36 protein-coding genes, 2 tRNA genes, 1 pseudogene and 3 CRISPR repeat arrays are annotated in these 48,623 nt (G+C 72.0%); of the genes and pseudogenes, 29 read left to right on the top strand and 10 right to left on the bottom strand.

All coding sequences use genetic code 11. The features are described 5' to 3' along the window. Nucleotides 1–215: 215 nt before the first annotated feature. Nucleotides 216–914: a site-specific integrase gene (locus tag ACZ4EF_RS18270; protein WP_467505325.1), complete on the bottom strand. Its 699-nt coding sequence runs from the start codon at nt 912–914 to the stop codon at nt 216–218. Here ACZ4EF_RS18270 and ACZ4EF_RS18275 point away from each other — a divergent pair. The 8 genes from ACZ4EF_RS18275 to cas2e all read left to right on the top strand — a co-directional run bounded on the left by ACZ4EF_RS18275 (nt 876) and on the right by cas2e (nt 12,307). Next, nucleotides 876–1,142, top strand: a complete 267-nt coding sequence (locus ACZ4EF_RS18275) for a hypothetical protein (RefSeq protein ID WP_467505327.1) — start codon at nt 876–878, stop codon at nt 1,140–1,142. The two genes, ACZ4EF_RS18270 and ACZ4EF_RS18275, sit on opposite strands and share 39 nt — an antisense overlap. A gap of 250 nt (nt 1,143–1,392) precedes the next feature. After that, a CRISPR array of direct repeats spans nt 1,393–1,787; the repeat unit is 29 nt; unit sequence CTGCTCCCCGCCCGCGCGGGGCTGTTCCC. Between the two features lie 1,075 nt (nt 1,788–2,862). After that, on the top strand, nt 2,863–7,551 hold the full coding sequence (gene casA / locus ACZ4EF_RS18280; protein WP_467505394.1) for a type I-E CRISPR-associated protein Cse1/CasA: 4,689 nt from the start codon (nt 2,863–2,865) through the stop codon (nt 7,549–7,551). After that, entirely contained in the window at nt 7,551–8,252 is a 702-nt protein-coding gene (casB, locus tag ACZ4EF_RS18285) for a type I-E CRISPR-associated protein Cse2/CasB (RefSeq protein WP_467505329.1), read from the top strand. Before casA ends, casB begins: the two co-directional genes overlap by 1 nt. Before the next feature lie 93 nt (nt 8,253–8,345). Further along, nucleotides 8,346–9,578 carry a type I-E CRISPR-associated protein Cas7/Cse4/CasC gene (gene cas7e, locus ACZ4EF_RS18290; protein WP_467505331.1) on the top strand — a complete coding sequence of 411 codons (1,233 nt, stop codon included), beginning with the start codon at nt 8,346–8,348 and terminating at the stop codon, nt 9,576–9,578. Then, entirely contained in the window at nt 9,575–10,270 is a 696-nt protein-coding gene (cas5e, locus tag ACZ4EF_RS18295; RefSeq protein WP_467505333.1) for a type I-E CRISPR-associated protein Cas5/CasD, read from the top strand. The genes cas7e and cas5e overlap by 4 nt, the downstream gene beginning before the upstream one ends. Beyond that, nucleotides 10,270–10,971, top strand: coding sequence for a type I-E CRISPR-associated protein Cas6/Cse3/CasE (cas6e, locus tag ACZ4EF_RS18300; protein WP_401718132.1), 702 nt, complete (start codon nt 10,270–10,272; stop codon nt 10,969–10,971). The genes cas5e and cas6e overlap by 1 nt, the downstream gene beginning before the upstream one ends. Nucleotides 10,972–10,974: 3 nt before the next feature. After that, a complete protein-coding gene (cas1e, locus tag ACZ4EF_RS18305) occupies nt 10,975–11,928 on the top strand; it encodes a type I-E CRISPR-associated endonuclease Cas1e (protein WP_467505336.1) in 954 nt (317 codons plus the stop codon). Between the two features lie 10 nt (nt 11,929–11,938). Then, nucleotides 11,939–12,307: a type I-E CRISPR-associated endoribonuclease Cas2e gene (gene cas2e, locus ACZ4EF_RS18310; RefSeq protein ID WP_355336561.1), complete on the top strand. Its 369-nt coding sequence runs from the start codon at nt 11,939–11,941 to the stop codon at nt 12,305–12,307. Nucleotides 12,308–12,449: 142 nt separating this feature from the next. Then, nucleotides 12,450–13,698: direct repeats of the CRISPR family, unit length 29 nt; unit sequence GTGCTCCCCGCGCCCGCGGGGCTGTTCCC. 310 nt (nt 13,699–14,008) lie between these two features. On the opposite strand, the gene ACZ4EF_RS18315 is transcribed toward cas2e, so the two are convergent. The 3 genes from ACZ4EF_RS18315 to ACZ4EF_RS18325 are packed head-to-tail and all read right to left on the bottom strand — an operon-like array spanning nt 14,009 to nt 15,121. Next, nucleotides 14,009–14,257: a hypothetical protein gene (locus ACZ4EF_RS18315; RefSeq protein ID WP_391042178.1), complete on the bottom strand. Its 249-nt coding sequence runs from the start codon at nt 14,255–14,257 to the stop codon at nt 14,009–14,011. Beyond that, nucleotides 14,254–14,667: an ATP-binding protein gene (locus ACZ4EF_RS18320; RefSeq protein ID WP_467505339.1), complete on the bottom strand. Its 414-nt coding sequence runs from the start codon at nt 14,665–14,667 to the stop codon at nt 14,254–14,256. Before ACZ4EF_RS18320 ends, ACZ4EF_RS18315 begins: the two co-directional genes overlap by 4 nt. A 46-nt stretch (nt 14,668–14,713) precedes the next feature. Continuing rightward, nucleotides 14,714–15,121, bottom strand: coding sequence for an NUDIX hydrolase (locus ACZ4EF_RS18325; RefSeq protein ID WP_467505396.1), 408 nt, complete (start codon nt 15,119–15,121; stop codon nt 14,714–14,716). 106 nt (nt 15,122–15,227) lie between these two features. Here ACZ4EF_RS18325 and ACZ4EF_RS18330 point away from each other — a divergent pair, with 106 nt between their 5' ends. The 7 genes and pseudogenes from ACZ4EF_RS18330 (at nt 15,228) to ACZ4EF_RS18360 (ending at nt 23,459) form a co-directional block, all read left to right on the top strand. After that, a complete protein-coding gene (locus ACZ4EF_RS18330; protein WP_467505341.1) occupies nt 15,228–16,016 on the top strand; it encodes a GntR family transcriptional regulator in 789 nt (262 codons plus the stop codon). A gap of 166 nt (nt 16,017–16,182) precedes the next feature. Then, a pseudogene (locus ACZ4EF_RS18335) lies at nt 16,183–16,479 on the top strand (SCO3933 family regulatory protein); the annotation flags it as partial. 364 nt (nt 16,480–16,843) lie between these two features. After that, a CRISPR array of direct repeats spans nt 16,844–18,460; the repeat unit is 29 nt; unit sequence CTGCTCCCCGCGCCCGCGGGGCTGTTCCC. A gap of 617 nt (nt 18,461–19,077) precedes the next feature. Further along, the gene (locus ACZ4EF_RS18340; RefSeq protein WP_355336560.1) at nt 19,078–19,383 is read left to right on the top strand and encodes a hypothetical protein; all 306 of its coding nucleotides are present in this window, start codon (nt 19,078–19,080) and stop codon (nt 19,381–19,383) included. Nucleotides 19,384–19,531: 148 nt separating this feature from the next. Continuing rightward, nucleotides 19,532–20,749, top strand: coding sequence for a ribokinase (locus ACZ4EF_RS18345; RefSeq protein WP_467505343.1), 1,218 nt, complete (start codon nt 19,532–19,534; stop codon nt 20,747–20,749). Nucleotides 20,750–20,839: 90 nt separating this feature from the next. Beyond that, nucleotides 20,840–21,871: a bifunctional MaoC family dehydratase N-terminal/OB-fold nucleic acid binding domain-containing protein gene (locus ACZ4EF_RS18350; RefSeq protein ID WP_467505345.1), complete on the top strand. Its 1,032-nt coding sequence runs from the start codon at nt 20,840–20,842 to the stop codon at nt 21,869–21,871. Continuing rightward, the gene (locus tag ACZ4EF_RS18355; protein ID WP_391042189.1) at nt 21,868–22,269 is read left to right on the top strand and encodes a MaoC/PaaZ C-terminal domain-containing protein; all 402 of its coding nucleotides are present in this window, start codon (nt 21,868–21,870) and stop codon (nt 22,267–22,269) included. The genes ACZ4EF_RS18350 and ACZ4EF_RS18355 overlap by 4 nt, the downstream gene beginning before the upstream one ends. Next, nucleotides 22,266–23,459 carry a lipid-transfer protein gene (locus ACZ4EF_RS18360; protein WP_467348335.1) on the top strand — a complete coding sequence of 398 codons (1,194 nt, stop codon included), beginning with the start codon at nt 22,266–22,268 and terminating at the stop codon, nt 23,457–23,459. Before ACZ4EF_RS18355 ends, ACZ4EF_RS18360 begins: the two co-directional genes overlap by 4 nt. Before the next feature lie 175 nt (nt 23,460–23,634). Here the strand turns inward: ACZ4EF_RS18360 and ACZ4EF_RS18365 are convergent, their stop codons facing one another. Further along, on the bottom strand, nt 23,635–23,934 hold the full coding sequence (locus ACZ4EF_RS18365) for a hypothetical protein (RefSeq protein ID WP_355336556.1): 300 nt from the start codon (nt 23,932–23,934) through the stop codon (nt 23,635–23,637). Nucleotides 23,935–24,309: 375 nt separating this feature from the next. Between ACZ4EF_RS18365 and ACZ4EF_RS18370 the strand changes: the two genes are divergently transcribed. The 4 genes from ACZ4EF_RS18370 to ACZ4EF_RS18385 all read left to right on the top strand — a co-directional run bounded on the left by ACZ4EF_RS18370 (nt 24,310) and on the right by ACZ4EF_RS18385 (nt 30,610). Beyond that, nucleotides 24,310–25,455 (top strand): DUF1906 domain-containing protein, encoded by a 1,146-nt coding sequence (locus tag ACZ4EF_RS18370; RefSeq protein WP_391042196.1) that lies wholly within the window; start codon nt 24,310–24,312, stop codon nt 25,453–25,455. Nucleotides 25,456–26,002: 547 nt separating this feature from the next. Beyond that, complete coding sequence (locus ACZ4EF_RS18375) at nt 26,003–26,527, top strand: SigE family RNA polymerase sigma factor (RefSeq protein ID WP_391126948.1); 525 nt, start codon at nt 26,003–26,005, stop codon at nt 26,525–26,527. A 203-nt stretch (nt 26,528–26,730) separates the two neighbouring features. After that, complete coding sequence (locus tag ACZ4EF_RS18380; RefSeq protein ID WP_355336553.1) at nt 26,731–28,380, top strand: long-chain fatty acid--CoA ligase; 1,650 nt, start codon at nt 26,731–26,733, stop codon at nt 28,378–28,380. 250 nt (nt 28,381–28,630) lie between these two features. Continuing rightward, nucleotides 28,631–30,610, top strand: coding sequence for a hypothetical protein (locus tag ACZ4EF_RS18385; protein ID WP_467505348.1), 1,980 nt, complete (start codon nt 28,631–28,633; stop codon nt 30,608–30,610). Between the two features lie 1,053 nt (nt 30,611–31,663). On the opposite strand, the gene ACZ4EF_RS18390 is transcribed toward ACZ4EF_RS18385, so the two are convergent. Continuing rightward, on the bottom strand, nt 31,664–35,749 hold the full coding sequence (locus ACZ4EF_RS18390) for a response regulator (RefSeq protein ID WP_467505350.1): 4,086 nt from the start codon (nt 35,747–35,749) through the stop codon (nt 31,664–31,666). A 286-nt stretch (nt 35,750–36,035) separates the two neighbouring features. Then, nucleotides 36,036–36,635 (bottom strand): SSI family serine proteinase inhibitor, encoded by a 600-nt coding sequence (locus ACZ4EF_RS18395; protein ID WP_467505352.1) that lies wholly within the window; start codon nt 36,633–36,635, stop codon nt 36,036–36,038. Between the two features lie 180 nt (nt 36,636–36,815). On the opposite strand from ACZ4EF_RS18395, the gene ACZ4EF_RS18400 reads away from it, so the two are divergent. Then, nucleotides 36,816–36,909, top strand: a tRNA-Ser gene (locus tag ACZ4EF_RS18400). A 177-nt stretch (nt 36,910–37,086) separates the two neighbouring features. Beyond that, nucleotides 37,087–37,162, top strand: a tRNA-Arg gene (locus tag ACZ4EF_RS18405). 77 nt (nt 37,163–37,239) lie between these two features. Here the strand turns inward: ACZ4EF_RS18405 and ACZ4EF_RS18410 are convergent. Beyond that, nucleotides 37,240–37,443: a hypothetical protein gene (locus ACZ4EF_RS18410; RefSeq protein ID WP_467505354.1), complete on the bottom strand. Its 204-nt coding sequence runs from the start codon at nt 37,441–37,443 to the stop codon at nt 37,240–37,242. A 385-nt stretch (nt 37,444–37,828) separates the two neighbouring features. On the opposite strand from ACZ4EF_RS18410, the gene ACZ4EF_RS18415 reads away from it, so the two are divergent. Beyond that, nucleotides 37,829–38,098: a hypothetical protein gene (locus tag ACZ4EF_RS18415; protein WP_467505356.1), complete on the top strand. Its 270-nt coding sequence runs from the start codon at nt 37,829–37,831 to the stop codon at nt 38,096–38,098. Here the strand turns inward: ACZ4EF_RS18415 and ACZ4EF_RS18420 are convergent. Beyond that, nucleotides 38,067–38,255 (bottom strand): hypothetical protein, encoded by a 189-nt coding sequence (locus ACZ4EF_RS18420; RefSeq protein ID WP_402710330.1) that lies wholly within the window; start codon nt 38,253–38,255, stop codon nt 38,067–38,069. The genes ACZ4EF_RS18415 and ACZ4EF_RS18420 overlap by 32 nt on opposite strands. A gap of 588 nt (nt 38,256–38,843) precedes the next feature. Here ACZ4EF_RS18420 and ACZ4EF_RS18425 point away from each other — a divergent pair. From ACZ4EF_RS18425 to ACZ4EF_RS18435, 3 genes are all read left to right on the top strand, one after another. Beyond that, on the top strand, nt 38,844–39,257 hold the full coding sequence (locus ACZ4EF_RS18425; protein ID WP_355336547.1) for a hypothetical protein: 414 nt from the start codon (nt 38,844–38,846) through the stop codon (nt 39,255–39,257). A 219-nt stretch (nt 39,258–39,476) separates the two neighbouring features. Next, entirely contained in the window at nt 39,477–40,217 is a 741-nt protein-coding gene (locus tag ACZ4EF_RS18430; RefSeq protein WP_355336546.1) for a class F sortase, read from the top strand. A gap of 292 nt (nt 40,218–40,509) precedes the next feature. Next, the gene (locus ACZ4EF_RS18435) at nt 40,510–40,995 is read left to right on the top strand and encodes a cytidine deaminase family protein (protein WP_467505359.1); all 486 of its coding nucleotides are present in this window, start codon (nt 40,510–40,512) and stop codon (nt 40,993–40,995) included. Here the strand turns inward: ACZ4EF_RS18435 and ACZ4EF_RS18440 are convergent. After that, the gene (locus ACZ4EF_RS18440; protein ID WP_467505361.1) at nt 40,955–41,827 is read right to left on the bottom strand and encodes an MEDS domain-containing protein; all 873 of its coding nucleotides are present in this window, start codon (nt 41,825–41,827) and stop codon (nt 40,955–40,957) included. The genes ACZ4EF_RS18435 and ACZ4EF_RS18440 overlap by 41 nt on opposite strands. Before the next feature lie 481 nt (nt 41,828–42,308). Between ACZ4EF_RS18440 and ACZ4EF_RS18445 the strand changes: the two genes are divergently transcribed. Genes ACZ4EF_RS18445 through ACZ4EF_RS18460 form a run of 4 tightly spaced genes read left to right on the top strand, consistent with a single transcriptional unit; the run spans nt 42,309 to nt 48,490 of the window. Continuing rightward, a complete protein-coding gene (locus ACZ4EF_RS18445; protein ID WP_355336754.1) occupies nt 42,309–43,085 on the top strand; it encodes a response regulator transcription factor in 777 nt (258 codons plus the stop codon). A gap of 20 nt (nt 43,086–43,105) precedes the next feature. After that, nucleotides 43,106–44,746: a sensor histidine kinase gene (locus tag ACZ4EF_RS18450; RefSeq protein WP_467505363.1), complete on the top strand. Its 1,641-nt coding sequence runs from the start codon at nt 43,106–43,108 to the stop codon at nt 44,744–44,746. 25 nt (nt 44,747–44,771) lie between these two features. After that, entirely contained in the window at nt 44,772–46,259 is a 1,488-nt protein-coding gene (locus tag ACZ4EF_RS18455) for a bifunctional glycosyltransferase family 2/GtrA family protein (protein WP_467505365.1), read from the top strand. Then, nucleotides 46,256–48,490 carry an ArnT family glycosyltransferase gene (locus ACZ4EF_RS18460; RefSeq protein WP_467505367.1) on the top strand — a complete coding sequence of 745 codons (2,235 nt, stop codon included), beginning with the start codon at nt 46,256–46,258 and terminating at the stop codon, nt 48,488–48,490. Before ACZ4EF_RS18455 ends, ACZ4EF_RS18460 begins: the two co-directional genes overlap by 4 nt. Nucleotides 48,491–48,623: the final 133 nt, after the last annotated feature.

Consider the following 48,623-nt stretch of genomic DNA (forward strand, 5'->3'; position numbering starts at 1 on the left):
GCGGCTGGTGGCGCTGTGAGGTGGCGCGGCGCGCAACCCCCCCCCCCCCCCCCACCCCCCCCCCCCCCGCCCCCCCCCCCCCCCCCCCCCCCCCCCCCCCCCCCCCCCCCACCTGTTGTGCGTCCCGCTCGTGTGTCACCGAATCCCGCCGATGACCAGTGCGTGTGGTCAACCTGTGGTCAGGTTTCGCGACCCCTTCTGCGGACTACGCTCCGCTATCCCGCCTGGTCAGCGAGTGCTTGGCTGATCAGCTCGTTGGCCCGGTCCTGCACGCCGCGAAGGATCTTCGCGTAGAAGCGAAAGAGCACGGCGACGCTGTGCCCGGCCCGCCGTGCGGCCTCCACCGGGTCGACGCCCGCCTTGATCCACAAGGAGATGCCGGCCTGCCGCAGGCAGTACGGCACCTCGGCGAGCGGCGTCTCCAACTCCTCGGCGGAGAGCACCTTTCCCCGCGCCGCCTGCCACATCTCGGTGTACTCGGTGGAACGTACGCGCCCGCCGCCGACAGCGCGGAAGAGCCGGCCGTCCGGAGCGGTGCCGTACGTCCTGATGTGCTCGCGGAACATGCGGACGAGGACCGGCGGAATCGGCACCGATTTGGTCGCCTTGCGTGCACGGCGCTTGAGTCCGCGCTTCTCGTACGGCTGCCCGTCGTCGGTCCAGCCCGATCCGACTTCGGGCCGTGACTCGGAGAGGACGAGTTCGCCCCAGGCATCCTCGTCCTCCTCGTCGGGGAGGAGGCACCCTGTTTCGCCGAGTGCTGCGGCTTCGGAGGGTCGTGTCGAGGCGTAGTAGAGGCAGCCGAAGAACGCTTCGAGATGCTCGCCGACGTGGCCGCCGCTTCCCGTTCCCGGGGCCGCGCCTTCGAACGCATCATGCTTCTGGGCGGTGACGACGTCGTTGAGGCCGCCCACGACCTCAACGCCGCTGCCCTCGCCGTCGACTGGCAGGCCACCGGCAAGACCCCGGACACCCTGGAAGCCTGGCGCGACCGCAACCGCGCCACCTTCCGCGCCATCAACGCGTTCCACGAGGCCGCCCGCGTGGACCTCGGAGTCTCGGGCAATGTCAACGGCGAAGCCCACCCCGCCCGTGATCTCCTCCTCCCCCCGGCCCGCCGCGACAACAACGCCGGCACCTGAGGGCGATGCGGGGCTCTCCTTCCTTGCGTCCTCTCGGCCGTCCATGGTCCCTGGGTGGCCAATGGATGCTAAGGATGTCGTGGGGCTCGCTCCCCGCCTGCACGTTGCTGTGTCGAAGAGCGGGCAAGTCTTGGCCTGGTGGCGAAGTGCCTGAGTGTTGGCAGATTATTGCAATAAAGAATATATGTCCGAATCTCGGCAGGTGAGTAAAATTGGCCGTCGAACCGAATAAAGCCCCAGGTCATTCACTCTGCTCCCCGCCCGCGCGGGGCTGTTCCCACGCCGACGGCGATCAGGAATGTGGCCAACCCCTGCTCCCCGCCCGCGCGGGGCTGTTCCCAGCAGCAGTTCGTCCGGCTCGTGGCCCCGGAGCTGCTCCCCGCCCGCGCGGGGCTGTTCCCTCAGCAGCCTGGAGGGATACCCCGCCGGGTGCCTGCTCCCCGCCCGCGCGGGGCTGTTCCCTTCGCGGTGGCGTTCGCGGCGGCCTTGGCGCCCTGCTCCCCGCCCGCGCGGGGCTGTTCCCTTGTAGCCGTCGTCGAGGGACGTGCCGAGGACCTGCTCCCCGCCCGCGCGGGGCTGTTCCCTCGGGCCACTCCGCCTCCGGCTCCTGTGCCACCTGCTCCCCGCCCGCGCGGGGCTGAACCCCAGGTGCAGGCCGATCACGGCGAACCTCTTGTAGTGCTCCCCACACACGTGGGGTTATTCAGCCGGGTCGGTCTGCATCGAGAACTTCCGCTGTGCGGCGCAAACTTGGCTTGTCGGACTTGATGGCGGCAACTGGGCGGCGCCTCAGCCTGTCGACGCTCGACGCTCTACTCGGCGTCGGTCTTATGAGGGTTGCTCCGTAGGTCTGCATCTCGCGCACCGGCAGCGTGCGACAGGAGGTCGGGTCAAGACTCGCGTCCCTGTTGGTTAGACCCTCGGCGTTGGCCCCTACCTGGGTCCGTGCCGGGATCCGTGCCCTGGGAGGCGTGCAGGCGGCACGCGGTTTCAGTAGATCTATGCCGAGCAATCAGGGTTCGCTGAGGTCAATTAACCAGGTACAGGTAGAACAAGGCGGACCTCCCTGTGTAAAAGGCGTAAAAGGCAGTGAGTGCCACCTTCAAATGCGTGCGGTGTGCGCGTGCGGCTCGTCATTGCTGCTACGCGTCCAACGACCCGTCAGCACAACACCGTTGGCGAGGCGAGAGCGAGAGGCGTGCTCCAGGAGAGCATGCTCTTCGTCAAAAAATGACCGGGCCCATGTGTGCGATCCGTTCCAGCGGAGGCACGAGCCCGGTCATGTCCTTCCCCCTGAAGTAGCACCTGCAGAAAGGAAGAACTGTATGTTAGCAAACCGTCGACAAAGCAGGCCGCCCCGCACTGTCCAGCCGGTGGATGTGCCAAGTGGTCTTGTAACACTGGTGGTTACGGGAGGCGGTGCCTCCCTGCCCGTCGGGGCGTGGCTTCGCGTCGCGGTGCTCGTGTTCGTGTTCGTGATCCAGGTCATCCTGGTAATGCCGCGAGCATACCGATCATCCTGGTCGCCGGTGCGGTTCTAAGGACACCTTGTGTGTGCGGTGAGTAGCTTCGACTCACCGCACACACGGCAAGTGACGGGTTCGATCAAACATCTACCATCGGACAGCCGTGGGTGAAGAATCGTTGGCACCGGTGATCACTATTGGTCAACTTGCGCAATGGTGTTGTCGGACGGGGATCGACGGTGTCGAATATGCCGATGGCTCAGCCTCGAATAGCACTCCTGAGGTCTGCCTTCTCCCTCTCTGTCGCGGCGCGGAGCGCGTGGGGGAAGCATGATCGGGACACCGATGGGTGGCTGCCGTTGTGGCGGCACATGGCGGACAGCGGGGCTGTGGCCTGCCGGTTGTGGGATGCGTGGCTGCCGGGGAATGTGAAGGCGCTGGTGGGGGAGGCGCTGCCCGGAGGGGTGGAGGACGGGCGGCGGTTGGTGGGGTGGCTGGCCGGGGTGCATGACATCGGGAAGGCCACGCCGGCCTTCGCGTGCCAGGTCGATCCGCTCGCGCAGGTCATGCGGGACCACGGTCTCGACATGCCGTCGTTCGAACGGCTCAGGGAGGACCGCAAGTTGGGCCCCCACGGGCTGGCCGGTCAGCTCTTGTTGAGTGAGTGGCTCAATGAGAGGCACGGGTGGTCCAACCGGGTCAGCGGACAGTTCGCCGTGGTGATCGGCGGCCACCATGGTGTGCCGCCAGGGCACCAGCGCCTTCACGATCTCGCGCTGCATCCTGAGCTGATACGTACGCGGGGGAAGAACGAATCGCGCTGGAAGGCCGTGCAGTTCGAGCTGATGGCCGCCTGCGCGGAGGTGGCGGGCATCCGTGAGGACGACTTCAGCGCGTGGAAGTCGGTGAAGCTCTCCCAGCCGGTCCAGGTCACGCTGACCGCGATCGTGATTCTCGCGGACTGGATCGCCAGTTCGGCAGACCTGTTTCCGTACATCACGGCGGAGGGGACGCGGCGGTCGCAGTCGGAACGGTTGGAGGCGGCCTGGCTGGGCCTCGACCTTCCCGGCCCCTGGGAGCCGGACGAACCGGCGGGTACAGCAGCCGACTTGTTCGCCGCGCGCTTCGACCTACCGCAGGGCGCGTCCGTCCGCCCCGTGCAGGAACAGGCGGTCGGCATCGCGCGGGAAATGGAACCGCACGGCCTGTTGATCATCGAAGCACCCATGGGTGAGGGCAAGACGGAGGCGGCTCTCGCGGCGGCAGAAATTTTGGCCGCGCGCACCGGGGCGGGCGGTTGCATGATCGCATTGCCCACGCGGGCGACCGGCGACGCGATGTTCGCCCGGCTGATCGACTGGATCGGCCGACTGTCGTCCGACGGGCCGCAGTCCGTCTTTCTCGCCCATGCCAAGTCCGCGCTCAACGACACCTGGGCGGGCCTCGCCAGCCGCAGTGCCCGCACGGTCGCGGCGGTCGATCTCGACGGCGGGGACGAGTTCGACGGCCCCAACGCCCGGCAACGACGTCGTCCTTCCGGACTCCAGGCCCACCAGTGGCTACGTGGACGGAAGAAGGGGCTGCTCGCGTCCTTCGCGGTGGGGACGATCGACCAGGTGTTGTTCGGCTCGTTGAAGAGTCGCCACTTGGCCCTGCGCCACCTCGCATTGGCGGGCAAGGTCGTCGTGATCGACGAAGTCCACGCCTATGACGCCTACATGAGCACGTACCTGGAACGTGTGCTGGAATGGCTGGCCGCATACCGGGTTCCGGTCGTGCTGCTGTCGGCGACCCTGCCCGCCGGCCGCCGCCGGGCGCTCGCCGAAGCGTACGCAGGTCACCCCGTGTCCGAGGCCGACCGGTCCGGCGACACGTCCGCCGCAGCGTCCGCCGGGACGTATCCACTGCTGACCGCCGTCTCGCCCGGCGGCCCCACCGTGGTCCGGCGGCCTCCCGCCGCGTCCGGCCGCCGCACCGACGTCCATGTTCAGCCGCTCGACGACGACGTGACCATCCTGGTCGACCGCTTGGAGGACGAACTCAGCCAAGGCGGTTGCGCACTGGTGGTACGTAACACCGTCGACCGCGCGCAGGAAGCGGCGGGGCGGCTGCGGGAGCGCTTCGGTGAGGAGCGGGTCACGGTCGCCCACTCGCGCTTCGTCGCCGCCGACCGGGCCCGCAAAGATGTTGAGCTGCTCGACCGCTTCGGCCCCAGGAGCAGACGCCCCGAAGGCGCGCACATCGTCGTGGCGACCCAGGTTGTCGAGCAGTCCCTCGACCTCGACTTCGATCTCTTGGTCACCGACCTTGCCCCGGTCGACCTGATGTTGCAGCGGATGGGTCGGCTCCACCGGCACGACCGACCGCGCCCCCCTCGCCTCCGGGACGCGCGCTGCCTGATCACCGGCATAGCCGACTGGGCACAGGATCCGCCGGAGATCGCCCGCGGCTCGGTCAAGGTCTACGACGGAGAACACCTGCTGCTGCGCTCGCTTGCCGTCCTCCGGCCGCACGTGGAAGGGCGCCCCTTACGTCTGCCCGAGGACATCAGCCCACTCGTACAGGCGGCGTATGGCGATGATCGGCTCGGCCCGGACAGTTGGGCCGCAAAGATGGCGCAGGCCAGAGTCGCCTACCGCGCGCTCCTGGCCGAGAAGTCCGACCGGGCCGAGGCATTCCGGCTCGGTCCCGTACGCCGCGCGGGTCGACCGATCATCGGCTGGATCGACGCCGGAGTCGGCGACGCCGACGACACCGCGGCAGGACGCGCCCAGGTACGCGACACCGACGACACGCTCGAAGTCCTCGTGATCCAGAGGCGAAGCGACGGAACGCTGACCACATTGCCGTGGCTGGACAAGGCAAGGGGCGGACTCGACCTGCCCGAGCACGCCGTACCGCAGGGGAGAGCGGCCCGCGCCGCCGCCGCGAGTGCGCTGAACCTCCCCTGGCACTTCTCCAAATCCTGGGTGATCGACCGGACGATCCGCGAGTTGGAGAAATTCTGTCCTGCGGCCTGGCAGGTGAAGGAAAGCCCTTGGTTGGCAGGGGAGTTGTTCCTGGTCCTCGACGAGGACCGCCGAGCCCGGCTGGTCGGTGCCGAGGTCCGCTACAGCCCGTCCGACGGGCTTCTCGTGGTGCCGGAAGGTGCCCACGACGTAAGGGTGGTAGACGGAGTGCCCTCATTCGACCTGGTGTCCCGGCCCTGGATTCCCGTGCAGCGACTGGACGGGACGACGGACGAGATGTCCCTGCGCGACGTCTTCGCAGAGGCTGCCGGGCTGCGGCGGATCGTCGGCGACGTACCGACGCAGGAGTTCGCCCTGATTCGACTACTGCTCGCCGTTCTGCACGACGCCGTGGACGGCCCGCGAGAGATCGAGGACTGGGGTGAACTGTGGGAGTCCGACGAGCCCTTCACCGCGGTACCGGAGTATCTCGACCGGTATCGCGACCGATTCGATTTGCTCCATCCTCAGCAGCCGTTCCTCCAAGTCGCCGGTCTGCACACGGAGAAGAACGACATCGGTCCACTGAGCAGAATCGTCGCCGACGTTCCCAACGGCGATCCCTTCTTCAGCATGCGTCAACCCGGTCCCGATCGGCTCGGATTCGCCGAGGCGGCGCGCTGGCTCGTGCACACTCACGCTTTCGACACGTCTGGGATCAAGTCGGGAGCCGTTGACGATCCGAGGGCGAAAGGCGGCAAGGGCTACCCGTCAGGTGCTCTGGGCGTCGGTTGGGCCGGGAACCTCGGCGGCGTCTTCGCCGAAGGCGACACCCTCAAGGAAACCCTGCTGCTCAATCTGATCTCTGCGGACAACGACTTCCTCCAGGTCCACACGGACGACAGGCCCGTATGGCGCCGACCTCCCCTCGGCCCGCAGCCGATCGCGGCGAACCCCGACGACCCCCGCCCGTCCGGCCCTCGTGACCTCTACACCTGGCAGAGCCGACGCATCCGTCTGCACCACGGCGACGGCGAGGTGACGGGTGTCGTCCTCTGCTACGGCGACCCCTTCGCCGTGCGCAACCGGCATCGGCGCGAACCCATGACCGCCTGGCGCGACAGTCCGACTCAGGCGAAGAAGTGGGGCGAGCCTCAAGTCTTCATGCCGAGCCAGCACGACCCGAGCCGCGCGGCGTGGCGCGGTCTCGCCGCTCTTCTCGGTGACAAGGGCCGGGGGAGGGAAGGCGCCGAGCAGCGGCAGAGAGCAGAGCGCACTCTGCCGCCCGGAGTCGTCCAGTGGCTTGCCCGGCTCACCTACGAGGAGTATCTGCCGCGACTCGGCCTGCTGCGCACCCGGATCGTCGGGGCCAAGTACGGCACACAGCAGTCGGTCATCGACGAGATCACGGACGACGAGATCCTGCTCCCGGTCGTCGCGCTTCACGCGGAGCGACCCCTCTACGGGAAAGTCGCAGTCGCTGCCGTCGCCGACGCCGATGACGCGGTGAGGGCGCTGGGCCACCTCGCGGGCAACCTCGCCCAGGCAGCCGGTTCCGACCTGGGACCGGTCACGGCCACAGCCCGTGACCTCGGCTTCGCCGCGCTGGACAGCCCGTACCGGGCGTGGCTCAGCGGCCTGCGGAACATCTCCGACCCTGAGGAGTACCGCGGTCAGTGGCAGCGGACGGTCGGTACGACGATCCGCGCCCTGGGGCGAGAACTCCTCAACGACGCGGGGCCGGCGGCGGCCGAGGGACGGTACGTGGACCTGCCGGACGGCAATGGCCGACGCTGGCTGAATGACGCACAGGCCGAACTGTGGTTCCTGGTGAAGCTGAGGAAAGTCCTGCCGTTGGCGCCGAGTCCGTCTGTCGCGCCCACCGGCGCCGCGATCGGCTCGGGCGGTGCGGAGTCCGGTGAGGAAACAGTGCTCGTCGCTCACTACGCGGCCGGCACACAAGACGCAGCAGACGCAGCAACGGAGCCCGCGTGATGACCACAACCGTCCCCAACCCGTCCGGCGCCCGCGGATACGACCTCATTGGCACAGCGACCGACCGCTGCATCCGCAGGCTCCAAGGCGGCTACCGAAACGACCGGCCGGCAGCGGTCGCGACCGTGGCCAGGCTGCGGCGCGGCGTCGGCCGTCCCGCCTACGACGTACAGGACCTCTGGGGACTGACCGGCACGGAGGAACTCGCTCTCGTCATCGCCGAATCCGCGACCGGCACCGTACAACGGCCTGACGAGGAGCGAGCGGACGAGGCGCTGAACATGGCGGTCACCTTGTGGGCCCTGCACCAGCAGTCCCACCGCGACACCGACACACACGTCCCCGGTTACGGGCTCGGCCGGTCCGTGCGCCTGCTGATGGTGCCCGCGGCCGTCAGGACAGTGGGCGGTCCGGCCCCGGCATCAACGGTCCCTGTGCCTTCCGAACCGGAGATCGACGAGGTGATCCGCCGACGGTTCGTGCGGGTCGGCACCGCCACCACCCTCGATGTCCTCGCCCAGCGCCTGCGGGAGATCGTCCTGCTGCTTCGGAAGAACTCCATTCCGCTCGACTACGCGCTCCTGGCCGATCAGCTCTACCGCTGGCAGCGGCCCTCGGCCCAAGCCGACGTCCGCAGGACATGGGGCCGGGACTTCCACGCGGCGGGTGTGGTGCCCGGCCGCCGAACGCCAAAGGACTGAAAGCGCGCACGCCGGGCAACGCCAAACGCGCTGCTGGCTTCTGACGTTCCCTCAGACACTCATCCGCACTTCCATGCGACAGGACTCAGGACCGTGACCCGAACCATCATCGACGTGCACATTCTTCAGACCGTTCCGCCGAGCAACATCAACCGCGACGACACCGGATCGCCCAAGACCGCGGTCTACGGAGGTGTCCGTCGGGCCCGGGTCTCCAGCCAGGCCTGGAAGCGGGCCACACGAAAGGCGTTCGACGACCTCGTTGACCCTGCAGAATTGGGCGTGCGAACCAAGAAGGTCGCTGAAGCGGTCGCGGAGCGGATCCTCGCGCACGAGCCGGCCCTCGACCGTACGGCCGCGCTCGCGCTGGCCGCCGAGACGCTGCGTACCGCCACTGGTTCGAAGATCGATCCGCCCAAGCGCAAGGCCAAGGAGGGCGAGCCCGAACCAGCGCCGGAAGCGTCGTACTTGATGTTCCTCAGCGCCCGCCAGCTCGACGCGCTCGCGGAACTCGCCCTCAAGGGCAGCGAAGGCAAGGGCGATGTCGCCGTCCTCAAGGGCTTCTTCAAGGACAAGGACAACAAGGCTCTCGCCAAGCACCTGGTGGACACCCGCCACTCGGTCGACATCGCACTCTTCGGCCGAATGGTCGCCGACGATGCCGGACTCAACGTCGAGGCGGCCACCCAGGTCGCCCACGCCCTGAGCGTGCATGCCGTCGACAACGAATCGGACTACTACACGGCCGTGGACGACCGGAACACCGGCGCGGAACCCGGCGCGGGCATGATCGGCGTCATCGACTTCAACTCCGCGACGCTCTACCGTTATGCGGCTCTGGATGTCGACCGCCTGCATGCCAACCTCGGCGCGGGACTGCGCGAGGAAGAGCACGCGGCGGCTCCGACCCGTCGCGCCGTCGAGGCGTTTCTGGAGGGCTTCATCACGTCTCTGCCCAGCGGCAAGGTCAACACCTTCGGCAATCACACGCTGCCGAGCGTCGTCCTCGTCAAACTCCGTTCGAAGCGGCCCGTCAGCTTTGTGGCGGCCTTCGAGCGAGCCGTCGCCCCGAAGCGCCGCGAGGACGGCTTCGTCGAGGAGGCGTGCCGCCGACTGGCCGCTCACGTACCGGAGTTGGAAGCGGCGTACGGCATCGCGGGCGACGAAGGAACCTGGCTTGTGCGGGTGGGCGAGGGAACCGGGCCGCTCGCCGCCCTTGGCGAGAGCATCAGCATTCCCGAACTGGTCTCGTCGATCGGCGAGTCGGTGGCTGAGCGGTTGATCCATGGCACGGCGGATTCCGCAGGGCGGGAGTCCGGCGCGTGAGCGTGCTCCTGCTGCGCCTGGCCGGTCCATTGCAGGCATGGGGCTCAGCCGCGCGATTCGCCCGCCGCACCACCGAGAACGCCCCCACCAAGAGCGGCGTACTCGGCTTGCTGGCCGCTGCCGAGGGCAGGGAACGCGATGCCGACCTCAGCGATCTGACGGAGCTGCGCTACGGCGTCCGCATCGATCAACCCGGCACGCGTATCAGGGACTTCCAGACCGCCCACCACTTCGACACGTACAAGGCGATGCCGTTGTCGGAGCGCTTCTACCTGGCCGACGCCGTATTCGTGGCGGCGGTCGAGGGGGAACCCGCGCTGATCGGGCGCTTGAACGCGGCCGTACGGGCACCGGTGTGGCTGCCGTATCTGGGACGCCGCTCGTGCCCACCGTCCCAGCCGCTCGACCTGGGTGTGTGCGACGACGCGGACATCGTGACGGCGCTGGGAGAGGTGCCCTGGCAGGCATCGGGCTGGTACCGGCATCGTCACGGCACGCCGCGCGAGCTTGCGCTGCTGCTCGACTGCCCGCCCGGCACGTCCCCCGACCAGAGCTTCCGTGACGCGCCGGTCAGCTTCGACCCGCGGCACCGGCGTTACGGGCTGCGCGGTGTGGTGGCGGACTGGGTTCCGAACCCGTCTGTCGAGCGCGCCTCTGTTCACGATCCGACGTCGACCCTGGGAGCCGTGTGATGTTTATGACCCGGTTTCGCCTCAACACCGCCCGCCGTGACGGCCGCGCATTGCTCGGTTCGCCGCACCGGATGCACGCCGCCGTCGCGATGGCGTTCCCCGAACTGCCCGTCCGAGACGGCTCAGGGCCGCGTGTGCTCTGGCGCGTCGACCGCAACTCGGCCGCCGAAGTGGTGCTGTTCGTCGTCAGCCCCACCCGTCCTGACCTGACACATCTGGTGGAACAGGCCGGCTGGCCCGCCGCCTCGGACACACCGGGCTGGCAGACGTACGACTACGGGGCCTTCCTCGCCCGGCTGTCCGTCGGGAGTACGTGGACCTTCCGGCTCACCGCCAACCCCGTGCACTCCATCCGTCGCACGGACGACGAGCAACGCAAGCGCACCGCGCACCTCACCGCCCGCCATCAGAAGGCGTGGCTGCTGGAGCGGCAGGCCTCATCGGGCTTCGCCGTCGTCGAAAAGCCGCCCGAGACAAGGCTGTTGGAGTACGGCGACGAACTCCAGCTCGTCCTCCGGGACAAGCGGGACCTGCGGTTCGCAAAAGCAGCCGAGCGCCGCACCGTCTCCCTCACCTCGATCACGTACGACGGCCGGCTCACGGTGACCGACCCGGACGCGCTGCGCCGCACCCTCACCCAGGGTCTGGGCAAGGCGAAGGCGTACGGGTGCGGGTTGATGACCCTTGCTCCGGTGGGCTGACCGATGAGCACGGTCGGCAGGCGCGGCGCCGCCACGCCGCGCGAACTCACCCGTATCGGGGACCGGTTGTCCTTCATCTACCTGGAGCGGTGCGTCGTCCACCGTGACGACAACGCCATCACGGCCGAGAGCGCCGACGGCGTGACACACATACCGTCCGCCACGATCGGCACGCTGCTGCTCGGTCCCGGCACGCGTATCACCCACCAGGCGATGAGCGTCCTCGGCGACTGCGGGGCGGGCGTCGTCTGGGTCGGGGAGCACGGCGTCCGCTTTTACGCGGGCGGGCGCGCTCTGACCCGCTCCTCCGGACTGGTCGAGGCCCAGGCTCTCGCGTGGGCGAATCCGCGGCGACGGCTGGACGTCGCCCGCGCGATGTACCGTCTGCGGTTCCCCGACGAAAACCCGGCGGGCAAGACGCGCCAGGAACTCCTCGGCATGGAGGGGCGCCGCCTGCGCCAGTGCTACCGCGCCGAATCCGAACGCACCGGCGTTCCGTGGCGCCGCCGTGAGTACAACCGGGACGACTTCGCGGCTGGTGACCCGCCCAACCAGGGTGTCACCGCTGCCGCTCAGTGCATGTACGGCATCGCGCACGCCGTCGTCGCCGCCCTCGGCTGCTCGCCGGGCCTCGGGTTCGTGCACTCGGGTCACGAACGCTCCTTCGTCCTCGATATCGCCGACCTCTACAAGACCTCGGTGGGCATTCCCGCGGCCTTCGACGCGGCGGCGGAAGGACCGGAAGACGTGGCGTCCCGAACGCGGCGGGCCGTCCGGGACCGGGTCAACAGAACGCGGCTGCTGGAGCGTTGCGTACAGGACATCAAAGACCTGCTGGGCTACGACGCCGTGCGGGAGGATTCGGACACCGCGGCAGGCGACCGCGTAAGTCTCCAGTCCGACCACGGCGTCGAAGTCGAGAGCGGCCGCAACTACGACTCCGAGATCGTTTGGTGAGGGCATCCCCGTGACCGTCATCATCCTCACCAACTGCCCGGCCGGTCTCCGTGGCTTCCTGACCCGCTGGCTCCTGGAGATCTCCCCGGGCGTCTTCCTCGGCACCCCGTCCGCCCGTCTTCGCGACGTCCTCTGGGCCGAGGTCCGCCAATACGCCAACCAGGGCCGTGCCCTCCTCGCCTACCAAACCGACACCGAGCAGGGCTACACCTTCAAGACCCACGACCACGCCTGGCACCCGATCGACCACGAGGGCCTCACTCTCATCCACCGCCCCCACCCCGGCCGCCGCTCCGACTCCTCCCGCTCCTCCGCCTCCCCACCCACCACCGGTTGGAGCAAGGCAGCGAAGCGCCGCCGCTTCGGCGGCGGAAGCTGAGGGGTGCGCGATGCGGTGGCGCGGAACCCGCGCCGCGCCGTGCGCGGCGCGGGAGCGACGGGGACATCGAGGCGATATGTCCGAATCTCTCAACTTAAGTAAAATCCGGGGCTGGCCGTTCCAAAACACCAGGCCAAACACTGTGCTCCCCGCGCCCGCGGGGCTGTTCCCACGGCGTAGGCGGCGAGGATCGCGCTGCCGGTGTGCTCCCCGCGCCCGCGGGGCTGTTCCCGTCGGCGTCTTCACCAACTGGGCGAAGAAGCGGTGCTCCCCGCGCCCGCGGGGCTGTTCCCTGGCGCGAGGGCAGGTCGGCGATGGCCGCGTAGTGCTCCCCGCGCCCGCGGGGCTGTTCCCCACAGCACCTTCACGTCCGCACCCTGCTTGAGGTGCTCCCCGCGCCCGCGGGGCTGTTCCCGTTCCCGACTATGCGGCTGCGGCCATGATGGGGTGCTCCCCGCGCCCGCGGGGCTGTTCCCCCTTGAGTTCGTATCGGCCGGTCGTGGTCTGAGTGCTCCCCGCGCCCGCGGGGCTGTTCCCTCCATGCTCGTGCTCGGGTCGGTCTCCCTGTTGTGCTCCCCGCGCCCGCGGGGCTGTTCCCACGTTGGTCAGGACAGCCTCGTTCATCGGGACGTGCTCCCCGCGCCCGCGGGGCTGTTCCCGAGTTCGACGGCCTGACGGTCTGCAAGGGGGCGTGCTCCCCGCGCCCGCGGGGCTGTTCCCCGTGCCCCCGGCGCGCTCCTCCGCCTCGACTGGTGCTCCCCGCGCCCGCGGGGCTGTTCCCTGACCCGATCCACCCAACCGAGGAGATCCCCGGTGCTCCCCGCGCCCGCGGGGCTGTTCCCAGCGTGCCCACCGCGCTGCGCGAGGTCTGCGCGTGCTCCCCGCGCCCGCGGGGCTGTTCCCCACAGGCCGCAGTGCAGCGTGCTCCCGGGCAGGTGCTCCCCGCGCCCGCGGGGCTGTTCCCTGCACGCCGCACCCGATCCGCCTGTACAGCGCGTGCTCCCCGCGCCCGCGGGGCTGTTCCCGTCTCGACCAGTTCGTCCGCGGCGGGGCCGAAGTGCTCCCCGCGCCCGCGGGGCTGTTCCCCTCTGATAGGTGGAGCGGTCAATGCCCGTGGAGTGCTCCCCGCGCCCGCGGGGCTGTTCCCGGGACCTGAGCGGTGCCCATGACCGTCTTGTTGTGCTCCCCGCGCCCGCGGGGCTGCTCCCAAGGCGCAGGACTGCCGTGAGGTCTGCCCCGCGTGCTCCCCGCGCCCGCGGGGCTGTTCCCGGGACCTGAGCGGTGCCCATGACCGTCTTGTTGTGCTCCCCGCGCCCGCGGGGCTGTTCCCCTCTTCCGGATCAGGCACGGTTGCCTCCGGTTGTGCTCCCCGCGCCCGCGGGGCTGTTCCCGACGCGACCGCGCGGGGGCCGGTGACTGGTCCGTGCTCCCCGCGCCGGTCTCTGTGCCGGGTGCGTCGGTGACGGAAACCGTCATGAGTTGGCCAGAGAACGCCTGGTGGTGGGTGATGTCGGCCAGCTCGGTGGCGAACCGCTGGGGCGGTACGTCGGTGGCACTCGGGTCGTCTCTCGCCGACGCGGGCAGGTAGCCGGTCGCGGTGTAGCCGATGGTCGTGGTGATGGTCCACGTCGGCTGTCCGTCGCCCCGGCTCGTTGCGCCGGACCCCGCGCTCGTGCGTTCCGGCGTTGCTCCGCTCATGGGTCACCGTCCTTCCCCGGCCGGTCGGCCGGATGCGGGTAAGGCCGGCGCTTCGGGCGAGTGCTGCTCGATCGCCGCCGCGACCTTCTGCCAGGCCGTGAAGACGTTCATCACTTCGTGCTCGGGGGCGTGGGTGAGGTCCAGGAGGAAGCGGCGGATCAGGACTTCGTTGCTCAAGGTGTTCTGGATGCGGGCGATCGTCCACAGGCTGTGGGCAGCGGGCGCCGCTGTCGACGGTCGGCCGGGGGTCATGAGGCGTCCTCGACGTGGGTGAGGTGGGCGGTCACGGTGTGGCCGTGCGGGGCGCCGCGAGTCTCGACGTGGTGGGCGACGGCGGTGACCATGGCCAGGCCGCGGCCGTGGGTGTCCTCGGCGTCGGGGTGCTCGACGGTCGGGGCATTCTTCGTGCCCCCTGAGTCGGTCACCGAGATGGAGACGACGGCGGGGGAGACGGCGAGGCTGACGTGGAACGCTCCCGTGCCCCCGCTGGCGGTGTGGAGCACGGCGTTCGCACTCAGCTCCGTGACGATGAGCGTCGCGTCGTTCGCGTAAGGAGAATCGCGCAGCACATCGCGGGTCCAGCGGCGTACGCGGCCAACTTCTTCGGGTGAACCTGGGCACGTCAGTCCCCAGACTCGCGGCCTACTCATATACTCGTGCATACAAGCTACTTTCTGCTGATGGGCGGCCATGTGCGAACGGTTTGAGCTAGACGAGTTTGACGCCGTCGTGCGCGCGCACGGCCGGCGGAGACATCGCGTCCAGGGCGTCGAGTACGCGGATCGCGTACGCCTCGTCCGCGAGTTCGGAGACTTCAGATCGGGTGACCCAGCGCAGGGCGCTGGTCTCGGTGCCGGTGGAGGGCTCGCCGTCGATCGCCTCGCAGCGGAAGACGAGCGAGACGATCAAGCCGGTCATGTTCTTGTAGACCCCCGTGAGGGTGGCGGGTACGGCGATCTTGACGCCGGTCTCCTCCAGGACCTCGCGCTGGAGCGCGTCGGGGATGGTCTCCCCCGCCTCCAGGACTCCGCCGGGCGGTTCCCAGTGACCGTTGTCGCGCCGCCTGATCAGCAAGGCGCGACCGGCGTCATCGACGATGACCCCGGCGACGCTCACCGAGTGCGGGCGCTCGATCGGCACGTGCCTCATCCTCTCGGGTGGCTAGGCTGCCCACCGTAGCAACGAAGGTCGGCCACTCGTCTAGATATCCAAAGGAGTACACATGCCCGTTCTTCCCTCCGGCGTCCTGGGGACGCTGGACCCGACGAGCGACCGCGCGGTGTTCCGCCAGATCGCCGACCAGTTGCGAGAAGCGATCGACAGGGGCAAGTTCGGCGAGGGCGACAAGCTGCCCTCCGAGACGGAGTTGGTCGAGCACTACGGCGTCTCGCGGATGACCGTACGGAACTCGCTGTCCGTCCTCCAGGGCGAGGGCCTGGTGGTCTCCGAGCACGGCAAGGGCGTCTTCGTACGGCCCCGCCCGCCCGTGCGGCGGCTCGCCTCGGACCGCTTCGCCCGCCGGCACCGCGAGCAGGGCAAGTCGGCGTTCATCGTGGAGGCTGACGGTGCGGGCAGTCACCCCACCGTGGACAGCCTGGAGATCAAGGAAGAACGGCCGAGCCAGGACATCGCCACCCGGCTCGGTGGCCCCCGTCGCGTACTGGCCCGGCGCCGCCGCTATCTCCTCGACGGCCGCCCGGTCGAGTTCGCGACGTCGTACCTCCCGTTGGACCTGGCCCGTGGGACTCCCATCGCCGAGCCGAACCCCGGTCCCGGTGGCATCTACGCCCGACTCGAAGAACTCGGCCACCGCCTCGACCACTTTGAGGAGGAGATCCGCGCCCGGATGCCCGCCCCGAGCGAGGTCAAGACGCTTCAGCTCGCGTCCGGCGTGCCGGTGATCTATTTGGTCCGCACGGCGTTCGACACCGAGGGGCGTGCCGTTGAAGTCTGCGACACGGTGATGGCGGCGGATGCGTACGTGCTGGCGTACCAGCTTCCGGCCACGTGACCTGGGCGGACGGTGCGCGACACGGGCGGGGGCGGCCCAACTCTCGTGACTCGTACGCCTTCTCGGCAAACTCATATAGACGAGTAGCCAGGTTGTGCGGCACAGTGGTTCTCGTGCCCGGTTCTTCGGGTGCACTAGGCGACGCTTGTCTAGACGACTAGCTGTCATGAGTGAAGGGAAAGCGTCGCGTTCCATCCGTGTGGAGACATCGGCGGCAACGATCCTGCTGACCGAAGCTCCGGAGACGAAGATCAAGGACCGGCAGACCGGGGAGATCGCCACCGACGCGAACAGCGGTGAGCCGCTGATGACGGTCGGCGTGGTCCACGTCGGGGACGGGGAGTCCTCGCTGGTGAAGGTGACCATCCCGCAGAGCGGTGTGGGCGAGGGGCTGGCCCTCGGTGCGCCGGTCGCGCTGCCGGGACTGGTGGCCCGGCCGTGGGAGAGCACGTTCACCCCCCAGGTGGGGGTCTGAGTCCGATGTCGGACCTGATGACGCTGGTGGAGGTGGGTGGTGCCGTCACGGCTGTTGGCGGGGGCACCGCCTACCTGCGGGTTGAGCAACCGGCCGCGTACTGGTTCACCTCCTGCTTCCGCCAGCCCGCCGTGACAAGAACGCCAGCACCTGAGCGTGGTGCGCGGCCTTCCGTCCTTGCATCCCCTTGGCCGTTCGTGGCCCCAGGGGCGGCGATGGATGCTCAGGATGTTGTGGAGCCGTACCTCCAGCCTGCACATTGGCAGACTATTGCGATAAGGAAGGTATGTCCGAATCTCATCAAGTGAGTAAAATCGGCCGCCGAACCCAGTAAAGCCTCAGGTCATTTACTCTGCTCCCCGCGCCCGCGGGGCTGTTCCCATGTGCGTGGCCTGGCTGTACGCCCACAGCGGCTGCTCCCCGCGCCCGCGGGGCTGTTCCCTGTCTCCGCTCGCCGGTACCGCGTACGCCCAGCTGCTCCCCGCGCCCGCGGGGCTGTTCCCCCGAACCCGACAAGCCCGAGACCCGAAAGCGCCTGCTCCCCGCGCCCGCGGGGCTGTTCCCTGCGGCGCCGCCGCCGTGGCCGCCGGAGCGGACTGCTCCCCGCGCCCGCGGGGCTGTTCCCTCGACCAGGCCGGTGGCCAGTTGGGACAGCCTCTGCTCCCCGCGCCCGCGGGGCTGTTCCCGTTCGTCAGCGCGGACCGGGTCGCGAGCGCGCCTGCTCCCCGCGCCCGCGGGGCTGTTCCCGCGGTCCGTGCCCGTCCTCAATGTGGACCCGTCTGCTCCCCGCGCCCGCGGGGCTGTTCCCCGAAGTGCGCCGCGTCCAGGGCAGTTGCCCAACTGCTCCCCGCGCCCGCGGGGCTGTTCCCCGTTCGTGGTAGCGGCCGACTTGCAGGGCCTCCTGCTCCCCGCGCCCGCGGGGCTGTTCCCGCCCCGTGCACCCTGACAGTGCGCACCAGCAGCTGCTCCCCGCGCCCGCGGGGCTGTTCCCCTCGCCGTCGACATGGATGCGGCCGGGAACGTGTGCTCCCCGCGCCCGCGGGGCTGTTCCCTACGCGAACAAGGTCATCCGCGCCGAACCGGTCTGCTCCCCGCGCCCGCGGGGCTGTTCCCGTGCCCAGGGGCGCGTCGGTGTCGGTGAAGCTCTGCTCCCCGCGCCCGCGGGGCTGTTCCCCTGAGTCACATGACCCCGGACCTGTCCGATGCCTGCTCCCCGCGCCCGCGGGGCTGTTCCCAGGATGGCGTCCTGTCCGAACATGCCCGCGATCCTGCTCCCCGCGCCCGCGGGGCTGTTCCCTGGAAGAGCGCCCGTCTCCAACACGGGTGGTTCTGCTCCCCGCGCCCGCGGGGCTGTTCCCCCACACAGAAGGGGGACCGCCGTGTCCATCCGATGCTCCCAGCGCCCGCGGGGCTGTTCCCAGGAGACCGGCTCCGTGATGACGGAGTAGGCACTGCTCCCCGCGCCCGCGGGGCTGTTCCCAACGTGCACGACCCCAGCACGGGCGACACCTCCTGCTCCCCGCGCCCGCGGGGCTGTTCCCTTCCTCCTGCGCCAGGCGCCCGAGCGGGTCGTGCTGCTCCCCGCGCCCGCGGGGCTGTTCCCCATGAGGCGCAGGTCGTATCCGCCACGGAAGGCTGCTCCCCGCGCCCGCGGGGCTGTTCCCGTGCCCTTCGCCGGGAGCGTGACCACCAGGCCCTGCTCCCCGCGCCCGCGGGGCTGTTCCGTGGCACCGCTGCCGATCTGGAGGGGCGTGCCGCTGCTCCCCGCGCCCGCGGGGCTGTTCCACAGGGCCGGGGAGTTGAGGCGTCTGTGGGTCGCTGCTCCCCGCGCCCGCGGGGCTGTTCCCTACACCGAGACCACCGTCTACCAAGTCGAGATCTGCTCCCCGCGCCCGCGGGGCTGTTCCCCGTGCCGCCGACGCTCCTGCGCCCACGTTCACGTGCTCCCCGCGCCCGCGGGGCTGCTGCTCGGGGTGGGAGGGCGTTGGTTCTGCGCCCGTGTCGCGGTCATGCGTGTGGGCGACCTGTGGTCGGGGCGTCGTCTTCTTGAGAGGAAGGGCCAGGCTCTTCGTAGGAAGGAAGCGGCGCGAGTCTGTATGGCCGAGCGGTTTTGAAGGCCGTCGTGGCAGCGATGTCACCGTGGGTTCAAATCCCACAGCCTCCGCGGTAGGTAGTGAACATGCAGGTGGGGTCGGGCCTCGATGCGATCGGGAGCCGGCCCCACCTTTTGTGTGTCCGTCGCGCTCCCTGTGCCGTCGGTTTCTGGTGGTGATCGGAAAATGGCTGAAAAGGGGCAGGAACGTTTTGGCGCTTGGGGGGACTGGGGGGTGGAGGGGGTGGGGGGTGCTGGTGGGGGAAAGGTGGGGGATGGGGGGTTTGTCGACAGATCGTCACGCTTGCGGGGGAAAAGAGGGGGAGGGGCGGGTTCGGGAGGGGTGGGGTGGGCAACTCTGGTCTCGGCGACGCCGCTCGAAGAAGCAAGACGGCACCGCGGTCGGCCAACCGCGGTGCTCCGGATCGGACCGGGCTTCCACAAGTCCGGACAGTTCAACTAGTCCCGCAACATGTCCCCTTGGAGGGAACACCATGGCAAGCATCCGTACCGTCCGTGCCCTGGCCGCCGTTGCCGCACTGCCGCTGGCGGCCGTGCTGTTCGCCGGCACGGCCTCGGCAGACGACGGCGCGTTCGCGGGTGGCCACTCGAACGCGACGGTGGTGAGCAACTCCGGCGGCAACGTGGGGGGTGGCAACTTCGGCAATGTGACGACGACGCAGCAGGCGGCCACCGGGGCCGGGGCGTCGAACCAGAACAACACGGCGAGCGTGGCCGGTTCCGGCTTCACCGCCATCCACCAGGACAACGTCAGCATCCACTTCGCGCAGCTCTGGTGACCCGCGCCGCGGGTTCGGCGGCGGCGTGAGGGGGCGCCCCGCCACTCCTGACCGGTGACGCGTACGCGCGGCGGCACGCCATGTGCCGCCGCGCGCACGCGTTCCACGGCAGGATGATCGAAGCGGGGAACGGCGAGGACGGTGAACGGTGGGCAGGAGTACGGCGGACGGCGTGACGCTGCTGGTGGTGGGGTCGGCCAACGCGGACCTGGTGGTCAGGGTCGACCGCCACCCGGCACCCGGCGAGACGGTGCTCGGTACGTCGGGCGTGGCCGTGCACGCGGGCGGCAAGGGAGCCAACCAGGCTGTCGCCGCAGGCCGGTTGGGCGCGCGGGTGGGTTTCTGCGGGCGGGTCGGGGCGGACGCGTACGGGGAACGGCTCACCGCCGAACTGCGGTCCGCCGCCGTGGACACGACCGCGCTCGGCACCGAGAAGACGGTGCCCACCGGCATCGCGCTCATCACGGTCGCGGCCGACGGCGAGAACGCGATCGTGGTCGTACCGGGCGCCAACACCGCGCTCACGGCGGCCGAAGTGACCGCCGCGGTCGGGCCGGCCGTGCGCGTGGTGTCCGCGCAGTGCGAGGTCCCGATGGACGCGGTACGGGCCGCCGCCCGCGCGGCCGAGCGGCACGGCGCTCGCCTGGTGCTCAACCCCTCACCGCCCGAAGCCGTCAGGGACGATGCCGAGTCGGGTCAACTCCTGTCCTGCGCAGACCCGTTGGTGGTCAACGAGCACGAGATGCGCGTCCTGCTCGGCGCGGCTTCTGCCGCGGAGGCCGACCCGCGTGACCTGCTCCGGCTCGGTGTCCGGTCCGCCGTCGTGACCTTGGGCGGCGCGGGCGTGACCGTCGTCGAGCGCCAGGACGTAAGCGCGGGCGGGCGCGAGGACGTAAGCGGGGGCGTACGCGAAGACGTGAGCAGGGACGTGCGTGCGGGCGTACGCGAAAACGTACGCGCGGACGCGGAGCCGCCTCGGGGGCGTACGACGCGGCTGCCCGCCGTCCCGGTCGAGGTGGTCGACACGACCGGTGCGGGTGACGCCTTCACCGGGGCGCTGGCCTGGCGGCTGGCGGAGGGGGACGGGCTGGTCGAGGCGGCGGGCTGGGCGGTACGCGTCGGGGCGGCGGCGGTCGGCGAATCCGGCGCCCAACTTTCGTCCACAGCCTGTGGAAAACTTCTGGCCGAGAGTGAGGGAGGTCGCGGGCCGGGCGGAAAACCCGCACAAGAGTCCGCCCCCGCCGCTGTCCCCGGACCCGCGCCCGCCTCCGGGCCCGCGCCCGCCTCCGGGCCCGCCCCCGCTCCCGGGCCCGCCCCCGCTCCTGGGCCCGCCCCCGCTCCCGGCACGGAAGAGCCCCCGGCCTGAACCCGCCACCCCCGCACGCCCATTGACAACAGCCGCCCTCCCGACCGAATCTGACGGACAGTCAGATTGTCGAGGGAGGGCGACGCCGCCATGGACGGATCGGACGGAACGGCAGAAAACGACCCGCTCCACGCCGAGTTGCGCCGCTACGAAGGCACCCCGGCCGCCACGGGCGGCATCGGCAAGGACCCCGTCAACGCCCCGATGATCCGCCACTGGTGCGAAGCCCTCGGCCACCCCGTACCCCCCGACGGCACCGCGCCCGCCACCATGCTCCAGGTGTGGACGATGGGCGGCCTGTCCGGCCACGAGGGACGCACTCCCGGCTACGACGACCTGCTCGGACGGCTGGACGAGGCCGGTTACGCGGCCGTCGTGGCGACCGACTGCGAGCAGGAGTACGTGGCGCCGCTGCGGCCGGGTCAGCGGGTCACCTTCGACGCGGTCGTCGAATCCGTCTCCCCGCGCAAGTCCACCAAGCTCGGGGCCGGTTACTTCGTCACCACCCGCACCGAGGTCCGCGCCGACGGCGTCCTCGCGGGCACCCACCGCTTCCGCATCCTCAAGTACGCACCCGTGCAGGCAACTTCGGCGCGGGACCCGGCTCCCGCCCCCGCACGTACGAAGTCCGCGACCCGCCCCCGCCCGGTCGTCAACCGCGACAACGCCGCTTACTGGCAGGCCATCCGCGAGGACCGCCGACTCCTCATCCAGCGCTGCACCGCCTGCGGCACCCTGCGCCTGCCGTGGCTCCCCGGCTGCAACGCCTGCGGTTCCCCCGACTGGGACACCGTCCCCGCCTCCGGCACCGGCACCGTCTTCTCGTACGTGGTGATGCACCACCCGCCGTTCCCGGCCTTCGATCCGCCGTACGCGGTCGCGCTCGTCGAATTGACCGAGGGCGTACGGCTGTTGGGGAACGTCATCGGCGTCCCGTACGACAAGGTCCGGATCGGCGCGCCCGTCCTGCTCGACTTCCTGGACGCGGACGACAACCTCACCGTGCCGGCCTTCCGCGCCGTCGACACGGAACCCGCCGATAGGGGACCCGCCGACACGGGACCCGCCGACACGGAACCCGACAGTACGGTCACCACCCCTGAAGCGGAGGCCCCCGCATGACCGCCGTCGGCGACACCCTCCCGCCCCGCCGTATCGACGTCACCCACACCCTCGTCGTCGCCGGGGCGCTGGCCACGCGCGACTTCCAGGACGTGCACCACGACCCCGAACTCGCCCGCGCCAAAGGCTCTCCCGACATCTTCATGAACATCCTCACCACCAACGGCCTGGTCGGCGGTTACGTGGCCGCGCACTTCGGCCCTGACGCGGTGACGACGGCGGTACGCATCCGGCTCGGCGCGCCCAACTACCCCGGAGACACGATGGAGTTGACGGGTACGGTCACGGCAGTCGCGGACCGGACGGCGACCGTCGAGGTGGTGGGCGTGAACGCGCTCGGCCGGCACGTCACCGGCACGGTCACCGTGCAGATCCCGCAACTCCCGGAGGCGTCATGAGTGTTCGGCGGCGGGACGCGCTCGGCGGGCGGGCGGCCGTCGTCGGGATCGGGGCGACGGAGTTCTCGAAGGACTCCGGGCGCAGTGAGTTGACGCTGGCCGTCGAGGCGGTGCGGGCGGCGCTGGACGACGCGGGGCTGACGCCCGGGGACGTCGACGGCATGGTGACGTTCACCATGGACACCAGCCCCGAGATCACGGTGGCGCAGGCGGCCGGAATCGGCGAGCTGTCCTTCTTCTCGCGCGTGCACTACGGCGGCGGCGCGGCGTGCGCGACGGTGCAGCAGGCCGCGATGGCGGTGGCGACCGGGATCGCGGAGGTGGTGGTCTGCTACCGGGCCTTCAACGAACGCTCCGGCCGCCGGTTCGGCTCCGGCGTCCTCGGGCGCGAGCCGTCGGCGGAAGGGGCGGCGCTCGGCGTCAACCTGCCCCCCGGTCTGCTCACCCCCGCCTCATGGGTGGCAATGTCGGCAAACCGATATTTGTCCGTCTACGGACTGGAACCGTCGGTTTTCGGCCATGTCGCGGTCGCCGACCGCAGGCACGCGGCGAACAACCCGGCCGCGTACTTCCACGGCCGCCCGATCACCCTCGCCGACCACGCGGCCTCGCGCTGGATCGTCGAGCCGCTGCGGCTGCTCGACTGCTGCCAGGAGACCGACGGCGGCCAGGCGATCGTCGTCACCTCCGCGGAGCGCGCCCGCGACCTGCGGCGCGCACCCGCCGTCGTCACGGCCGCCGCGCAGGGCGCGGGGCGCGCGCAGGAGCAGATGACCAGCTACTACCGGGACGCCGACGACCTCGCCCGGCTGCCCGAAATGGGCGTGGTGGCACGGCAGTTGTGGCGCACGAGCGGCCTCGGTCCGGCCGCCGTCGACGTGGCGGTGCTCTACGACCACTTCACGCCGTTCGTGCTCATGCAGTTGGAGGAGTTCGGCTTCTGCGGGCCCGGCGAGGCGGCGGACTTCGCCGCGGACGGCGGCCTGGAGATCGACGGCCGCCTCCCGGTCAACACCCACGGCGGCCAGCTCGGGGAAGCGTATCTGCACGGCATGAACGGCATCGCGGAAGCCGTGCGCCAGGTGCGCGGCAGCAGCGTCAACCAGGTCGCCTCCGTCGGCCACGCCCTCGTCACGGCCGGCACCGGCGTCCCCACCTCGGGCCTGATCCTGTCGGCGGACGGGGCCTGAGGCGGGTACAGGGCACAGGGTGCGGGGCCTGAGGCAGGCACAGGGCGCGGGGCACGGGGTTCCGAAGGTCCGACGGTCCGAAGGTCCGGGGGCCCGGGGGGGTCGGGGTCCCGGACCCCCGGAGGGAAGGGTGGCGGCCGACCGGCCCAGGCCGTCGGCGGCCGCCGGAATCGTGTCAGGCCGTCGGAATCGCGCGCGTCGGGCAGTAGTCGGGATTCGGCGCGTTGAACCAGGCGTCGCCGCTGAACGCGTTGTACCGACAGGACAGCTCGGCGTGCGGGCTGTAGCTGCACACCAGCCAGCCCTGCCCGTACGTCCACACGTACAGACCGTGCGCGCCGTCGTTGAGGAAGTAGGGGCACATGTATGGGGTGGGCGGGGTCGACGCCTGAGCGGACGGGGCGGTGCCTGCGACAAGCCCTGCGGCGGCCAGCGCCACGGCGGCGCCCGCGGCGGCGATACGAGCACGGAGCACGAGAAGGTCCTCCCTACTGGGCCACGCGGTCGACGCCGAAGCGGCCCCGCTCGCGTGGGTGCAAATAGCGACGGGGTGACCGTAGCAATCCGACGCCATCATGCAAATAACCCACGTACTACGGTAATTTGCGTATCAGGCCCGCGTGTCGTCGGCGTATCCGAGTGCCGGGAAGCGCGCACGCGCAGCCGAGCGCGGTAGCGGGTCAGCAGGTCCGGGAGGGGGGAGGGACGGCCCCGACCTCGGGTCCGGCGCCAGGCCCGGCGGAGCCGACGCGGCGGCAGTGCCCGCCGCCCGAGCGGTTCGGGGCCCGTACGGCCCGACCCGGCGGCGTGTCTCCGCCCTTGCGGGCCGCCCGCCACGTTGACTCGGCGAATGACCGAAACAAGTAGGTTTATCCGTTACGCGCACCGCGTGCGCCGTACGCGCCGCACTCGTTACGTCCTCGCCGCCGCGCTGACGCTGACCGGTCTGCTGTTTCCCGCGGTGTCGGCCGTCGCCGACAGCGATGTCCCGGCGGCCAGCGCGGGCCCCGCGAGCGCGGGGGCAGCGGCGGCCGACGGGCACATCGACCCCGTCGACAACAGGACGGACCCCGCCGGCTGGATCGCGGACGCCGAAGCCCAAGCCGCGGCCGCCGAAGCCCAGGCGTCGGACGACGGCCAAGCCTCGGACGACGGCCAGGTTCCGGACGGCGCCCAGGCTCCCGACGACGCCCAGGCCCCCGACGAGACCGGATTCCCCGGCACCGACGACGCGTCCGACGACGCCGCCACCTTCCCCGAGGACGCCGCCGTCGCCCCGCGCGTCTTCAAGGGCCGCGGCTTCGACACCTGCCAGGCCCCCGACCTCGCCACGATGCGCGCCTGGCGCGCCTCCTCCCCGTACCGCGCCGTCGGCATCTACTTCGGCGGCCGGGCCCGCGCCTGCAAGACGCAGCGCAATCTGACGAACAACTGGGTACAGCAGACCACCGCGGCGGGCTGGAGCCTGCTGCCGATCTACGTCGGTTCGCAGAGCCCCTGCGTAAGAGGGTCTAACAAGAACCCGTTCCGCATCGACCCCCAGCGGGCGACGGCCCAGGGCACGAGCGAGGGCGCGGACGCGGCGAAGGCCGCGGGCGCGCTCGGCATGAAGCGCGGCAGCGCGCTCTACCTCGACATGGAGGCGTACGACCTCAGGAAGGCGAGCTGCGCGAACGCGACGCTGTCCTTCGTACGCGCCTGGGACCGCCAGGTGCGGGCGCGCGGTTATGTGCCCGGCTTCTACAGCAGCGCCGACTCCGGCATCGCGCACATGGAGAAGGCCCGCAGGGCGGGTACGTCCGACCTCCCGGGCGCCATTTGGTACGCCCGCTGGGGCGTCGCCCCCACCCTCACCGCCGAACCGGTCCTGCGCCCCTCCGCCTGGGCCTCGCACAGCCGCATCCACCAGTACACGGGCGCCGTCACCGAGACGCACGGCGGTCACAAGCTGTCGATCGACCGCGACCTGATCGACGCGCCGGTCGCCAAGCTCTGAGCGCCCGCTCCTGAGCGCCCACCTCCTGAGCGCCCCAGTCGTGAGCGCCCCCTGCTGAGCGCCCACCTCCTGAGCACCGGTCCGAGGCCGGTCCGAGCTTCCCGGACGCTCGGACCGCGCTGACGTACGACCACGGGCTGACGCCGAGGTCGTACGGGGCTGACCCGGGGATGACACCGGGACCGCCCCGGGGCGGACGTCAGGGCCGACCCCGGCGCGGCCCGTGGCGGCGACGGCCGCACGCGTACGGCGATGCCCCCCCGCGTACGGCGACGGCCCCCCGCGTACGGCGGCAGCCCGCACACGTAAAGCGGCGGTCCGCCCGTACGGCCACCAGGGCAGCGCCCGTACGGCGGCCACGGGCCCGCTCAGGGACCGTGTCCGCCCCCCGGACCCCGCTCTTCTCCGGAGGAACCCCTGCGGGACCCCGACCCCCGGCTCCCCCCTCGGGGGGTGGGGACAACCCCCGTCCTACGACCTGAGAGTGATCCCGCTTCGGCACCTGCGGCCGATCCGCCACGGGCATGTCGGCTCCTAACGTGAAGCCATGACCACGCCTGTGTGCACCAGCGCCAATACGACGCAGTTCACGGCCTACGTCCGGACCAAGGGCCCGACGCTGCTGCGCACCGCGCGCTCCCTGACCCCCAACCCTTCCGACGCCGAGGACCTGCTCCAGACCGCCCTGACCAAGACCTATCTCGCCTGGGACCGGATCGACGACCACCGGGCCGTCGACGGATACGTCCGCCGTACGCTCGTCAACACGCGCACCTCGCAGTGGCGCAAGCGCAAGGTCGACGAGTTCAGCACCGACGAGGTGCCGGAGCCCGCCGCGACCGGCGCCCCCGACATCACCGAGCAGCAGGCCCAGCGGGACGCGCTGCTGCGCGCGGTCGGACGGCTGCCGCCGCGCCAGCGGGCGATGGTCGTCCTGCGGTACTACGAGGACATGAGCGAGGTGCAGACGGCGGAGGCGCTGGGCGTCTCGGTCGGCACGGTGAAGAGCGCGGTCTCGCGCGCCCTCGGCAAGCTGCGCGATGATCCGGAGCTGGAGCTGTGCGTCGCCTAGGGCCTGTCCGGGCCCGGGGGCGGGCGTCGCACACATCCCCACGACACGTGCCACGCCGTCCGGCGGGCCGCGCCCCGGTCCCCCCGACCGCCGCGCCGCCCGGAACGAACCGGCGGCAATACCGCGCGGGGTAGTGACGTACCGATCGGTATGCACGCAGAATCGCGAGGACATTACCCTCGCGTAGCCGCCGGAGGCCCCCTGTGCTGAGCACGATGCAGGACGTACCGCTGACCGTCACCCGCATCCTGGTCCATGGGACGCTGGTCCACGGAAAATCGCAGGTCACGACCTGGACCGGGGAGGGTGAGCCGCAGCGCCGCTCCTTCCGCGAGGTCGGTCTGCGCGCCGTCCGGCTCGCCAACGCGCTGCGTGACGGGCTCGGGGTCGCCGAGGGCGACCGGGTCGGGACCCTCATGTGGAACAACGCCGAGCACCTTGAGGCGTACTTCGCGATCCCCGCCATGGGCTCGATCCTGCACACCCTGAACCTCCGGCTGCCCGTCGAGCAGCTCACCTGGATCATCAACCACGCCGCCGACCGCGTGATCCTCGTCAACGGCTCGCTGCTCCCGCTGCTCGCGCCCCTGCTGCCGCGGCTCGACTCGGTCGAGCACGTCGTCGTGGTCGGCCCCGGCGACCGCTCGGTGCTGGACGGCGTACGTCCCTCCGTGCACGACTACGAGGAGCTGCTGGACGGGCGGCCGACCACGTACGCCTGGCCCGAGCTGGACGAACGCAGCGCCGCGGCCATGTGCTACACCTCCGGCACCACCGGCGACCCCAAGGGCGTCGTCTTCTCGCACCGGTCGATCTACCTGCACTCGATGCAGGTCAACTCCACCGAGTCGATGGGGCTCAGCTCGCACGACACCTCGCTGCCCGTGGTGCCGATGTTCCACGTCAACGCGTGGGGGCTGCCGCACGCCGCCTTCATGTCCGGCATCAACCTGCTGATGCCGGACCGTTTCCTCCAGCCCGGCCCGCTGGCCGAGATGATCGAGAGCGAGCGCCCCACGCACGCCGCCGCCGTCCCCACCATCTGGCAGGGGCTGCTCGCCGAGCTGACCGCCAAGCCGCGCGACATCACCTCGCTCAAGCAGGTCACCATCGGCGGCTCGGCCTGCCCGCCCGCCCTGATGAAGGCGTTCGACGAGCAGCTCGGCGTACGCCTGTGCCACGCGTGGGGCATGACGGAGACGTCGCCGCTCGGCACGGTCGCGCAGCCGCCCGCCGGGGTCACCCCCGAGGAGGAGTGGGCGTACCGGATCACCCAGGGCCGCTTCCCCGCCTCCGTCGAGGCCCGGCTGATCGGGCCGGACGGCTCCGTCCAGCCGTGGGACGGCGAGTCCGCCGGTGAGCTGGAGGTGCGCGGGCCCTGGATCGCCGCCGCGTACTACGGCGGCGTCGGCGAGGAACCGGTGCGGCCCGAGGACAAGTTCAGCCCCGACGGGTGGCTGCGCACCGGTGACGTCGGCGTCATCTCGGACGACGGTTTCCTCACCCTCACCGACCGGTCCAAGGACGTCATCAAGTCCGGTGGTGAGTGGATCTCCTCCGTCGACCTGGAGAACCACCTCATGGCCCACCCGGACGTCGCCGAGGCCGCCGTCGTCGCCGTCCCCGACGAGCGCTGGGGCGAGCGCCCGCTCGCCACCGTCGTCCTGCGCGAGGGCGCCACCGCCGACTACGCCGCCCTGCACGACTTCCTCGCCGGGCGCGTCGCGCGCTGGCAGATCCCCGAGCGCTGGGCGATCGTTCCGGCGGTGCCGAAGACGAGCGTCGGCAAATTCGACAAGAAGGTCATCCGCAAGGCGTTCGCCGAGGGCGAGTTGGACGTCACGCAGCTCTGACGGTGTCCCGGCCGGGGGGTGGTGAGCCCCCGGAGTGCGACCGCTTGGCGACGGGCGGCTCCTACGAAGTGACCGTCCTTCGTACGCCTGTCGCCACGGCGGGCCGTGCCGCTTCGCAAACTTTCCCGGTTGCGCAATGATCAGGTAAAACGATCTGCTGGTGCGGCGGGAAGAGCCTGGTCGGCTCGGCGGACGCCGCTTTCGACGCGCCCTCGGCCAGGACGGACACGGGTACTCCCATGACGCACCGATGATCAGCGACGGCAGGTCCGAGGGTGCGCCTGACGGCGGGTCCGGCGGTGTGCGCGGCGGCGGGTCCGGCGGTGTGCCCGAAGACGTATCCGCCGACGTATACGGCGGCGGGTCCGATGGCGGGTCCGGCGGCGGGTCCGATGGCACGTCGTACGCCGGGGGCGCCGCGCGCCCGTGGCTCGCCGCCGACGCCCGCGGGTGGCGGGCGGCCGGGCCCAGGGCGGCGTGGGTGCGGCCGACGCTGCCCGCCGTGGTCCTGCTGGTCGCCGTGTTCGCCGCGGTCCTGATGAGTCCCGACCCCACCTGCACTCCGCAGGCGCCCTGCGGCGAGGAATGGGTGGACAAGACCGGCACGATGCTCTTCCTGCCCCACCTCGTGTGCCTGTTCTTCCTGCCGGAACTGGCCGTCCTGACTGCTCCGCTGCTCCTGCTCTACCTGGCCCGGCCCGGCCAGTGGGAGGGCGGGGCCGGCGAGAAGGTCGCGGCCGCGGTGGTCGTCGCCGCGCTGTGCTGGGGCTGGATGGCCGTGGCGCAACGGCTGCGGGCCCGCCGCCGCCAGCGCGCCCTCATCGCGGAGGCCGCCGGGGGCGTCACCGCGTCCGCTCCCATGCCGGACGGCATCGAGCCGGGGCAGCGGGGCCTGTTCCGGCGGGTCGCCGGGCTGATCATGTGCGCGGTGGGCGCCGCCCTGATCGTGACCGTCGTCGTACAGGACCGGTCCGATGACCGTACCGCGCGAGTGGCCGTGGTCCGGGACGTTCCCGTCGTCGCCTACAACCCGGACGACTACCTGCTCACGGTGCGCATGCCCGACGGCTCCCGTCACCGCTTCGACGTGGACGGCGACTACCGGGACGTCGGCACCGTGACCGTACTGCTCCACGGCGACTGGGTACGGCTGGCGGGCGAGCCGTACCCCGACGACCTGTCCCACTTCCTCCGCCAGGCCGGCGGCATGGCCCTCGTAGGGCTCGGCCTCGCCTCGGCGCTCTCGGGGCAGCTCGCCCGCCGCCGCGTGCTCGCCCTCCGGCGCGGCCCGGTACCGGTCCTGCGGGCGCGCGCCCGGACGAGGGCGGACGGTTTCACCGAGATATACGGCGCCGATGGCCTCGGGCCCGAGGCCGTGCTGCACTACGAGCCGTTTCCGCACGCCCGTTCCGGCGTACGCGACGTCATCCTCTACGGCGCGCTCAGCGAGGACGGCGCCCTCGTCCTGACGTCGGCCGAGAGCGGCCCTGCCGCGAAGCCGTCCGTCGAGGTGTCCCTGTCCCCGATACGCGGCGGGCCGGCCGTCGACCACGGCGACGCGGGCTCGACGGCCGGGCGACGCGAGGCCGGACACCGTCAGGCCGCCGAGATCGACGTCCAGCGGGCCCTCGGCACCGTGGTGGCCGCCGCCGGGCCGGTGCGCTGGCACGCGGGGCCTGTCGCGCGCTGCGTCGGTGCGGTCATGCTCGTGACCGGAGCCGGAGCGGTGACGTCCGCCGCCGTCGGCGACTGGCCCTGGTCGCGCGTGCTCTGGTTCACCTTCGTGGCCCTCACCTGGTTCTACGGCGGCTGGTGCCTCATGACCTGGCAGATCACCGCGGACAGCGTCGGCCTGCGCGTCCGCGGCCTGCTGTCCTCCCGCGCCCGCCACATCCCCTGGGACGCGGTCGGCCACGCCCGCTACGGTCGCGGCGGCGCCCTGACCATCACGTGCGTCGAGGCCGACCCCGAGGGTTCCGGTGCCCCGGGCGGCTCGGACGAGGGTTCCGGTGCCCCGGGTGGCTGTGACGGGGGTTCCGGTGCCCCGGGTGGCCCCGGCCGTCACCGTGGCCTCGTCGGTTCCGAGGAGATCTCCCTCGGCGTGGTCGGCTGCCCCTTCGCCGAACGCCTCCTCAAGCGGCCCGGCCGTGCCGCCATCGCCGCCGCCGAGATCACCGCCATGATCCGCCAGCCTGGCCTCCGGCCCGGCCCTCCCGAACACCTTCCCTGACCCACGCCGCGTCTGCCCTGCCGGGGCGGGTGGTGACGTGCGCGCACGTCGTGGTTGAGCGCGCAGTTCCCCGCGCCCCTTGAAGGATCGGCTCGCCGTCTGGCCGAGAGGCGGTGCGGCCCGTTGGGGGCGCGGCCAGCCGCCACCGAATTGCCCCGCTGGGGCCGGTGGTGACGTGCGCGCTCGTTGTGGCTGAGCGCGCAGTTCCCCGCGCCCCTGAAAGCCCGTGCCTGGCCCTCGGCCGAGAGGCGGTGCGGCCCGTTGGGGGCGCGGCTAGCCCGCCGCCGGGCTGCCCCGCTGGGGCCGGTGGTGACGTGCGCGCTCGTTGTGGTTGAGCGCGCAGTTCCTCGCGCCCCTAAATGCCCGTGCCTGGCTCCCGGCCGAGAGGCGGTGCGGCCCGTTGGGGGCGCGGCCAGCCCGCCGCCGGGCTGCCCCGCTGGGGCGGGTGGTGACGTGCGCGCTCGTTGTGGTTGAGCGCGCAGTTCCTCGCGCCCCTAAATGCCCGTGCCTGGCCCTCGGCCGAGAGGCGGTGCGGCCCGTTGGGGGCGCGGCCAGCCCGCCGCCGGGCTGCCCCGCTGGGGCGGGTGGTGACGTGCGGGCTCGTTGTGGTTGAGCGCGCAGTTCCCCGCGCCCCTTGAAGGATCGGCTCGCCGTCTGGCCGAGAGGCGGTGCGGCCCTTCAGGGGCGCGGCCAGCCGCCACCGAATTGCCCCGCTGGGGCCGGTGGTGACGTGCGCCCACGCCGTGGCTGAGCGCGCAGTTCCTCGCGCCCCTAAATGCCCGTGCCTGGCCCCCCGGACGAAAGACGGTGCGCCCCGTCAGGGGCGCGGGGAACTGCGCGGGCAACCCACCACCGGCCGGTGGTCCGGGAACAGCCGATCTGCCCCGTTGGGGCGGGTGGTGAGGTGCGGGAGCGCCGGGGTTGAGCGCGCCCGCGCGGCGGCGGGCGCAGATTAGACACGGTCCCGCGCCCCTTGAAGGATCGGCTCGCCGCCCGGGGGAGGGAACTGCGCTGGGGCCGCGCCCCCAAAGACGGGGGACCTCCCCGGAGGGGTCAGGCTCCGATTTTGGCGAGCAAATCGACGATTCGGGCCTGGACGTCGGGGCTGGTGGAGCGCTCGGCGAGGAAGAGGACGGTCTCGCCGGAGGCGAGGCGGGGGAGCTCGGCGGGGTCGATGTCGGCGGAGGTGTAGACGACCAGGGGGGTGTTGTTGAGGCGGGCGTTGCCGCGCAGCCAGTCGACGATGCCCTGGCGGCGGCGCCGGATGAGCATGAGGTCCATGACGACCAGGTTGGGATGCATCTGGGCGGCCTTGGACATGGCGTCGGTCTCGGAATCGGCGTGCGAGACCTGCATGCCGCGCCGTTCGAGCGTGGCCGCGAACGCCTGGGCGATCGGCTCGTGGCTCTCGACGAGCAGAACCCGCGGGGGGTGCTGCTCGCTGTCGCGCGGGGCGAGCGCCTTGAGGAGTACGGCCGGGTCGGCGCCGTACGCGGCCTCGCGGGTGGCCTGCCCGAGACCGGCCGTGACCAGGACGGGCACGTCGGCCGCCGCGGCGGCCTGCCGTAGCGACTGGAGGGCCGTACGCGTGATGGGCCCGGTGAGCGGGTCCACGAAGAGCGCGGCGGGCGGCTCGGCGATCTGCGCGTCGACCTCCTCGCGGGAGCGCACGATCACCGGCCGGTAGCCGCGGTCGGTCAGGGCCTGGCGGGTGGAGGTGTCCGGCTCGGGCCACACCAGCAGGCGGCGCGGCTCGTCGAAGGACTCCTCCATGCGGTCGTCGGCGATGTCGGTGACGTCGACCGCGCCATTGGGGCCGTCCAGCGGTTCGGGGCCCTCGGCGGCGCCCTCCGCGGGCGCGCCTATGGCGTACGCCCGGCCGCCCGCCTCACGCGGCACCGGCGGCTGGGACTTCGGAACGGGATCGGCCGCCGGGACCGGCCGCAGCAGCGCCGTCTCGCGGTCGTCGTCGTCCGGCGCCGGGGCCTGGCCGGGGATCGCGGACCGGCCCGCGCCGCGCTGCGGCTGGGGTTCGGGGCGGCGGATGGGGAGTTGACCGCTGTCCGGGTCGGCCTGCGGGTGCTGACGGGCCTGCGTCTCGCCGCCGGGACCGTGCTGTTGCTGTTGCTGTTGCTGTTGCTGTAGCTGTTGCTCGGGCCGGCCGTTCTGCTCGGGCTGACCGTTCTGGACGGGCTGGCCGTTCTGCTCGGGCTGACCCGGTTGTACGGGCTGCGGCTGCTGCGGCGGGTTCAGCCTGCGGCGGCGGCCGGAACCGCTCGCCGTCACCTGCGCGGGCAGCCCCGACTGGGCCTGCACCGCCTGCGTCTGGGTCTGCGGATCGCCCGCCTGCTGCCCGAACGGCATGCCCTGCCCGAGCGTACGCACGCTTATGGCACGGCCGTGGCTGCTCTGCGACGGGTCCTGCTGTGGCGCCGGGCCGCCGCGCTGCGGGGACGGTCCCGCCGTACCCGGTCCGGCCGCCGACGCGGCCGGAGCCTGCGGCGGCTGACCCTGGCCGGGCGACGGCGGCTGCGAGGACGGCGCCTGCTGCTGCGACGGCAGCGAGGTCGACGGCTGCGGATTCTGCGGCGCCGCGGGCCACGCGGTCGGCTGCGGCTGCGGGGGCTGCTGCGACGGCGCGGGCCACGACCGTGGCGGTACGGGTCCTTCCGGCTCCTCGTCCGCCGCCTGACCCGCGCTCTGTCCGGGGCTCGGCCAGGTCTGCGGCTGCGGCTGCCGCGGCGGCTCGGGCGCGTGGCCCTGCTGCTGCGGTACGACGGCGGCGCCGCTGTCCGGCGCGGCGGTCTCGATGGCGCGGCGCGCGCGACGGCCGGTGCCCGCCTCGGGAGCGGAAAGCCCGCGCGGGTCCTGGCCGGGGCTCGGCAGAACAGGCGGCTGGACGGGCGGTTGGACGGCCGGCTGTACGGGCGGCAGGGCGTGTGGGACCTGGGCCTGCGGAATCTGCGGCTGCGGAAGGTGGGTCTGGGGGAGCGGGCTCTGCGGTAGCCCCGCCTGCGCCTGCGGAAGCTGGCTCTGCGGTAGCCCCGCCTGCGCCTGCGGAAGCGCGAACTGCCCCTGCGGAAGCGCGGACTGCCCCTGCGGGAGGGCGGGTTGACCCGCCGCGCCCCCGCCTCGTTCCTGCTCCTGGTCGTCGGTCCTGGCCCGCCGCGCCCTGCGGCCGGTGGGCTGCGCCCCGTCGGCGGGCGCGATCTCGCGCCCCGCGCCGCCGTTGCCGCCCGCGCTCCCGCCGTCCGGCTCGTCGCCGGGCCGACGCAGCGCGCGGCGCCGCCCGGTCGGGGCGGAGTCCTGGTCGGGCGCGGCCGGGATCGACCAGGGCGCGACCGCCGCCCCGCTGTCCGGCGGCGCCTGCCGCTGGTGCGGTGCCCGCCGTACGCCGCTCCCGGAGTCCGGCCCGGTGCCATTGCCCGCGCCCGGCGCCGCGTTCGACCCCTGCCCGGTGGTCCCGCGCATCGGCTCGGTCGGCAAGGGCATCACGGTGGTCTCGGACTCACGCGGCTGCTCCGACGCGTCGCCCGACCCCGACGTACCCGAGCCCGTACCCGTATCCGTACCCGTACCTGATTCCGTACCGCCGTCCGTACGGCCGTCCGTACGGCCACCCGTGGCCGATTCCGTACCCGTACCCGAGGCGTCGGAAGCGGCGGCCGAGCCGTTCTTCTGACGGGCGCGGCCGACCGGGACCTCCAGGACGTACGCGCTGCCGCCGGGCACCTCGTGGGTCTGGAGCACGCCGCCGTGGCGTTCCACGATGCCGCGGGCGAGCGGGAGATGGACGGGGTCGCCGCCCGCGTGCGGGCCGCGGACGTCGATCCTTATGACGTCGCCGCGCTGGGCCGCCGCGACCACGATCGTCGAGTCACCGGCGTACGCGATGGCGTTGCCCGCCGAGTCGACGCCCGCGACGTCGGCGACGAGGTGGGCGAGGGCCTGCGCCATCCGCTCGGCGTCCAGGGACGCCTCGATCGGCGGCGCGTGCACCGCGTACTGCGCGCGCCCCGGCCCGATCAGCTCGACCGCGCCCTCCACGGCCGCGGCCACCACCTTGTCGAGCCCGACCGTCTCGCGCCGCAGCTTGTCCTCGCCGCGGTCGAGCCGCTGGAAGGCCAGCACGTTGTCGATGAGGGTGGTGATGCGGGAGTAGCCGGCGGACAGGTGGTGCAGGATCTGGTTGGCCTCGGGCCAGAGCTGCCCGGCCGGGTCGGCGGCCAGGCCCGTCAGCTCGCCGCGCAGTTCGGCCAGCGGCCCGCGCAGCGAGGTGTCGAGCAGCGCGCCGAGTTGCAGTGCGCGGGCGGCGAGCGCGTCGTACGCCGTACGGTCGGTGAACGTCATCACCGCGCCGACGAGCTGGTCGCCGTCCCGTACCGGCGCCGTCGTCAGGTCCACCGGCACCGCGCGGCCGTCCTTGCGCCACAGCACCTGGCCGCGGACGCGGTGCTTGCGCCCGGAGCGCAGCGTGTCGGCGAGCGGGGTCTCCTCGTACGGCAGCGGAGAACCGTCCCTGCGCGAGTGGTGCACCAGCGGGTGCAGCTCCTTGCCGCCCAGGTCGGTCGCCCGGTGGCCGAGGATCTGCGCGGCCGACGGGTTGACGAGGACGACCTTGCCCGCGGTGTCCACACCGACCACGCCCTCGGCCGCCGCGCGCAGGATCATCTCCGTCTGGCGCTGCTGGCGGGCCAGTTCGGCCTCCGTGTCGAGCGTGCCGGTGAGGTCGCGGACCACCAGCATCAGCAGCTCGTCGCCGGTGTAGTGGGGCGGCTGGGGCTCACCGAAGTCGGCGTACGGGGTGCGCGGGTCCTCCAGATTGGCGCTGGTGACCTCGACCGGGAACTCCGTGCCGTCGGTGCGCCGCGCCACCATCCGGGTGGGCTTCGTGCGGGTGTCCTCCGCGGCCTCGCGCGGGCTGCGCATCGAGCCGGGAATGCGCTTGGAGTCGAAGGAGGGCAGCAGGTCGAGCAGGCCCCGCCCCACCAGCGCCGTACCCGGCGACTCGAACGTCTCGATCGCTATCGCGTTGGCGTTGACCACCGTGCCGTTGACGTCGACCAGCAGCAGCGCGTCGGGCAGGGCATCGAGTATCGAGGCGAGGCGAGCAGCGCCTCTGGATGGCCTGCTGCTCACGAGACGCGTCCTCCCTGTTACCGCACGTGCCGCACTGTCCTGCGCCGCCGTTTTCCCGCGCTGATGTCCGCTCTTGCTTGCGCTTTCGTTTCCGCTCTTGTGCTGCCAGCTCTCACGGGCGGGCGGCTTGTCACGGGCGGCCCATCTTGCCGCCACCCCCGGGACATGTCACTAGACCGAGTGTACGGGTCGGGCCCCCTCGCGCGGCCCCGGATGTCCATGTGCCCCTTGGGAGCGGGGTGTTCGGGCGCCGCGTTCGGCCGGGGGCGCGCGGGTGTGGCGTACGTCACGAACGTACGGTCGTGTCCGTCCGCGTACCTCCGGCGCTCGCGTCGGCGCTGTTCACCGCGTCGCTCGCGGTATTCGCGCCGTTCAGGCCGTTCGCGCCGTTCGCGGCCGGGAGCGCGGGCACCATCCGCTGCCAGCGCGACACCTCGCAGCCGTTCGTCCTGCTGTACTCCTCGTCGACCGTCCGGCCCCGCCACACGCCCGTCACGTGGGCCGTCTGCGGTCCCCCGTAGATCATCGAGCACATCTGCCCCGCGGGCACCGCACGCTCCGGTCCCCCGATCTCCACGAGATGCTCACACGCCGGGTCGGTCTCCTCCTTCGCCCCGGCGGGGCCGCAGTCGAGGGTGTACGTCCGCGGCTGGGCGTCGGGCGCCGCCGCGTACGTCACGGTCAGGCGGCTCTCCATCAGCCGCTCGACGGGGGTGGGGCGCGGGACGCCGACCGCCGCGGCGCCGTCGGCGGCCACGAGGGGCGCGGCGAGGGGCGCGGCCAGGGTGAGGAACGCGAGGACGGTACGGGTGCCCTGGGGTGCGCGGGCGCCCTTCGGGGCGCGGTTCCGCGTCGTACGGGGTGCGGTGGCTCGGGGGTTTCGCATGCGCCCCTCCCTACCCGTGCGGGCCCGCCCGCCCCCGCAACCCACTCCTTCGTGGGCGCGTCCCCGCACTACCCCTTTGCCCTGCCCACCGGCGGCCTTGTACCGTAGTCTGCGATTGGTCGCGGCCCGCACGGCTGTGTCATCATCTGCACACGCGCCCGCTCACCCGGGCACGTACCAGGAGGCGTCGCCTAGTCCGGTCTATGGCGCCGCACTGCTAATGCGGTTTGGGCTTTACCGTCCATCGAGGGTTCAAATCCCTCCGCCTCCGCCACCACCCCGGAGCCCCGCCCGTCCTCCACCGACGGCGGGGCTCCTCCCGTTCCACCCCCCGGCCCCACCCCATTCCCGCAGGTCACCCCGCCTCCCGGTTATGGATTTCACCTCCCGCCACACCTCATGTAATGTTGTTCCCGCAACGCCGACCGGCCCAAAACCCCGCGAAGCGCTCGCACTCGTAGCTCAACGGATAGAGCATCTGACTACGGATCAGAAGGTTGCAGGTTCGAATCCTGCCGAGTGCACCACAGGTCAGAGGCCCTGTGCCCCTTCGGGGGTGCGGGGCTTCTGTCATAATTTCTCACAATCGCCGAATGATCTTGCGTCAGCGCAACAGCTCGGCAGGCTTCTCCGAACCGGCCCGCAGTGACTGAGGGTCAGGGTGCACGTAAGTCCGCTTCGTGAACGACAGATCCGAGTGGCCCGCCGACGCCGACACGGAGGTTTCCGGGTGCCGGGCGGGCAGCGGGCGGGCCTCGAAGCTGGGCACCGGGTTGGCGTACTGACGGTGCTTCGGATTGAGGCTCACGACATCCTCGCTTGCAGGTCGCTCTGGATTCGGGTGGCTCGGAGCTGGCCGACGCCGTAGCGGTCCTTGAGTACGCGGATCGACGCCGCGCGGCCCTGCGGGTGGCAATCCGCGCCCACCGGTCACGGGTGATCTGCGCCGCGTCCCGCCCTCGCTGGGCCAGGCCGAACCGGGACAGCAGCCGCTCCCGCAGCTCCCCCCCGGTCACCACCCACACCAGCACCCTGGCGTACCCGGCACCCCGAGGGCGCCCAGGTTTTGCCGGGCCAACAGCGCCATGGAGAACAGCGCCACCTCGGCGGCGGCGAACATCACCACCCGCTCCGTACCGGACGCTCATGGGGTGCTCCGAGACGGGTCGGAAAGGCCCGCTACGGTGACAGCCATGGAAAAGCGGGGGGACGGGTCGCCGCTGAGCGCGATCAAGTGGGCGTTGGTCATCGGGGTGGTGCTGGCCGCGGGGGCGCTGGTGCCGATGCTGTGGGGCAATGCCACCTGGCCGCAGTCGCGGCACGCGCTCTGGGTCACCGTGCCGGTGCCGGTGGTGGCGGTGCTTGTCGTCAGGCTGGTGCTGCCCTGGCGCGAGCGGCGGGCGGCGCGGCGGGCGGCGGATCGGGCTGCGTTCACTTCGTCCTCCGGATCGAATGACCAGTGATTCGCGGCCGGGCCAGCAGCCCGGCGGTGAACGCCCACAGGACGGGCTGGCAGGCCACCCAGTGGGCGGCCGTGGCGGCGGGGTCGGCGCCTTGCCCGGCCAGGTGCGGGAACGCCAGCGCCAGGCCGAGCAGGGCACCGAGGACGATGTGTCTCATGACGGCTCACCCGCCCGGACGGCGTCGAGGCGGCTGCGGCCGGGACGATGCGCCGGGCGGCGTCCAAGGCGAGGAGCGCGGCACCGCGCTCGACCGCGTCGGCCAGCTCCCGCAGGTTGGTGGCGAACGCGACGGCGTCGGCGCGGTTGGTGGTCCGCAGCAGGCCGCGGCCGTCGTTGCCCTCCCAGATCACCAGGTGCGTGGTCCGGTCCTCCTCGGAACTGACGTTGACGACGAGCGTCGCGCCCGGCGTGGTGATGTCGGCGAAGGTCGCCTCGCACACCCCTTCCTGGTGCCATACGCCGCCGCAGCCGGGGATGCGGTGCTGGTCGACGGTCTGGTCTCGTGTCGGCCGTGGCGTTCGCGTGGCGGCGTGAGGTGACGGTCCGGCAGATGTGAAGAGGGGTAAGCACAGTCGGGGGCGGCGGGGGGTGAGCGACGCGCCGGGGGATGTGGTCTGAACGGGGCAAAAATGGTGTGAAGGTGTGTGAATAGGTCACATTATTCGTATCTATGACTTCGTTGGGCACGTACGTCCCCCTTCTCGGGCCATCAGGGTCCGAGGGCGTGCCCTCGCGAAGGAGTCCCATGCGTTCCGCTCGTGCTCTCGCCGCTCTCGCCATCTCCAGCATTGCCCTCAGCGGCGGCGCTCTGGCGCTCTCCGCCCCGATGGCGTCCGCCGAGACGGGTCCCCACTCGGAGATCTGTGAGCAGGCCCAGGTCAAGACCCATGAAGCGCAGAAGGAGCTCGACCGGCTGGAGAAGCTGCCGAACAAGACGCCGGAGATCCGTAAGCAGATCGCCACGGCCGAGGAGATCCTGGAGCAGGCGCAGGTCGGCGAGCGGGACGCGTGCGCGAGCGTCACCGGTCCGGTGCACGCCGGTTCCGGCGGCCTGGCGGGCGGGATCAGCGGCACCGAGATGACCGCGGGCGCGGCTGTGCTCGCCGTCGCGGCCGCCGGTGGCGTCGTGATGATGCGCCGCCGTTCCGTCGAGGGCTGACCTCGGTTCCACCTCCGCCCCTTGTGGCCGCGCGCCCCGCTCGAAGCGGAGCGCGCGACCGCAGGGGGCGTCATACGTCCGCAGCTCGTTCGGCACCAGGCACCAGGCACCAGGCATCAGGCGCTAAGCACCAATCGCCAATCGCCAATCGCCAGGCGCTGATCGCTGGGCCCCGGCCAGAGGCGGACGGACGCAGACTTCGAGAAAGGCCCGCCCCGCATGCAGCACCCCCGCGCCGCCCACCGCCGCCGCCAGGCGGGCCTCGCACTGCTCCTGGCAGGCATGGCCGTGGGCGGCTTCCTCGTGGTCGACAGCGCCTCCGGCACCGGACTCACCCCGCCCAGGCCCTCGGCCGCCGACGCCTTCTCCGGCCCCGCCGCACCGGCCGTCCCGGCCCCCGCGGTGGACCCGCTGCCGCCGTCGCCGCCCACCCGCATCACGATCCCCGAGATCGGCGTCGACGCGCCGATGACCGGTCTCACCACGGACAAGGACCACACCCTGCAACCCCCGCCGCCGGACGACAAGAACCTCGCCGGCTGGTACCGGAACGGCCCCACGCCCGGCAGCACCGGCACCGCGGTCGTCGTCGGACACCTCGACACCCACAGCGGCCCCGCCGTCTTCTACCGCATCGGCCAGCTCCACAAGCAGAACACCCTCACCGTGCGGCGCCAGGACGGCCGCACCGCCGTCTTCACGGTCGACGCCGTCGAGCAGTACGAGAAGAGCGACTTCCCCAGCGAGAAGGTCTACCGGCAGGCCACCCGCCCCGAACTCCGCCTGATCACCTGTGCCGGCACCTACTCCCGGGCCACCAGCTACAGCGCCAACATCGTCGTCTACGCCCACCTCACGAAGGTCGGTCCGCCCGCTCCCGCCCCGGTGGCGTCTCCCGTGGCCACGGCGGCCCCGGCGCCCCCGGCCTCTCCCGCCGCTCCGTGGACCGCGCCGTGGTGAACGGGAGGAGCTGAGCCGCGGTCTGCGGCGGCGACGCAGCCGCAGCCGCGGCCGCAGCCTCGGCCTCGTCCGTGTCGACCACCTCGCCGCCGGGGTCGGCTGGAGCCGCGAGCGCCTGTGAACCGCTTCCACGCCCAACTCGGCTTCCTGCCCGAACCGTTACGGCGCCGGCGCGGGCGCGGGCCGTCGCGGCGGGCGAGGTGATCCTCAGTGGCGGAGCCGAACCCGGCGCGCCGCGCACCACCCGTAAAGCCCTCGCGTCCCGCCCGCCCGGGTCCGTAGCATCCGGCCCGTGCTGACGATCCCCAGTCGGGAACTGACCCCCGCCGACCACGAACTCATCGCGTACGCCCGCGCCATCGTCGACGGGAACACCGACGGCGACGGCGGCGTCCACACCATGGGCGCCGCCGTCCGTGACGTGGACGGACGCATGCACGGCGGCATCAACCTCTACCACTTCACCGGCGGCCCCTGCGCCGAACTCGTCGCCCTCGGCCACGCCCGAGCCTGCGGGGCGCGGCAGTTGACCACCATCGTTGCCGTCGGGAACCTCGGCCGCGGCCCCGTCGGCCCGTGCGGCCGCGACCGCCAGATCCTCTTCGACTACCACCCGTCCATCCGCGTCCTCCTGCCCACCCCGGACGGCGTCCGGAGCGCCCGCATCACCGACCTGATGCCCCTCGCCGCCCTCTGGACCCCGGACGAGGGCACCCAGCCCTTCGACCCGGCGCTCTTCACCGACCCCGCGCCTGAGGATCTTCCACCTGGAAGGTGACCCCTTCTGCCTCGGCCGCGCCGCAGACGCGGAGCATGCGGTGTTGCGACGGGGTACAGCGCACCGTCGTGCCCCGGGGGAGGCGGAGGGTGGTGCCTGCGCAGTGGGCGTCGAGGAAGGAGAGCGGGGTGAGGTCGAGGAGGGCGGGCGGGGGGTCGCTGGTGAAGGCGGCGCGGAGGGCGAGGTCGAAGTGGAGGCGGGTGGCGAGGTCGGCGGTGCCGGTGAGGCGGAGGCAGGAGCCGGTGCGGTCGGCGTGGAGGGTGTCGAGGGACGGCAGGACGGCGAGCGGGTGCAGGGCGGCGATACGTGAGAGCAGGGGCGCCGGGACGGCGCCGTGGTCGTACTCGCAGATCGCGGTGAAGCCGGTCCTGGCCGAGAAGGGCGTCAACTCCGCTTCGTAGGAGGAGAGTTCGGACTCGGGGAGGCCGGAGTGCGCGGCGGCGGCCCACGTCATGTCGCCGACCACCCGCATGCCGGTGAAGCCGCGCCGCCGCGCGGTGCTGGTGCCCGCCGCCCAGAAGGCCGTACGGACCGCCGGGTCGAAGGCGCCGGACGCGGGGTCGTAGCCGGGGGCTTCGGAGGAGAGCGCCAACTGCCCGGTGCGCGCGCAGCGTTCGGCGGGGACGCCGTGCGCGGAGAGATGGGCGAGGGCGTCAGGACCGGCGGTGTCCCCGCCGGTGAAGATCATGACGCGCTCACCGAGGGCGAGGCCCGCGACGGTGAAGGCGGCGCGCACCGCCCACCGGTCGTCGTCGCCGTGGATTCCGAGGCAGGCGTGGTCACCGGGGCCCATACGGTCGACCGCGACCGCCCGCGGTATCGCCTCGGCCACCGACGTACACCCGGCCCCGCTCCCGTCATGGCCGCCTGCCGCGACCGACCGGTCGCGCTCCGCGCCCACGGGGTCACCGCGGCCACCCCCGCCGCCCGCCATGCCACCTCCCATGGACCGAACGTACGCCGCCCGCACCAACCTTTCGGCCCGCGCATCGCATATCGGCCGCCGATGACGAAAAGTGCCCAGGAAGATGCCCAGAACGACCGCCGAACCGTCCGCCTCCGACCGTTCACCCCCTGATCGTTCACCCCTTGATCGTTCTCCGCGCCGGAGTCGGCACCCGGTCCCGCGCGGCACCCGCCACCGCGCGCACCGCCATACGGACCGCCGTACGGCCCGCCGTGCGCAACTGCGTACACACCGCCGCGCGCACCGCCGCAAACAACCCTCACCCCGATTCTCAGACGATTCACAGAATCGGCCAAGGCTCCTCTCATAGCGCGCGCACAGGGTGAACACCATGCCTTCCACATCGATGAGCACCGCCACCGCAGCCCCCGCGACCGCGCACGCGGCCACCACCGCCACCGCCACCGACCTCGCGCGCCCCGACGGCTCGCCGGTGCGCGTCCTCGTCGTCGACGACGAGGCGCCGCTCGCCGACCTGCTGTCGATGGCGCTGCGCTACGAGGGCTGGCAGGTACGCACCGAGGCCGACGGCGCGGGCGCGCTGCGGGCGGCCCGCGAGACCCGGCCCGACGCGGTCGTGCTCGACGTGATGCTGCCGGACATGGACGGCCTGGAGGTGCTGGCGAAGCTGCGCCGCGACACCCCGGACGTCCCCGTACTGTTCCTGACCGCGAAGGACGCGGTCGAGGACCGGATCGCCGGGCTCACCGCGGGCGGCGACGACTACGTCACCAAGCCGTTCAGCCTGGAGGAGGTGGTGGCCAGGCTCCGCGGCCTGCTGCGCCGCTCGGGCGCCGCCGCCGTACGCAACGAGTCGCTGCTGGTCGTCGGCGACCTCGTACTGAACGAGGACAGCCACGAGGTCAGCCGCGGCGGCGACAACGTCCACCTCACCGCGACCGAGTTCGAGCTGCTGCGGTACCTGATGCGCAATCCGCGCCGGGTGCTGAGCAAGGCGCAGATCCTCGACCGCGTGTGGTCGTACGACTTCGGCGGTCAGGCCAACGTCGTGGAGCTGTACATCAGTTACCTGCGCCGCAAGCTCGACGCCGGCCGCGCGCCGATGATCCACACCCGGCGCGGCGCGGGCTACCTGATCAAGCCCGGCGAGCCCGCCGCCTGACGACCCCGGAAGCCGAGACGATGCCCCACGCCTCCCCGCCCCCTACTCCCCACGCCTCCCCGCCCCCCACTCCGCGCGCCGACCCGAAGCCCAACTCCCGTACCCGCAAGCGCCCCTGGTCCCGCCCCTGGTCCCTGCGCCGCAGGCTCGTCGCGTCCTGCGTCGCGCTCGTCGCCGTCGTGTGCGCGGTCATCGGCGCGGTCACCATATTCGCGCTGCACGACTTCCTGTACGGGCAGCTCGACGGCAAGGTGCAGGACGTGGCGGTACGGGCGGCGGGGCCGCACGGCGGCCCCGGGGACGGCCCGGAGGCCAACCGGGCGGCACGGCTTCCGCAGAGTCCGCTCAACGAGCGGCCGTTCGGATTCCTGGCGGGCGGCGGCCAGCCCGGCGAGACCGTCGGGGCGATCGTCGGCGCGAACGGCACGGTCACGCGGGCCGCGGTCAGCGCGACACCGTCCGGCGGCGGCCTGCTCGAAGCGGACCCGCTCACCGCGCGGCAGACCGCCGCCTTCGCCTCCGTACCGAGGGACGGCAAGGCCCACACCCTCAGCGTCCCCGGCCTCGGCACGTACCGCGTCGCGTCGGCGCAGCAGTCCTCGGACGGCAGCACCGTACTGGTCGGCCTGTCCACCAGCGGGATCGAGGACACCCTCAACACCCTGATCTGGGTGGAGTTCTCGGTCGCCGCCGCCGGTCTCGTCGCGGCGGGCCTCGCGGGCGCGGCGCTGATGCGGATCGCCCTGCAACCACTGCGCCGGGTCGCCGCGACGGCCACCCGCGTGTCCGAACTCCCGCTGCACAGCGGTGAGGTGGCGCTGCACGAACGCGTCCCCGACTCCGACACCGACCCGCGGACCGAGGTCGGCCAGGTCGGCGCGGCGCTCAACCGCATGCTGGGGCACGTGGGTTCGGCCCTGCACGCGCGGCAGGAGAGCGAGACACGGGTCAGACAGTTCGTCGCGGACGCCAGCCACGAGCTGCGTACGCCACTGGCCTCGATCCGCGGCTACGCCGAACTCACCCGCCGGGGAAGGGAACCCGTCGGCCCCGACACCCGGCACGCGCTCGGCCGGATCGAGTCCGAGGCCGGGCGGATGACGACCCTCGTCGAGGATCTGCTGCTGCTGGCCAGACTGGACGCGGGCCGCCCGCTCAGCTTCGCCGAGACCGACCTGTCCCCGCTGGTCGTGGACGCGGTGAGCGACGCCCGCGCGGCGGGCCGCGACCACGTCTGGCGGCTCGACCTGCCCGACGACCCGGCGACCGTGCACGGCGACGCGCAGCGCCTCCACCAGGTGCTGACCAATCTGCTGGCCAACGCCCGCACCCACACCCCGGCCGGTACGACGGTCACCGCCCGCGTCGTACGCGACGGGCCCGGCGTCCTGCTCCAGGTCCAGGACGACGGCCCCGGCATCCCCGCCGACCTGCGACGCCATGTCTTCGAGCGGTTCGCGCGCGGCGACGCCTCCCGTACCCGGACGGCCGCCGCCGCGCGGTCCGGCAGTACGGGGCTCGGCCTGGCGATCGTGCGCTCGGTGGTCACCGCGCACGGCGGCGAGGTGTCCGTGGACAGCGTGCCCGGGCGTACGGTCTTCACCGTCCGGCTGCGCGCCGCACACTCACAGCCGCCGCTCAGGCTCGCCACAACGTCGTGACAGCGCGCCCGCCGAGGGTCGGATCATGCGAACCCAACTCGGCAATCTGCCCGCCCGGCAGCACCTGCCGGCCGCGGGCACAGCTCCGGAACACCCGGCCGGGCCCGGTGCCCAGGCGGCCCCGGTCCTCGACGTCGTCATCCCCGTGTACAACGAGGAGAACGACCTGGAGCCCTGCGTCCGCCGCCTGCACGCGCATCTGTCGGGCACCTTCCCCTACCCCTTCCGGATCACCGTCGCCGACAACGCCAGTACGGACCTGACGTCCGCGGTGGCGAAGGCGCTGGCCGCGGAACTCCCCGAGGTCGAGTCCTTCAGGCTCGAACAGAAGGGCCGCGGAAGGGCGTTGAGGACGGTGTGGTCCGCCTCCGACGCGCCCGTGCTGGCGTACATGGACGTGGATCTGTCCACCGACCTCAACGCGCTGCTCCCGCTGGTCGCGCCGCTGATCTCCGGCCACTCCGACCTGGCGATCGGCTCGCGGCTCGCCCGCTCCTCGCGGGTGGTGCGCGGCGCGAAGCGGGAGTTCATCTCCCGCGCCTACAACCTGATACTGCGCGGCTCGCTGGCCGCGCGCTTCTCCGACGCGCAGTGCGGATTCAAGGCCATCAGGGGCGATGTCGCCCAGCGGCTGCTGCCGATGGTCGAGGACACCGGCTGGTTCTTCGACACCGAGATGCTGGTGCTCGCCGAACGCGCGGGCCTGCGCATCCACGAGGTGCCGGTCGACTGGGTCGACGACCCGGACAGCAGCGTCGACCTCGTCCGCACCGCCACCGACGACCTGCGCGGCGTCTGGCGGGTCGGCCGGGCCCTGGCCACCGGGCAGTTGGCGCTCGACCGGCTGCGGCGGCCCTTCGGGGACGACCCGCGCGACCGCGAACTCGCCGGCGTGCCCGCCGGGTTGGCGCGGCAGCTCGTCGGCTTCTGCGTCGTCGGGGTGCTCAGCACGCTGGTCTACCTGGCGCTCTTCTCGCTCTTCCGGCTCGGCACCGGCTCCCAAGTGGCCAACGCCCTGGCGCTGTTGCTCTCCGCCTTCGGCAACACCGCCGCCAACCGGCGGCTGACCTTCGGTGTACGCGGGCGCGACCAGGCCGTACGCCACCAGGCGCAGGGCCTCGTCGTCTTCGCCATCGGCCTCGCCCTGACCAGCGGTTCACTGGCCGCCCTGCACGCGGCGACCGCCCACCCGGACCACGGCACGGAGCTGGCCGTCCTGATCGCGGCGAACCTCGCGGCGACGGTGCTCAGATTCCTGCTCTTCCGGGCGTGGGTCTTCCCCGAGGGTGCGACCGGCGGCGCGGCCTTCCGCGAGGGCGCGACCGGCGGCGCGGCCTTCCGCGACGGTGAGACGGTCACGGCGGCCTTCCGCGACGGTGAGACGGTCACGGCGGCCTTCCGCGACGGTGAGACGGTCACGGGGGCCGGCCCCGTCTCGTACGGGACCCGGTCCGCCGACCTCCCGGCCCACGAAACCCCTTCCCCCCGCGACGACTTGAGGAGGGCGCGATGAGCGCGCCGGGCAACACCACAGTGGACACGGACGTGTTCGGGCATCCGGTCGCGGAACCGGCGCCGCGACCAGCGGGGCACCGGGGAGGGCTCGCGCGGCGGACCTGGCGGGGCCGGGCGGAGGACGCCGCCTGGGTGCGCCCCGCGTTCTTCGCGCTGCTGCTCGGCACCCTGGTCCTCTACCTGTGGAATCTGAGCGCCGCCGGATACGCCAACTCCTTCTACTCCGCGGCCGTCCAGGCCGGGAGCCAGAGCTGGAAGGCGTTCTTCTTCGGCTCCTCCGACGCCGCGAATTCCATCACCGTCGACAAGCCGCCCGCCGCGCTGTGGCCGATGGCCCTGTCGGTGCGGCTGTTCGGCCTCGGCTCCTGGCAGATCCTCGTGCCGGAGGCGCTGATGGGCGTCGCCACGGTCGGCGTGCTGTACGCGGCCGTACGCCGCCGGTTCAGCGCGGGCGCGGGCCTGATCGCGGGCGCCGTCCTGGCGCTCACCCCCGTCGCGGCGCTGATGTTCCGCTTCAACAACCCCGACGCGCTGCTGGCGTTGCTGATGGTCGTCGCCGTCTACGGCGTGCTGCGCGCGCTGGAGGACGCCCGGACGAAGTGGCTGCTGATCGCGGGCGTCGCGCTCGGCTTCGCCTTCCTCACCAAGACCCTCCAGGCGTGGCTGATCGTGCCGCCGCTCGCGCTGGTCTACGCGGTCTGCGCGCCGACGACGCCGCGCCGCCGTATCGGCCAACTCCTCGCCGCGGGCGGTGCGATGGTGGTGTCCGGCGGCTGGTGGGTGACGATCGTCGAGTTGTGGCCGACGTCGTCCCGCCCGTACATCGGCGGCTCGCAGGACAACAGCTTCCTGTCGCTGACCTTCGGCTACAACGGCTTCGGCCGCATCACCGGCAACGAGACCGGCAGCGTCGGCGGAGGCGGCGGGGGCCGCGGTGGCGGCGGTGGCGGTGGCGGGATGTGGGGCGAGACCGGCATCGGGCGGCTCTTCAACTCCGAGATGGGCGGCCAGATCGCCTGGCTGCTGCCCGCGGCCTTCGTCCTGCTCGCCGCGGGACTGTGGCTGACCTGGCGCGCCAAGCGCACCGACACCGTCCGCGCGGCGTTCCTGGTGTGGGGCGGCGCGCTGCTGATCACCTTCGCGACCTTCAGCTTCATGTCCGGGATCTTCCACCAGTACTACAACATCGCCCTCGCCCCCTACATCGCCGCCGTCGTCGGCATGGGCACGGCACTGCTGTGGGCCCGGCGCACCCACATCGCCGCCGCGGCCGTGCTCGCCGTGACCGTCGCGGGCACCGGCGTGTGGTCGTACGTACTCCTCGACCGTTCCTCCGAGTGGCTCCCGTGGCTGCGCGGCGCGGTCCTGATCGGCGGTTTCGTCGCCGCCGCGGGGCTGCTCGCGGGTGCGATGCCCGGGGTACGGGTCGCCGCCCGGCTCGGCGTGATCGCCGCGTTCGTCGGCGTCGCCGCGGCGCTCGGCGGGCCCGTCGCGTACACCCTCAACACCGTGAACACCGGTCACTCCGGCTCCATCGTGACCGCGGGGCCCGCCGTCCAGGGCGGCATGGGCGGCTTCGGCGGCGGCGGACGTCCCGGCGGCGGTGGCGGTGGCCGCGGCGGCATGCCGCCCGGCATGGGCGGCGGCCCCACCAACGGCCAGGGCCAGGGCCAAGGTCAGGGCCAAGGGCAGGGGCAGGGCATGCCCGGCGGCCAGAACGGGCAGACCGGCCAGGGCGGCCCCTTCGGCGGCGGCCAGAACGGCCAGACCGGCCAGGGCGGCCAGACCATGCCCGGTACCGGCCGCACCGGCCAGAACGGCGCCCCCGGCGCCCCCGGCGGCAACGGCGGCGGCATGGGCGGCCTGCTCAACGGCACCCAGGTCAGCTCCGCCATGAAGAAGCTGCTCCTCGCCGATTCCGGCGACTACACCTGGGTCGCCGCCGCGATCGGCTCCCAGAACCAGGCCAGCTACCAGCTCGCCACCGGAAAGCCGGTGATGTCCATCGGCGGCTTCAACGGCAGCGACCCCTCGCCCACCCTCGCCCAGTTCCAGAAGTACGTGGCCGAGGGGAAGATCCACTACTTCCTCGGCGGCGGCCAGGGCGGCGGCGGTGGCATGGGCGGCAGCGGTACCGCGTCCGCCATCACCACCTGGGTCGAGGCCCACTACACGGCCAAGACCGTGGGCGGCACGACGGTCTACGACCTGACCGCGCCCACGTCCTGACGCTCTCGTCCCCCGACCGCGGGGGGGGGGGGGGGGGGGGGGGGGGGGGGGGGGGGGGGGGGGGGGGGGGGGGGGGGGGGGGGGGGGGGGGCGTTGGTGGGTTGCGTGCCCTGGTCTGTTGTGTGGTGGGGGC

This window comes from Streptomyces sp. NPDC025721, assembly GCF_055558595.1.

Coding starts and splice junctions, on each gene's coding strand:
- ACZ4EF_RS18455 (WP_467505365.1), top strand. CDS start 44,772: ATGCGAACCCAACTCGGCAATCTGCCCGCCCGGCAGCACCTGCCGGCC.
- ACZ4EF_RS18420 (WP_402710330.1), bottom strand. CDS start 38,255: ATGAGACACATCGTCCTCGGTGCCCTGCTCGGCCTGGCGCTGGCGTTC.
- ACZ4EF_RS18355 (WP_391042189.1), top strand. CDS start 21,868: ATGACCGCCGTCGGCGACACCCTCCCGCCCCGCCGTATCGACGTCACC.
- ACZ4EF_RS18430 (WP_355336546.1), top strand. CDS start 39,477: ATGCAGCACCCCCGCGCCGCCCACCGCCGCCGCCAGGCGGGCCTCGCA.
- ACZ4EF_RS18360 (WP_467348335.1), top strand. CDS start 22,266: ATGAGTGTTCGGCGGCGGGACGCGCTCGGCGGGCGGGCGGCCGTCGTC.
- ACZ4EF_RS18375 (WP_391126948.1), top strand. CDS start 26,003: ATGACCACGCCTGTGTGCACCAGCGCCAATACGACGCAGTTCACGGCC.
- ACZ4EF_RS18370 (WP_391042196.1), top strand. CDS start 24,310: ATGACCGAAACAAGTAGGTTTATCCGTTACGCGCACCGCGTGCGCCGT.
- ACZ4EF_RS18460 (WP_467505367.1), top strand. CDS start 46,256: ATGAGCGCGCCGGGCAACACCACAGTGGACACGGACGTGTTCGGGCAT.
- ACZ4EF_RS18315 (WP_391042178.1), bottom strand. CDS start 14,257: ATGACCCCCGGCCGACCGTCGACAGCGGCGCCCGCTGCCCACAGCCTG.
- casA (WP_467505394.1), top strand. CDS start 2,863: ATGGCTCAGCCTCGAATAGCACTCCTGAGGTCTGCCTTCTCCCTCTCT.
- ACZ4EF_RS18445 (WP_355336754.1), top strand. CDS start 42,309: ATGAGCACCGCCACCGCAGCCCCCGCGACCGCGCACGCGGCCACCACC.
- casB (WP_467505329.1), top strand. CDS start 7,551: ATGACCACAACCGTCCCCAACCCGTCCGGCGCCCGCGGATACGACCTC.
- ACZ4EF_RS18320 (WP_467505339.1), bottom strand. CDS start 14,667: ATGCACGAGTATATGAGTAGGCCGCGAGTCTGGGGACTGACGTGCCCA.
- ACZ4EF_RS18450 (WP_467505363.1), top strand. CDS start 43,106: ATGCCCCACGCCTCCCCGCCCCCTACTCCCCACGCCTCCCCGCCCCCC.
- ACZ4EF_RS18385 (WP_467505348.1), top strand. CDS start 28,631: ATGATCAGCGACGGCAGGTCCGAGGGTGCGCCTGACGGCGGGTCCGGC.
- ACZ4EF_RS18425 (WP_355336547.1), top strand. CDS start 38,844: ATGCGTTCCGCTCGTGCTCTCGCCGCTCTCGCCATCTCCAGCATTGCC.
- ACZ4EF_RS18415 (WP_467505356.1), top strand. CDS start 37,829: ATGGAAAAGCGGGGGGACGGGTCGCCGCTGAGCGCGATCAAGTGGGCG.
- cas1e (WP_467505336.1), top strand. CDS start 10,975: ATGAGCACGGTCGGCAGGCGCGGCGCCGCCACGCCGCGCGAACTCACC.
- ACZ4EF_RS18275 (WP_467505327.1), top strand. CDS start 876: ATGCTTCTGGGCGGTGACGACGTCGTTGAGGCCGCCCACGACCTCAAC.
- ACZ4EF_RS18395 (WP_467505352.1), bottom strand. CDS start 36,635: ATGCGAAACCCCCGAGCCACCGCACCCCGTACGACGCGGAACCGCGCC.
- ACZ4EF_RS18330 (WP_467505341.1), top strand. CDS start 15,228: ATGCCCGTTCTTCCCTCCGGCGTCCTGGGGACGCTGGACCCGACGAGC.
- ACZ4EF_RS18340 (WP_355336560.1), top strand. CDS start 19,078: ATGGCAAGCATCCGTACCGTCCGTGCCCTGGCCGCCGTTGCCGCACTG.
- cas6e (WP_401718132.1), top strand. CDS start 10,270: ATGTTTATGACCCGGTTTCGCCTCAACACCGCCCGCCGTGACGGCCGC.
- ACZ4EF_RS18350 (WP_467505345.1), top strand. CDS start 20,840: ATGGACGGATCGGACGGAACGGCAGAAAACGACCCGCTCCACGCCGAG.